General features: G+C 63.4%; 55 protein-coding genes (1 of these 55 cut by a window edge). 35 read left to right on the top strand and 20 right to left on the bottom strand.

What is annotated here, in order from left to right; translation table 11 throughout:
- Positions 1–17 precede the first annotated feature (17 nt).
- On the bottom strand, positions 18–446 hold the full coding sequence (locus GH664_RS00870; protein WP_194270287.1) for a MarR family winged helix-turn-helix transcriptional regulator: 429 nt from the start codon (positions 444–446) through the stop codon (positions 18–20).
- Between the two features lie 60 nt (positions 447–506).
- Here GH664_RS00870 and GH664_RS00865 point away from each other — a divergent pair, with 60 nt between their 5' ends.
- On the top strand, positions 507–1,949 hold the full coding sequence (locus GH664_RS00865) for a DHA2 family efflux MFS transporter permease subunit (RefSeq protein ID WP_153166258.1): 1,443 nt from the start codon (positions 507–509) through the stop codon (positions 1,947–1,949).
- Between the two features lie 109 nt (positions 1,950–2,058).
- On the opposite strand, the gene cysN is transcribed toward GH664_RS00865, so the two are convergent.
- The gene (gene cysN / locus GH664_RS00860) at positions 2,059–3,975 is read right to left on the bottom strand and encodes a sulfate adenylyltransferase subunit CysN (RefSeq protein ID WP_153166257.1); all 1,917 of its coding nucleotides are present in this window, start codon (positions 3,973–3,975) and stop codon (positions 2,059–2,061) included.
- Complete coding sequence (cysD, locus tag GH664_RS00855) at positions 3,976–4,893, bottom strand: sulfate adenylyltransferase subunit CysD (RefSeq protein ID WP_153166256.1); 918 nt, start codon at positions 4,891–4,893, stop codon at positions 3,976–3,978.
- A gap of 183 nt (positions 4,894–5,076) precedes the next feature.
- Here cysD and cysQ point away from each other — a divergent pair, with 183 nt between their 5' ends.
- Both cysQ and GH664_RS00845 read left to right on the top strand, forming a co-directional pair.
- Positions 5,077–5,859 (top strand): 3'(2'),5'-bisphosphate nucleotidase CysQ, encoded by a 783-nt coding sequence (gene cysQ / locus GH664_RS00850; protein WP_228111314.1) that lies wholly within the window; start codon positions 5,077–5,079, stop codon positions 5,857–5,859.
- 34 nt (positions 5,860–5,893) lie between these two features.
- On the top strand, positions 5,894–7,630 hold the full coding sequence (locus GH664_RS00845) for an SLC13 family permease (RefSeq protein WP_153166255.1): 1,737 nt from the start codon (positions 5,894–5,896) through the stop codon (positions 7,628–7,630).
- Between the two features lie 89 nt (positions 7,631–7,719).
- Here GH664_RS00845 and GH664_RS00840 read toward each other — a convergent pair whose 3' ends face one another.
- The gene (locus tag GH664_RS00840; RefSeq protein ID WP_153166254.1) at positions 7,720–7,971 is read right to left on the bottom strand and encodes a phosphopantetheine-binding protein; all 252 of its coding nucleotides are present in this window, start codon (positions 7,969–7,971) and stop codon (positions 7,720–7,722) included.
- Positions 7,972–8,135: 164 nt separating this feature from the next.
- On the opposite strand from GH664_RS00840, the gene GH664_RS00835 reads away from it, so the two are divergent.
- The 4 genes from GH664_RS00835 to GH664_RS00820 all read left to right on the top strand — a co-directional run bounded on the left by GH664_RS00835 (position 8,136) and on the right by GH664_RS00820 (position 11,926).
- Positions 8,136–9,719: an acyl-CoA ligase (AMP-forming), exosortase A system-associated gene (locus GH664_RS00835; protein ID WP_153166253.1), complete on the top strand. Its 1,584-nt coding sequence runs from the start codon at positions 8,136–8,138 to the stop codon at positions 9,717–9,719.
- Between the two features lie 90 nt (positions 9,720–9,809).
- Positions 9,810–10,124, top strand: coding sequence for a nucleotidyltransferase domain-containing protein (locus GH664_RS00830; protein ID WP_153166252.1), 315 nt, complete (start codon positions 9,810–9,812; stop codon positions 10,122–10,124).
- Entirely contained in the window at positions 10,117–10,512 is a 396-nt protein-coding gene (locus GH664_RS00825) for a HEPN domain-containing protein (protein WP_153166251.1), read from the top strand. The genes GH664_RS00830 and GH664_RS00825 overlap by 8 nt, the downstream gene beginning before the upstream one ends.
- 205 nt (positions 10,513–10,717) lie before the next feature.
- Complete coding sequence (locus tag GH664_RS00820) at positions 10,718–11,926, top strand: pyridoxal-dependent decarboxylase, exosortase A system-associated (protein ID WP_153166469.1); 1,209 nt, start codon at positions 10,718–10,720, stop codon at positions 11,924–11,926.
- An 18-nt stretch (positions 11,927–11,944) separates the two neighbouring features.
- On the opposite strand, the gene GH664_RS00815 is transcribed toward GH664_RS00820, so the two are convergent.
- Positions 11,945–12,349, bottom strand: coding sequence for a hypothetical protein (locus GH664_RS00815; RefSeq protein WP_153166250.1), 405 nt, complete (start codon positions 12,347–12,349; stop codon positions 11,945–11,947).
- Between the two features lie 139 nt (positions 12,350–12,488).
- Between GH664_RS00815 and GH664_RS00810 the strand changes: the two genes are divergently transcribed.
- The 4 genes from GH664_RS00810 (at position 12,489) to rfbB (ending at position 18,052) form a co-directional block, all read left to right on the top strand.
- Positions 12,489–16,124, top strand: a complete 3,636-nt coding sequence (locus GH664_RS00810; RefSeq protein WP_228111313.1) for a VanZ family protein — start codon at positions 12,489–12,491, stop codon at positions 16,122–16,124.
- A 59-nt stretch (positions 16,125–16,183) separates the two neighbouring features.
- Positions 16,184–16,468, top strand: coding sequence for a nucleotidyltransferase domain-containing protein (locus GH664_RS00805; protein ID WP_194270286.1), 285 nt, complete (start codon positions 16,184–16,186; stop codon positions 16,466–16,468).
- On the top strand, positions 16,465–16,929 hold the full coding sequence (locus GH664_RS00800) for a hypothetical protein (protein WP_153166249.1): 465 nt from the start codon (positions 16,465–16,467) through the stop codon (positions 16,927–16,929). The genes GH664_RS00805 and GH664_RS00800 overlap by 4 nt, the downstream gene beginning before the upstream one ends.
- Before the next feature lie 61 nt (positions 16,930–16,990).
- Positions 16,991–18,052, top strand: a complete 1,062-nt coding sequence (gene rfbB / locus GH664_RS00795) for a dTDP-glucose 4,6-dehydratase (protein WP_153166248.1) — start codon at positions 16,991–16,993, stop codon at positions 18,050–18,052.
- Between the two features lie 24 nt (positions 18,053–18,076).
- On the opposite strand, the gene GH664_RS00790 is transcribed toward rfbB, so the two are convergent.
- Both GH664_RS00790 and GH664_RS00785 read right to left on the bottom strand, forming a co-directional pair.
- Complete coding sequence (locus GH664_RS00790; protein WP_153166247.1) at positions 18,077–18,313, bottom strand: toxin-antitoxin system HicB family antitoxin; 237 nt, start codon at positions 18,311–18,313, stop codon at positions 18,077–18,079.
- A complete protein-coding gene (locus tag GH664_RS00785) occupies positions 18,310–18,741 on the bottom strand; it encodes a putative toxin-antitoxin system toxin component, PIN family (RefSeq protein ID WP_153166246.1) in 432 nt (143 codons plus the stop codon). Before GH664_RS00785 ends, GH664_RS00790 begins: the two co-directional genes overlap by 4 nt.
- A gap of 183 nt (positions 18,742–18,924) precedes the next feature.
- Here GH664_RS00785 and GH664_RS00780 point away from each other — a divergent pair, with 183 nt between their 5' ends.
- The 23 genes from GH664_RS00780 (at position 18,925) to GH664_RS00670 (ending at position 40,967) form a co-directional block, all read left to right on the top strand.
- Positions 18,925–19,212, top strand: coding sequence for a hypothetical protein (locus tag GH664_RS00780; RefSeq protein ID WP_153166245.1), 288 nt, complete (start codon positions 18,925–18,927; stop codon positions 19,210–19,212).
- 4 nt (positions 19,213–19,216) lie between these two features.
- Entirely contained in the window at positions 19,217–19,819 is a 603-nt protein-coding gene (locus tag GH664_RS00775; RefSeq protein WP_153166244.1) for a DUF6036 family nucleotidyltransferase, read from the top strand.
- The gene (locus tag GH664_RS00770; protein WP_228111338.1) at positions 19,816–20,226 is read left to right on the top strand and encodes a Uma2 family endonuclease; all 411 of its coding nucleotides are present in this window, start codon (positions 19,816–19,818) and stop codon (positions 20,224–20,226) included. Before GH664_RS00775 ends, GH664_RS00770 begins: the two co-directional genes overlap by 4 nt.
- A 308-nt stretch (positions 20,227–20,534) precedes the next feature.
- Complete coding sequence (locus GH664_RS00765) at positions 20,535–20,981, top strand: transposase (protein WP_153166242.1); 447 nt, start codon at positions 20,535–20,537, stop codon at positions 20,979–20,981.
- A gap of 571 nt (positions 20,982–21,552) precedes the next feature.
- Positions 21,553–22,431, top strand: coding sequence for a glucose-1-phosphate thymidylyltransferase RfbA (gene rfbA, locus GH664_RS00760; RefSeq protein WP_153166241.1), 879 nt, complete (start codon positions 21,553–21,555; stop codon positions 22,429–22,431).
- A gap of 182 nt (positions 22,432–22,613) precedes the next feature.
- On the top strand, positions 22,614–22,844 hold the full coding sequence (locus GH664_RS00755; protein WP_153166240.1) for a type II toxin-antitoxin system Phd/YefM family antitoxin: 231 nt from the start codon (positions 22,614–22,616) through the stop codon (positions 22,842–22,844).
- Positions 22,845–22,850: 6 nt separating this feature from the next.
- Positions 22,851–23,261: a PIN domain-containing protein gene (locus GH664_RS00750; protein WP_153166239.1), complete on the top strand. Its 411-nt coding sequence runs from the start codon at positions 22,851–22,853 to the stop codon at positions 23,259–23,261.
- Between the two features lie 6 nt (positions 23,262–23,267).
- Positions 23,268–23,456 (top strand): hypothetical protein, encoded by a 189-nt coding sequence (locus tag GH664_RS00745; protein ID WP_368857347.1) that lies wholly within the window; start codon positions 23,268–23,270, stop codon positions 23,454–23,456.
- A gap of 252 nt (positions 23,457–23,708) precedes the next feature.
- Entirely contained in the window at positions 23,709–24,242 is a 534-nt protein-coding gene (gene rfbC / locus GH664_RS00740; protein WP_153166238.1) for a dTDP-4-dehydrorhamnose 3,5-epimerase, read from the top strand.
- A 90-nt stretch (positions 24,243–24,332) separates the two neighbouring features.
- Positions 24,333–25,811 carry a lipopolysaccharide biosynthesis protein gene (locus tag GH664_RS00735; protein ID WP_153166237.1) on the top strand — a complete coding sequence of 493 codons (1,479 nt, stop codon included), beginning with the start codon at positions 24,333–24,335 and terminating at the stop codon, positions 25,809–25,811.
- A gap of 54 nt (positions 25,812–25,865) precedes the next feature.
- On the top strand, positions 25,866–26,957 hold the full coding sequence (locus tag GH664_RS00730; RefSeq protein WP_153166236.1) for a glycoside hydrolase family 99-like domain-containing protein: 1,092 nt from the start codon (positions 25,866–25,868) through the stop codon (positions 26,955–26,957).
- A gap of 71 nt (positions 26,958–27,028) precedes the next feature.
- Positions 27,029–27,823: a polysaccharide deacetylase family protein gene (locus GH664_RS00725; RefSeq protein WP_228111312.1), complete on the top strand. Its 795-nt coding sequence runs from the start codon at positions 27,029–27,031 to the stop codon at positions 27,821–27,823.
- A complete protein-coding gene (locus GH664_RS00720; protein ID WP_153166235.1) occupies positions 27,820–28,785 on the top strand; it encodes a glycosyltransferase family 2 protein in 966 nt (321 codons plus the stop codon). The genes GH664_RS00725 and GH664_RS00720 overlap by 4 nt, the downstream gene beginning before the upstream one ends.
- Before the next feature lie 267 nt (positions 28,786–29,052).
- The gene (locus GH664_RS00715) at positions 29,053–30,006 is read left to right on the top strand and encodes a glycosyltransferase family 2 protein (protein ID WP_228111337.1); all 954 of its coding nucleotides are present in this window, start codon (positions 29,053–29,055) and stop codon (positions 30,004–30,006) included.
- Positions 30,007–30,039: 33 nt separating this feature from the next.
- Entirely contained in the window at positions 30,040–30,960 is a 921-nt protein-coding gene (locus tag GH664_RS00710) for a glycosyltransferase (protein ID WP_153166233.1), read from the top strand.
- 123 nt (positions 30,961–31,083) lie between these two features.
- Positions 31,084–31,974, top strand: coding sequence for a sulfotransferase (locus GH664_RS00705; RefSeq protein ID WP_228111311.1), 891 nt, complete (start codon positions 31,084–31,086; stop codon positions 31,972–31,974).
- Positions 31,958–32,860, top strand: a complete 903-nt coding sequence (locus tag GH664_RS00700) for a glycosyltransferase (protein WP_153166231.1) — start codon at positions 31,958–31,960, stop codon at positions 32,858–32,860. Before GH664_RS00705 ends, GH664_RS00700 begins: the two co-directional genes overlap by 17 nt.
- A 98-nt stretch (positions 32,861–32,958) precedes the next feature.
- A complete protein-coding gene (locus tag GH664_RS00695; protein WP_153166230.1) occupies positions 32,959–35,181 on the top strand; it encodes a sulfatase in 2,223 nt (740 codons plus the stop codon).
- A gap of 14 nt (positions 35,182–35,195) precedes the next feature.
- Positions 35,196–36,743 carry an MBOAT family protein gene (locus GH664_RS00690; protein ID WP_153166229.1) on the top strand — a complete coding sequence of 516 codons (1,548 nt, stop codon included), beginning with the start codon at positions 35,196–35,198 and terminating at the stop codon, positions 36,741–36,743.
- Positions 36,744–36,778: 35 nt separating this feature from the next.
- Positions 36,779–37,990, top strand: coding sequence for a hypothetical protein (locus GH664_RS00685; RefSeq protein WP_153166228.1), 1,212 nt, complete (start codon positions 36,779–36,781; stop codon positions 37,988–37,990).
- A gap of 97 nt (positions 37,991–38,087) precedes the next feature.
- Positions 38,088–38,990: a sugar nucleotide-binding protein gene (locus tag GH664_RS00680; RefSeq protein ID WP_153166227.1), complete on the top strand. Its 903-nt coding sequence runs from the start codon at positions 38,088–38,090 to the stop codon at positions 38,988–38,990.
- Positions 38,991–39,002: 12 nt separating this feature from the next.
- Positions 39,003–39,947, top strand: a complete 945-nt coding sequence (locus GH664_RS00675) for a glycosyltransferase (RefSeq protein ID WP_153166226.1) — start codon at positions 39,003–39,005, stop codon at positions 39,945–39,947.
- Positions 39,948–39,962: 15 nt separating this feature from the next.
- On the top strand, positions 39,963–40,967 hold the full coding sequence (locus GH664_RS00670; protein ID WP_153166225.1) for a glycosyltransferase: 1,005 nt from the start codon (positions 39,963–39,965) through the stop codon (positions 40,965–40,967).
- A gap of 69 nt (positions 40,968–41,036) precedes the next feature.
- Here GH664_RS00670 and GH664_RS00665 read toward each other — a convergent pair whose 3' ends face one another.
- The 12 genes from GH664_RS00665 to GH664_RS00610 form a co-directional block, all read right to left on the bottom strand.
- On the bottom strand, positions 41,037–42,638 hold the full coding sequence (locus tag GH664_RS00665; protein ID WP_153166224.1) for a glycosyltransferase family 39 protein: 1,602 nt from the start codon (positions 42,636–42,638) through the stop codon (positions 41,037–41,039).
- Positions 42,639–44,288: a glycosyltransferase family 39 protein gene (locus tag GH664_RS00660; RefSeq protein WP_153166223.1), complete on the bottom strand. Its 1,650-nt coding sequence runs from the start codon at positions 44,286–44,288 to the stop codon at positions 42,639–42,641.
- 19 nt (positions 44,289–44,307) lie between these two features.
- Positions 44,308–45,432, bottom strand: a complete 1,125-nt coding sequence (gene rffA / locus GH664_RS00655; protein WP_153166222.1) for a dTDP-4-amino-4,6-dideoxygalactose transaminase — start codon at positions 45,430–45,432, stop codon at positions 44,308–44,310.
- Complete coding sequence (locus tag GH664_RS00650; RefSeq protein WP_153166221.1) at positions 45,429–45,842, bottom strand: GtrA family protein; 414 nt, start codon at positions 45,840–45,842, stop codon at positions 45,429–45,431. Before GH664_RS00650 ends, rffA begins: the two co-directional genes overlap by 4 nt.
- Positions 45,839–46,546 (bottom strand): WbqC family protein, encoded by a 708-nt coding sequence (locus tag GH664_RS00645; RefSeq protein WP_153166220.1) that lies wholly within the window; start codon positions 46,544–46,546, stop codon positions 45,839–45,841. Before GH664_RS00645 ends, GH664_RS00650 begins: the two co-directional genes overlap by 4 nt.
- Entirely contained in the window at positions 46,543–47,109 is a 567-nt protein-coding gene (locus tag GH664_RS00640) for a hypothetical protein (RefSeq protein WP_194270285.1), read from the bottom strand. The genes GH664_RS00645 and GH664_RS00640 overlap by 4 nt, the downstream gene beginning before the upstream one ends.
- A 20-nt stretch (positions 47,110–47,129) precedes the next feature.
- On the bottom strand, positions 47,130–48,050 hold the full coding sequence (locus GH664_RS00635; RefSeq protein ID WP_153166218.1) for a glycosyltransferase family 2 protein: 921 nt from the start codon (positions 48,048–48,050) through the stop codon (positions 47,130–47,132).
- Between the two features lie 17 nt (positions 48,051–48,067).
- On the bottom strand, positions 48,068–48,862 hold the full coding sequence (locus GH664_RS00630; protein ID WP_228111310.1) for a tetratricopeptide repeat protein: 795 nt from the start codon (positions 48,860–48,862) through the stop codon (positions 48,068–48,070).
- 16 nt (positions 48,863–48,878) lie between these two features.
- Complete coding sequence (locus GH664_RS00625) at positions 48,879–49,988, bottom strand: hypothetical protein (protein WP_194270284.1); 1,110 nt, start codon at positions 49,986–49,988, stop codon at positions 48,879–48,881.
- The gene (locus tag GH664_RS00620; protein ID WP_153166217.1) at positions 49,988–51,547 is read right to left on the bottom strand and encodes an MBOAT family protein; all 1,560 of its coding nucleotides are present in this window, start codon (positions 51,545–51,547) and stop codon (positions 49,988–49,990) included. Before GH664_RS00620 ends, GH664_RS00625 begins: the two co-directional genes overlap by 1 nt.
- Before the next feature lie 3 nt (positions 51,548–51,550).
- Entirely contained in the window at positions 51,551–52,696 is a 1,146-nt protein-coding gene (locus tag GH664_RS00615; RefSeq protein ID WP_153166216.1) for a glycosyltransferase family 4 protein, read from the bottom strand.
- Between the two features lie 64 nt (positions 52,697–52,760).
- Positions 52,761–53,984: a hypothetical protein gene (locus GH664_RS00610; protein WP_228111309.1), complete on the bottom strand. Its 1,224-nt coding sequence runs from the start codon at positions 53,982–53,984 to the stop codon at positions 52,761–52,763.
- Between the two features lie 188 nt (positions 53,985–54,172).
- On the opposite strand from GH664_RS00610, the gene GH664_RS00605 reads away from it, so the two are divergent.
- Positions 54,173–55,981, top strand: a complete 1,809-nt coding sequence (locus GH664_RS00605; RefSeq protein WP_256219452.1) for an asparagine synthetase B — start codon at positions 54,173–54,175, stop codon at positions 55,979–55,981.
- Between the two features lie 22 nt (positions 55,982–56,003).
- On the opposite strand, the gene GH664_RS00600 is transcribed toward GH664_RS00605, so the two are convergent.
- Positions 56,004–56,437, bottom strand: the 3' portion of a protein-coding gene (locus tag GH664_RS00600) for a putative O-glycosylation ligase, exosortase A system-associated (RefSeq protein WP_153166215.1). It continues 934 nt past the right edge of the window; the window shows 434 of its 1,368 coding nt (coding positions 935–1,368); the start codon falls outside the window, past its right edge; the stop codon is at positions 56,004–56,006.

Here is a 56,437-nt window from a genome sequence, read left to right as displayed (position 1 = left end):
GGGCATCGTCGGCATGTTCAGGTGTCGGCATTGTGCAGAATCCGGTCGAGCACCTCGATGCCCGCCTGCAACTCGGCATCGGAGAGACCGGACAGCATGTGCCGCCGCACGTCCATCACCTCGGCGTCGATCTGTTCCATCAGCGCGCGGCCGTCCGCGGTGATCTCGACGTGCTTCTGGCGTCGGTCGCTCACATCCGGCAGGCGGCGCACGAGTCCGAGCTTCTCCAGCCGGTCCAGCAGCCGCACCAGGGTGGGCGTCTCGACCCCGATCCCCGCGGCGAGGCAGCTCTGGTTGTAGCGCTGCTCGTCGGCCAGCAGCAGCTTGAGGATGCGCCAGGTCGAATAGGTCATGCCGTGTGGGCGCAGTTGCTCGTCCACACGGCCACGCCACACGACGGCACAGCGATACAGCAGCGCGGCGAACGCATCCCTCTTGGCGGTCATTGTTAGCATGCTAATAATTTTGTTGCTAATATATTGCCGTCAACCTAAGGCTTCGTCCACATGCATCTGCTTCCTCGCGCCGCCTCGTTCGACAGCTTGTCCCAACGCCACGGGGAGCGCTACAAGTGGCTGGTGCTGCTCGTAGTCGGTCTCGGCACGATCGCGGGCGTGCTGTCCACCACCAGCTTCAGTGTTGCCATCCCCGCACTGATGCGCGACTTCGGCCTGGGGCAGGAACAGGTGCAATGGACGATGACGGGTTTCATGGCAGCGATGACCGTCGGCATGCTGCCCACACCCTGGATCCTCGACCGCCTCGGCTTCCGCAAGCTCTTCCTCGGCGCCATCGTGCTGCTCATGGCCACCAGCATCGCGGGCAGCCTCGCCACCAGCTACCCCTTCGTCGTCGCGATGCGCATCCTGCAAGGTCTGGCAGCGGGCGTGCTGCAGCCGCTGGGCACGCTGGCCGTGGTGCGCCTGTTTCCGGACAAGGGCCAGGGGCGCGCCTCGGGCACCCTCGGCTTCGGCATCGTGCTGGCGCCGGCCGTCGCGCCCAGCCTGGGTGGTCTGCTGCTCGACCACTTCGGCTGGCCGGCCATCTTCCTGATCAATCTCCCGGCGTGCCTGCTGGCCGGCGCGCTCGGCCTCTACCTGCTGCCGCTGCCGCGCGAGATCGTGCGCCGTGATTTCGACTGGCTGGGCGTGGCCTTGCTGACGGTATCCACCCTGGCGATCGTCGAGGGCATCGCCAGCCTGCAGCACAGCGGCCCCGCCGCGGGCTGGACGCTACTGCAGTTCGGCTTCGCGGCGCTGGCGGTGGGCGCCTTCGTGCTGCATGCACGCAAGGCGCGCCATCCCATCATCAGCCTGGGGCTGTTCCGCCGCCGCTCGTTTTCGATGGGCACGGTGGTGTCCTTCGCCTACGGCTTCGGCCTGTTCGGTTCGTCCTACCTGATTCCGGTGTTCCTGCAGCACGCGCAGCATTTCTCCGCCACCGCCGCGGGCACGGCGTTGCTGCCGTCGGGCATCGTGCTGGCGCTCACCATCCCGCTGGCCGGGCGCATGGCCGACCGCCATTCACCGCAAGGCGTGACCATCGCCGGCCTGGCGCTGTTCTGCTTGTCGTTCGTGTTCTTCAGCTTGGTGGCAGCGCACATCACCTATCCGGAGATCATCACCGCCACCGTCCTCGGCCGCATCGGCCTGGGCCTGGTGCTGCCGGCACTGAGCCTGGCCACGCTGAAGCACCTGGAGCCGCACCATCTCGGCCAGTCGTCGGTGGTGATCAGCTACATGCGCCAACTGGGCGGCGTGCTGGGCATCGCCATGTCGGCGGTATTCGTGTCGTGGCGCGAGACGGTGTACGCCGGCGCGGCGGACGGCGTCGCCGCCGCCTATGCGGACGGCTTCATGCTGGTCGCGGGGGTGTTCCTGATCGCGCTGATGGCGGCCTGCCTGATGAAGGCGCAGCCCCCGCACCGCCAGGACGCGCAGCCCCTGTAGGAGCGGGCTTGACCGCGACCGGCGGGCGAAGTCGCGGTCAAGCCCGCTCCTACAAAAAACGTCGGCCGATATTGCGGTCAAGCCCGCTCCTACAGGCGACGCGGCAGGATCAGGGTTCGCGGTCGGCGATGAGGCCGTGCTGCCCCAGGTAAGCCAGCACCTGGTCGGCGGCTTCCTCGACGCTGCACGTTGACGTGTCGACGCGCACCTCGGGTGTCTCCGGCGCCTCGTAGGGCGAGTCGATGCCGGTGAAGTTCTTCAGCTCGCCGCGGCGCGCCTTCTTGTACAGCCCCTTGGGGTCGCGCTCCTCGGCCACTGCCAGCGGCGTGGCGACGTGGATCTCGACGAACTCGTCCGCCTCCAGCAGGCCGCGCGCCATGCGGCGCTCGGAGCGGAAGGGCGAGATGAAGGCGGTCATGACGATGAGGCCGGCATCCACCATCAGCTTGGCCACCTCGGCGACGCGGCGGATGTTCTCCACGCGGTCGGCGTCGGTGAAGCCCAGGTCCTTGTTCAGCCCGTGGCGCACGTTGTCGCCGTCGAGCAGATAGGTGTGGCGGCCCATCGCATGCAGCTTCTTCTCGACCATGTTGGCGATGGTCGACTTGCCCGCGCCGGACAGGCCGGTAAGCCACAGCACGCAGCCCTTCTGCCCCTTCATCGCGGCACGCGCAGCCTTGTCCACATCCACATGCTGGAAGTGGATGTTGTGCGCGCGGCGCAGCGCGAAGTTGATCATGCCCGCGCCCACGGTGTTGTTGGACAGGCGATCGACCAGGATGAAGCCGCCGGTGTCGCGGTTGTGTGCGTAGGCGTCGAAGGCGATCGGCCGGTCCAGGCTGAGGTTGCACTCGGCGATGCCGTTCAGCTCCAGCTTCTTGGCGGCAATGTGCTCCAGCGTGTTGACGTTCACCTGGTGCTTGATCTCGGTGATCGTCGCCGTCACCGTCTTGGCGCCGATCTTCATCAGGTAGGGGCGGCCGGGCAGCATGGGCTCGTCGTGCATCCACACCAGCGTGGTCTCGAACTGGTCGGCCACTTCCGCAGGCGCGTCCACCGTGGAGATGACGTCGCCGCGCGAGATGTCGATCTCGTCGGCCAGCGTCAACGTGATCGACTGCCCCGCCACCGCCTGCGCCAGGTCGCCGTCACGGGTGACGATGCGTGCCACCGTGCTCTGGCGGCCCGACGGCTGCACGCGGATGCGGTCGCCGGGGCGGATCACGCCGCTCGCCACCTGGCCGGCAAAGCCGCGGAAATCCAGGTTCGGGCGGTTCACCCACTGCACCGGCAGGCGGAACGGCTCGCGCTGCATGCGCGCGTCGTCGATCTCCACCGTCTCCAGGTAACCCATCAGCGTGGTGCCGTGGTACCACGGCATCGCGTTGCTCGGCTCGATGATGTTGTCGCCCTTGAAAGCCGACATCGGGATGAAGGTCACTTCCTGCAGACCGAGTTGGCGGGCGAAGGCGGAATAGTCCTCGACGATCTGGCGGAAGGTCTTCTCCGAGTAATCGACCAGGTCCATCTTGTTGATCGCCACCACGATGTGGCGGATCCCCAGCAGCGACACCAGGTAGCTGTGGCGCCGCGTCTGGGTCAGGATGCCCTTGCGCGCATCGACCATCAGGATCGCGACGTCGGCCGTCGACGCACCGGTGACCATGTTGCGGGTGTACTGCTCATGGCCCGGGGTGTCGGCGACGATGAACTTGCGCTTGTCGGTGGAGAAGAAGCGGTAGGCCACGTCGATGGTGATGCCCTGCTCGCGCTCGGCGGCCAGGCCATCGACCAGCAGCGCGAAGTCGATCGCATCGCCCTGCGTGCCCCACTTCTTCGAGTCCGCTTCCACCGCGGCCAACTGGTCCTCGAACAGCATCTTCGACTCAAACAGCAGGCGGCCGATCAGCGTGCTCTTGCCGTCGTCCACGCTGCCGCAGGTGATGAAGCGCAGCAGGCTCTTGTTCTCGTGCGCCTTCAGGTACTGCTCGATGTCGGTGGCGATCAGATCCGATACGTGTGCCATTTAGAAGTAGCCCTCCTGTTTCTTCTTCTCCATCGAGCCGGCCGAATCGTGGTCGATCACCCGGCCCTGGCGCTCGGACGTTTTCGTCAGCAGCATTTCCTGGATGATCGCCGGCAGCGTGTCGGCTTCGGACTCCACCGCGCCGGTCAGCGGGTAGCAGCCCAGGGTGCGGAAACGCACCTTCTTCATCATCGGCACTTCGCCCGGTTTCAAGGGCATGCGCTCGTCGTCGACCATGATCAGCGTGCCGTCACGCTCGACCACCGGGCGCTCGGCCGCGTAGTACAGCGGCACGATGGGCACGTTCTCGAGGTAGATGTATTGCCAGATGTCGAGCTCGGTCCAGTTCGACAGCGGGAACACCCGCATCGACTCGCCCTTGTGCTTGCGCGCGTTGTACAGCTTCCACAATTCGGGACGCTGGCTCTTCGGGTCCCAGCGGTGGCCGGCGGTGCGGAACGAGAACACGCGCTCCTTGGCGCGGGACTTTTCCTCGTCGCGGCGCGCGCCGCCGAAGGCCGCGTCGAAGCCGTATTTGTCGAGCGCCTGCTTGAGGCCCTCGGTCTTCATGATGTCGGTGTGGATGGCCGAGCCGTGGGTGAAGGGGTTGATGTCCTTCGCCACGCCGTCGGGGTTGATGTGCACCAGCAGGTCCATGCCGGTCTCGCGCACCATGCGGTCGCGGAAGGCGTACATGTCGCGGAACTTCCAGCGCGTATCCACATGCAGCAGCGGGAACGGCGGCCTGGCCGGGTAGAAGGCCTTCATCGCCAGGTGCAGCATCACCGCGCTGTCCTTGCCGATGGAATACAGCATGACCGGATTGTCGGCTTCGGCGACGACTTCGCGCAGGATGTGGATGCTCTCGGCTTCCAGGCGCTGCAGATGGGTGAGCGTGATGGGGCTGATAGTGGACATGGCGTGCAAGGCGGTACGGTCGTGCGAACATGCTCGCCCGGTTTGGGCTGGCACGCGCCGCGGACTTCGACTCGAAGAGGAAATATTTCCCGGAAGGCCGCTATTAAACCGCGTTCGAGCCGCGCTGAATATAAAAGCGATCGCTAAAATGGCGACTGCCATGATTCAACCCGGATTTCTGTCGTGACGAATGCGTCCTGCGCCGAGCGCCTCGACCTCATCGAGCACCTGATTCCCGTCATCCGCGCCGCGGGTGACGTGGTGATGTCCATTTACGAAACCGATTTCGCCGTGCGCGGCAAGGACGACGCCTCGCCCGTCACCGAAGCCGACGAGCGCGCCGAAGCGCTGATCGTGCCCGCGCTCGACGCGCTGCTGCCCGGCGTGCCGGTGGTTGCCGAGGAAGCGGTCGCCGCCGGCCAGGTGCCCGAGGTCGGCGATCGCTTCTGGCTGGTCGATCCGCTCGACGGCACCAAGGAATTCATCAGCCGCAATGGCGAGTTCACCGTCAACATCGCGCTCATCGAGCACGGCGAGCCGGTGCTGGGCCTGGTGCATGCACCGGCGCTGAAGAAGACCTTCGCCGGCGCGGCGGGCTGCGGCGCCTTCATCGAAAACTGCATCGGCCGCCGGCCGATCAAGTGCCGCCGGCCACCGCTCGAAGGCCTCAGCGTGGTCGCCAGCCGTTCGCATGGCGACGCCGCAGCGCTCGACGCCTTCCTCGGCGGACGCAAGGTCGCCGAAGTGAAGAACGCCGGATCCTCGCTCAAGCTGTGCCTGATCGCCGCGGGCGAGGCCGATCTTTATCCGCGCCTGGGCCGCACCATGGAATGGGACATCGCCGCCGGACATGCGGTGCTGGCCGCCGCCGGCGGCAGCGTCACGCAACTGGCGGGCGGAAGGTTCAGCTACGGCAAGCCCGGATTCGACAACCCTCATTTCGTCGCCCAGGGCCTGACCGGCTGACCGGCGACCAAGCCGGGTTCCGCGCCATGCCCGCATGACGGCCTATCTCGTCCTCGGCTCCATCGCACTGCTGCTGGCGCTGCTCATCCACGGCCGCATCAGCCCTGCGGTGCTGTTCGCCGGCTGCGCCGCGTCGTATTACCTCCTCGGCTGGGTCGACCAGGGGTCCCTGCTCTCCAGCTTCACCAACCCGGCGCTGGCCACCCTGATCCTGCTGCTGCTGGTGTCGCTGACGCTGGAGCGCTCGCCGCTGCTCGACCGCCTGTCCGACGCCTTGCTCAAGGGCAGCACCGCAGTCGCCATGCTGCGGCTGTCAGGCTTCGCGGTCGTGCTGTCGGCCTTCATGAACAACACCGCCGTCGTCGGCGCCCTGCTCGGCATGGTCAGCCGCCAGCGCCTGCAGCCGGCCTCGCGGCTGCTGATCCCCCTGTCGTACGCCGCAATCCTGGGCGGCATCACCACGCTGGTGGGCACCTCCACCAACCTGGTGGTGAACTCCTTCGCCGTCGGCGCCGGCCTGCCGCCGCTGGAGATGTTCCAGTTCTCCATCGTCGGCGTGCCGGTGGCCATCGCCTGCATCGCCGTCATGGCGCTCACCAACCGGCTTCTGCCGGCCCATCCGCCGGGCGACAGCGAGGCCGGCAGCCCTTACTTCCTCGAGGCGCGGGTGATGCCGGGCTCGGTGCTCGCCGGCCGCAGCATCGAGCAGAACCAGATGCGCAACCTCGAAGGCCTGTTCCTGCTCGAGATCGAGCGCGGCGACCGCCTGGTGTCGCCGGTCGGCCCCGAGGAAGTGCTGCAGGAAGGCGACCTGCTGGTGTTCACCGGTGAAGTGCGGCGGGTGCAGGCACTGCAGCGCTTTCCCGGCCTGCACGTGTTCGGCGCACGGGCGGACAAGCTGCTGAAGTCCAACCTGGTGGAAGTGGTCGTCTCCAGCCAGTCGGAACTGGCCAACCGTACGCTGCGCGAGGTGGATTTCCGCACCATGTTCGACGCCGGCGTGGTCGGCATCCGCCGCGGCGACAAGCGCATCGCCGGCCAGCTCGGCCGCATTCCGCTGCGCGTGGGCGACTGCCTGCTGCTCGCCGCAGGCCCGGATTTCTTCCAGCACCGCAACCTCGACCGCAATTTCCACGTGCTCAACGGCCAGGGCGTGCGGCCCAAGCTGACCTCAGGACAGAGCACGGCGGCTCTGTCCGGTTTTGCCGCGGTGATCGCGCTGTCGGCGCTGGAGTGGCTGTCGTTGTTCGACGGCCTGCTGCTGCTGATGGCCGCCCTGCTCGCCAGCCGATTGCTGACCCTGGGCGAGATGCGGCGGCGTTTCCCGTTCGAGCTGCTGGTGACGATAGGCTCGTCGCTGGCGATGGCCAAGGTGCTGGAGAATTCCGGCGCCGCCGAACTGATGGCGGGCTGGATGCGCGCCGCCTTCGCCGACTACGGCGTGATGGGCGCCTTCGTCGGCGTGTACCTGATGACCGTGGCGCTGACCGAACTCATCACCAACAACGCCGCCGCCGCGCTCGCCTTTCCGATCGCGCTGACCACCGCACGCGCCTTCGGCGTGGACCCGACGCCCTTCGTGATGATCGTCGCCTACGGCGCGAGCGCCGGCTTCCTCATCCCCTTCGGCTACCAGACCCACCTGATGGTGTATTCGGCCGGGCGCTACCGCATGGCCGACTTCATCCGCGCCGGCCTGCCGGTGAGCCTGACCTTCGGCATCGGCGTGCTGACATTGGTGCCGGTCGCCTTTCCGTTCGTGAAAGGCTGATCGCGGTCGAGCCCGCTCCTACGACGCCGGAGCGCCCGCTTCGTGCAGGAGCGGGCTCGACCGCGACCCGCCCGTCCACGATCGCCGCATCAGCGCGCCGACAAGCGGCTGACGAATTCCACCACCGTGCCGACGGTGGCGAACGAACTGCCGTCGATCTCGTCGTCCGGCACGGCGATGCCGAAGCGCTCCTCGATGGCGTGGATCACCGCGATCACCGCCATGGAGTCGAGCTCCGGCAGGCTGCCCAGCAGCGCGGTATCGGCGTCGAAGCTCAGGCCGCGGCCGTTCAGGCTCAGCGTGTCGTCGAGCAGCGACAGGATTTCTTCCTGGATCTTCAAGGGAACAGCTCTCCAAACCCCAAATCATGGACGCCCGGCTTCTCTTCTCCCTCCCCCTGCAGCGAAAGGAACCTGGGCCATCGCCCCGCAAGCCACCGGACCGGCGTCAAAACCGCCGCATTATACTCAGGCTCGCGTGACACCAACCCGACTACTTCCAGACGATGCGCCAGACAAACCTCCTTCACGAGCTCATCCAGGCCTCCGCCGACCACGCTGCCGAGCGCGTCGCGCTCACCAGCGGCGCCCTCGCGCTGAGCTACGGCGAGCTCGCCGCACAGTGCGAACGCTTCGCGTCGGGGCTCATCGCACTCGATCTCGCACGCGCGGAGAGGGTCGCGGTGTATCTGGAGAAACGTCCGGAATTCGTCGCGGCCTGCTTCGGCGCGGCGGCTGCGGGCGGGGCCTTCGTGCCGGTCAATCCGCTGCTCAAGCCCGACCAGGTGGGCTACATCCTGCGCGACTGCAACGTGCGCGTGCTCGTCACCAGCGCCGAGCGCCTCGCGCTGCTGCAGCCGGTGCTGGCCACCTGCCACGACCTGCGCCAGGTCGTGGTGGTCGGCGAACCCAAGGAGATCCCCGCGGTGGAAGGCGCCTCGGTGCACCGCTGGCGCGCGCTCGCCGACGCGCCCGCGCGCGCCGGTCACCGCGTCATCGACACCGACATGACCGCCATCCTGTACACCTCGGGCAGCACCGGACGGCCCAAGGGCGTGGTGTTGTCGCATCGCAACATGGTGATGGGTGCGCAGAGCGTGGCGAGCTATCTCGGCAACCACGCCGGCGACACCCTGCTCGCCGCGCTGCCGCTGTCCTTCGACGCAGGCTTCTCGCAGCTCACCACCGCCTTTCACGCCGGCGCCCGCGTGGTGCTGCTCAATTACCTGCTACCGCGCGACGTGCTCAACGCGGTGGTGCGCGAGCAGGTTACCGGCCTCACTGCAGTGCCGCCGCTTTGGATACAGCTCGCGCAGCTCGACTGGCCCGATGGCGTCACGGAGCACCTGCGCTACATCGCCAACACCGGCGGGCGCATGCCGCGCGAGACACTCGCCGCGCTGCGCGCGCGCCTGCCGCGCACCCGGCCTTTCCTGATGTACGGCCTCACCGAAGCCTTCCGCGCCACCTACCTGCCGCCGGAGGAAGTCGATCGCCGGCCGGACTCCATCGGCAAGGCCATCCCGAACGCCGAAGTGCTGGTGCTGCGCGAGGACGGCAGCGAATGCGCGCCCAACGAACCGGGCGAGCTGGTGCAGCGCGGCGCGCTGGTCGGCATGGGCTACTGGAACGACCCGGAGAAGACCGCCGAGCGCTACCGCCCGCTGCCCGCCGCCATCGCGGGCCGCGACAGCGGCCTGGTGCTGCCGGAGATCGCCGTCTATTCGGGCGACACGGTGCGCCGCGACGAGGACGGCTTCCTCTACTTCATCGGCCGCCGCGACGAGATGATCAAGACCTCCGGCTACCGCGTCAGCCCCAACGAGGTGGAGGAAATCCTCTACGCCACCGCGCAGGTCGGCGAATGCGCTGCCTTCGGCGTGGCGCACGACACCCTGGGCCAGGCCATCGTCGCCGTCGTCACGCCACCGCCCGGCGCCACGCTCGACAGCGCCGCGCTGCTGGCCGAATGCCGCAAGCGCATGCCCGCCTACATGGTGCCGGCGCACATCGAGGTGCGAGAGGGCGCGCTGCCGCGCAACCCGAACGGGAAGATAGACCGGAAGGCGCTGGCGGGGGGCTTGCCGTAGGAGCGGACCTGGCAGCAATCCGTGTCACCGTCGCGGCTTTCGGCGCTCATGGTGTTAACATTTGCAGCAGCTTCGATGAGACTTCAACCCATGCTGAGCCCAGAAATCCTTCAGGAAATCTCACGACGTATCACCGCCGATCTTCACCCGGACCAGATCATCCTGTTCGGCTCTCACGCATGGGGCTCTCCGGGCGCGGAAAGTGATGTCGATCTGCTCGTCATCGTTCCCGATTCGGATGAAACACCTCACCGACGCGCGGTGAAGGCACATCGTGCTTTGCGGGGGCTCACTGTTCCGTGCGACATCATCGTCCGTACCCGGGCTGAGATCGCTGCGATCAATCAAGTGCGGTCTTCGTTGCTCTTCAGGGCACTTACCGAGGGAAAGCGCCTCGATGCGTGATCAGCTTGCGCGCGAGACGGCAAGTTGGCTGGAGCGCGCCCGTGACGATCTTGGCGCCGCAAACAAGTTGTTGGCCGAGCCGGATCCTTTCCCGGCCACTTCCGCCTACCACTGTCAGCAGGCCGCAGAGAAAGCGCTTAAGGCACTCATCGCATCCACGGATACGCCAGTTCCGAAAACGCATGACTTGCGTGCGCTCATCGAGCGCTGTGTTGCTGTTGACGAAACACTTCTCGTGCTCCGGGACGCCTGTGATGAATTGACGCCGTTCGCGACGGAGTTCCGTTATCCGACAGACGCACCCGACCCCACTACAGACGAAGTGTCGCAAGCCCTGAAGCTTTCAGAACTGATTGTCGAGACGATCAGCGCAAGGCTCACCGCATAGCCGTCCCGGGCGCAAGAAGGGCGGCGCAGGCGAATTTCTCACGGGAAGTGAGCTTGACCAACAAATCATACGTCCTCGGCCCACCGCCCCTTATGCCGTCAAGGCGCTCGCACCCGACCTCCAGCCGATCTCCATCCGCCCAGTCGAAACAAACGAGAAAATGACCACCAACACGCCTCCGAAGTCCGCTCCCATCCATGCGCCGATGTCGCAGTTTCCTGTCGAGAACGGCGAGCTCGTGATCGGAGGCATCCCGCTCGTCAGGCTGGCCGCGCGCGTCGGGCAGACGCCCTTCTATGCCTATGACCGCGGCCTGCTGAGCCGGCGCGTGGCCGAATTGCGCGCCGCCCTGCCGGCGTCGATCAAGCTGCACTTCGCGATGAAGGCCAACCCGATGCCGGCGGTGGTGGCGCACATGGTGCGGCTGGTGGATGGCATCGACGTCGCCTCCGAGCGCGAGCTGACGGTGGCGCTGGATGCCGGGGCCGATCCGCACGACATCAGCTTCGCCGGCCCCGGCAAACGCGACCCCGAACTGATGCGCGCGGTCGCCGCGGGCATCCTGGTGAATGTCGAATCCTTCCGCGAAGTGCCGGTGCTGGCGCGTGCTTCGCAGGCGCTCGGCCTGCCCGCCCGCGTGGCGGTGCGGGTGAATCCCGACTTCGAGCTGAAGAGCTCGGCGGTGAAGATGGGTGGCGGCCCCAAGCCCTTCGGTGTCGATGCGGAAGAGGTGCCCGCGCTGCTGGCCGAGATCGGCCGCGCGGGGCTGGCCTTCGAGGGCTTCCACCTCTTCGCCGGCTCGCAGAACCTGAAGGCCGAGGCCATCGTCGAAGCGCAGCAGAAGAGCCTCGCGCTGGCGCTGCGCCTGGCCGAGTCGGCGCCGTCGCCCATCAAGGTGCTGAACCTCGGCGGCGGCTTCGGCATCCCCTACTTCCCGGGCGAAAGCCGGCTCGACCTCGCACCGATCGGTGCCAATCTCGCGGAAATCGCGGAAGTCGCTGCGCGGCAACTGCCCGGGGCGGAACTGGTGCTGGAACTCGGCCGCTACCTCGTCGGCGAGGCCGGGGTGTACGTGTGCCGCGTCACCGACCGCAAGGTGTCGCGCGGCCAGGTCTATCTGGTGACCGATGGCGGCCTGCATCATCACCTGTCGGCGAGCGGCAACTTCGGCCAGGTGATCCGCAAGAACCATCCGGTCGCGATCGGCAACCGCATGAACGAGAGCGCGGCCGACGATGCAGTCTCGATCGTCGGGCCGCTATGCACGCCGCTGGACCTGATCGCCGACCGCATGGCGCTGCCGGACGCGCAGCCGGGGGATCTGGTGGTGGTGTTCCAGTCGGGCGCCTATGGCGCGACGGCCAGCCCGCAAGGCTTCCTCAGCCACCCGGAGGTGGCGGAGGCGCTGGTGTGAGTCGAGGGCGCCACACGCTTACTGGCAGGCAACCTGGCCGTTGCGGACCACAGGGGTGATTTCCTCCCCATTGCCACTCAGGCAGAAATTGTTGCTGTTGCCATTTCTGAAAACCGCGTACGTGTAGCTCTGGCTACCGTATGTGTAGGTGATGTTGTTTCCATTGGCTGACCAGGTTCCCACCTTCTTGGTCGGGTCGACCTTGTCGGTTGCGCCTTTCTTCCAATCGATTACGTCGCCGCTGTTGGGACCTCCGGCGTGGTATTCCTGGAAGCGATCGCCGTTTGCCTTGGTGTAACACAGCGTCTTGCCGGACAAACCACTCCCTGCCGACGCCTGCCCCTGGCACGCGGCCAAAGCATTTCCTGAAACGAACGCTGCGCCCAGCAACGCCAGTCCGCCCAAAACCCTGAACGCTCTCATGACAACCCCTTTGCATGGAGAAAGAAAACACCGCTGCCCGCCTCGCATGACCCGTTTCAGCAGGCTCGGATAGAAGCAGCGTTCGCAGTTTGCCGCATCCCGTACGACAATTGCAGCGGTCCTTCACGAATTCATGCGGATGATGAGCACCACTCCACACCAGCCCCCCTCGCGCGCGTGGCAGCACGCGAAACTGGCCATCGCCTGGGCGGTGTTCGTCACCTACGGCAGCCTGGTTCCGCTCGAATTCAAGCCCAATCCCCATGCCTGGCAGCAGTTCCTGCACACGCCCTGGCTGCAACTGGGGGTCGGTTCGCGGGCCGACTGGGTGGCCAACATCCTGCTCTATGTCGTTCTAGCCTATTTCTGTGCCGGCGCGGTGTGGACGATGCGCGCCACGCGCGGCCTGCGCGTCGCGCTGCTGGCCATCGTGCTCGCCGCCTGCGTGGCGCTCGCCGTCGGCATCGAGTTCGCGCAGCTCTACTTCCCGCCGCGCACCGTGTCGCTCAACGACCTGCTGGCCGAAGGCCTCGGCACCGCGATCGGCGCGGGGCTGTGGTTCGTATCGGGCAAACGCGTCGCCGCGATGTGGGAGCGCTTCGTCATTGGCGGCACGAATAGCATCCGCGCACTGCTGGCGCTGTATGCGCTCGGCTACCTGGGGCTGAGCTTCTTTCCCTACGATTTTCTCGTCTCCTCCGCGGAACTCTCCGCCAAGCTCGCCAAACCCGACAGTTTCAGCATCGGCCCCGGGCTGAGCTGCGGCAGCAGCTTCACCTGCGGTGTCAAGCTGCTGGTGGAGGCGCTGCTCGCGGTGCCGTTCGGGCTGCTGCTGGTGCTGGCGCGGCGCGGGCGTGGCAGCCGGCCGCTCGCGCCGGGGTGGGGCTTTGCGGCAGGCGCCGCGCTGGGCATCGTCGTCGAGGGCGTGCAGATCGTGCTGGCATCGGGCACCACCCAGGTCGTCTCGGTGCTGACGCGCGCCGTCGGCACCGGATGGGGCGCGATGCTCGCAGGCAGCCATCCGCGGCGCTGGCTGGACTACCCGCCGGCAACGGCGCGCCGCCTCATTTTTGTGCTGCTGCCGGTGCATCTCGGCCTTGCCCTCGGGCTCAATGGGCTGCTGCCGCTGCGCCTGCAGCCCGAATGGGCCGCGCTGGAAAAGCTCGACGGGTTGCGCTTCCTGCCCTTCTACTACCACTACTACACCAGCGAGACCGCCGCGGTGCGCAGCCTGCTGTTCGTTGCCGGCAGCTATGCGCCGATCGGCGTGGCGGCGGCCATCGGCTGGCCCACCGCGCCCCGTCGCGCAGCCATTGGCGCGGTGCTGGCGGCGCTGGTGCTGTGCTTCGGCGTCGAGGTGCTCAAGCTGTTCTCGCTCGGCACGCGGCCCGACCCCACCAACCTGCTGATCGCCGCGGCCAGCGCGTGGCTGGCGCACTGGATCGTGCAGCGGCTGCTGGCACATGCCGCCGGCGCTGCCGAGCACGGCACCCGGTGGGAGCAGCGGCAGCCGCGATACGACGCCGCCGGCACGGATGATCCGCGCGCAATCGCGGCTGTCGCCGATCCCGCCATCATCTCTCCCACAGCGGACGGTGGCCTGCAATCCCTGCGCCCCGTGCTGCTCACCGCGGTGCTGCCCATCGTCGCGATCTTCATCGTGGTGGCCACGACCGTGCCTTCGGCGCCGCCGGCCAATCCGGTGAACGAGGCCGAAACCACCTACCCGCCGCCCGCCGCCATTGCGCCGGTCGCGCTGCCGGGCTTCCGCCTCGCCCATCCGCGCCTGCCGCATCCCGCGCCCACCGACGTGGCGATGCTGCAGACCTTCAACCCCAACTATCTGGCGCAGATCGCCAGCGCCGCACGCAGCAACCCCAACGCCATCGACACCGCCATCCTCGCGGCGGCGTTGAAGCCCAACAGCGTCGATCTTTCCCGCACCCATGAAAAGCTGATGGCGCTGCAGTTCTGGGAGCGCGGCCACGGCCAGGTCAAGCCGCTGGCGCTGGCCTACGACTGGCTGTACGACCAATGGACGGTCGCCGAGCGCGAGGCGCTGCGCGACAAGCTCGCCCAGGGCTGCGACTACGTCATCGACGTGATCCGCAAGGAGGCGCTGTCGCCCTACAACGTCTTCCTCTACAACGCCCCGCTGCAGGCGCTGATGGCCTGCTCGATCGCACTGTACCGCGACCATCCGCGCGGCGAGGCCTACATGGCCTTCACCCACGAGCTGTGGAAGAACCGCGTGCTGCCGGTGTGGCGGCAGGTCTTTGGTCGCAATGGTGGCTGGCACGAGGGCGGCGAATACGTCGCCATCGGCATCGGCCAGGCGATCTACACCCTGCCGGCAATGTGGCGCGCCGCCACCGGCGAGGATGTGTTCAGGTCCGAACCCGGCATCCGCGGCTTCCTCGATTTCCTCGTCTACCGCACGCGGCCGGACGGCACGCAGTTCCGCTGGGGCGACGGCTCCTACTTCCTGCGCCCGTCGCCGGACGCGACGCCGCTGGCGCTGGAATTCCGCCACGCCGCGGCCTACACGCTCGCCCCGCCCGAGCGCGGGCCGCTGCCCACCGGCTGGCCCTGGGGGCCGTTGTCCGACGCCAGCCTGATCGACCCGCACGCCGCCGCAGGCCTGCCGCTGGCGCGGCTGTTCGACGGCATCGGCATGCTGGTGGCGCGCAGCGACTGGTCGGCCGACGCCACCTACATCAGCTTCAAGGCCGGCGACAACTTCTGGTCGCACAGCCACCTCGACCAGGGCGCGTTCACCATCTACAAGGGCGGCGCGCTGGCGATCGACAGCGGCCTCTACGGTCCGGCCTACGGCTCGGACCACCACATGAACTACACCTACCAGAGCATCGCCCACAACCTCGTCACCGTGACTGACCCCGATGACGTGATGCCCGGCCCCGGCTTCGACGCCGGCAATCCGCGCCATTACGCCAACGACGGCGGCCAGCGGCGCATCGGCTCGGGCTGGGCCGTGGAGGCCGCGCCGCTGGACTTCAATGAGTGGCAGAAGCGGCGCGACACCTACCACACCGGCCGCATCGTCGGCCATCTGGACGAGGACGACCTCGTCGTCGCGGTCGCCGACCTCACCCCCGCCTATACCAACAGCCAGTCCGGCCGCGGCAGCTTCCCCGATCGCACCAAGCGCGTCGAGCGGATGTGGCGGGTGTTCGGCTACGACCGCGCCAACGACACCATCGTCGTGTTCGACGACGTCGTCGCCACCGACGCGAGTTTCCGCAAGCGCTGGCTGCTGCACGCCATCGAACCGCCGCTCGTCGGCGCCGACGGCTTCAGCCTGTTCATCCCCGCCACCACCCAGCCCGGCCACGCCGGCGGCCAGCTCACCGGCCAGGTGCTGCTGCCGCGCAAGCCGCTGCTCAACACCATCGGCGGGCCGGGCTTCGAGTTCTTCGTCGACGGCACGAACTACGACGACGGCGGCAAGGTCCAGCAGGCGATGAAGAAGGCCGAGCTGGGCCGCCCCGAGCCCGGCGCCTGGCGTATCGAGCTGATGCCGCCCAGCGAGGCGAAGGAAGACCAGTTCCTCGTCGTCATGCAACCCAGCCTCGCCGGGCAGAAGCCGCGCGCCACGGTACGCCGCCTCGAAGAAGCCGGCCGCGTCGGCGCCGAAATCACCGGCCCGCAGCGCACCACGCGCTGGTGGTACCGGCCCGGCACGCAGGGGGTGGAGGTGGAGATCGTGACGCCGAGCAGCTCGACACGGCACGCGCTGTCGGCGAAGCCTTGAGGCATCCCTCCCGCTGGCCTGTGGCAATATCGGCCAAATCGTTCAAGCACTGCGCAACCGTGAGACTAAACCCCGACCAAGTCCGCCAGATACGTGACTGCATCCGCGACTCCTTCGGTGCGGGTTCGCGGACCTGGCTTTTCGGATCACGCACGGACGACCTGCGCCGCGGCGGAGACGTCGACCTCTACGTCGAACCCGAGCATTCGAGCCTGAGGGCGGAGCTGAAGTGCAAGAGCCGGCTGAAGGATTTGCTGGACCTCGACGTCGATCTGATCGTTCGTCGTTCCGGACATCCTCAACCGATCCACCAACTTGCGCGCGAGAAGGGGGTTCCGCTGTGACCCACAACCTTGAACTGATCGGCCACAGGCTGGCACATCTTTCACGCATGGCCGGCTATCTCGCCTATTCGCAAGAACAGGTGGCTCGCCTTCTACCGATCTCAGACTGGGACGCCCTCACACCGGATCAACACGAGAGCCTGGCGGCCTTTCGCGTCCGGTTCAGCGAATTCCAGGAACACATCGGCAAAACAATGCGAGCGATCGCCCTCGAGGAAGAAGTCGCCGCCGAACCCTTCGGCTCCGTCCTGGCTTTCATGGAGAAGCTCAACATTCTCGACTCGGTCGCGCACTGGAAGCTGATCCGCGAGTTGAGAAACGCAGTGAATCACGAGTACGAAGAGAACCCCGACCGGGTATCGGAGTTTTTCAGTCTGCTGATCGAGGAAACCCCGAACCTGATGGAATACCACCAACGACTCGTTGAGTTTTGCAGGCAGGCATACGGAATTGCACAGTAGCGCTACCCAAAATCCAAGCGCGCCCCCTCTTCAAAAGAATCCACATTTCGAGACCATCCCCATGCGCATCCTCGTCACCGGCGGTGCCGGCTTCATCGGCTCGGCTGTCGTCCGTCACCTCATCAACGACACGCCGCACGAAGTCTCCAACGTCGACAAGCTCACCTACGCCGGCAACCTCGAATCGCTCGCCTCGGTGGCCGATTCGCCGCGCTACCGCTTCCACCAGGTCGACATCTGCGACGGCCCGGCGCTGGCGAAGGTGTTCGCGGAATTCCGCCCCACGGCGGTGATGCACCTGGCAGCCGAATCGCATGTCGACCGCTCCATCGACGGCCCGGCCGCCTTCATCGAAACCAACGTCGTCGGGACCTACACCCTGCTCGAAGCGGCCCGCGCCTACTGGAACACGCTGCCGGCGGCGGAGAAGGACGCCTTCCGCTTCCACCACATCTCCACCGACGAGGTGTATGGCGACCTCGAAGGCACCGACGACCTGTTCACCGAAACCACGCCCTACGCCCCCAGCTCGCCGTATTCCGCCTCCAAGGCCGGATCGGACCACCTGGCGCGCGCCTGGCAGCGCACCTACGGCCTGCCCACGCTGGTCACCAACTGCTCCAACAACTACGGCCCCTTCCACTTCCCGGAAAAGCTCGTCCCGCACATCATCCTCAACGCGCTGCATGGCAAGCCGCTGCCGGTGTATGGCGACGGCGGGCAGATCCGCGACTGGCTCTTCGTGGAGGACCACGCCCGCGCGCTGGTGCAGGTGGTGAGCCGCGGCGAGGTTGGCGAGACGTACAACATCGGCGGCCACAACGAGAAGCGCAACCTGGAAGTGGTCCACACGCTGTGCGACCTGCTCGAGGAGCTCGCGCCCGGCAAGCCGCAAGGCCTCGCCCGCTACCGCGACCTCATCACCTTCGTGAAGGACCGCCCCGGCCACGACCGCCGCTACGCCATCGACGCATCGAAGATCCAGCGCGAGCTCGGCTGGGTGCCGCAGGAAACCTTCGAAACCGGCCTGCGCAAGACGGTGCAGTGGTACCTGCACAACGAAGCCTGGTGGCAGCGCGTGCTGAGCGGCGCGTATCAGCTCGGGCGGCTGGGGCAAGGGTGAGCTTGCCGTGCTGGAGGCGCTACTTCAGCACGCATCCCCCTCCTCGGGCGAGACATCGGGCACCGCCGCGAGTGCAGCGTCGAATGCAGCGTCATCTGCACGCTGCGCGCGAGCAAGGATGTAATCCTCCGCTGCGAGCGCAGCGAGCTTCTCCGCGAGCGCAGTTGCCACCAACTGGTTCAGCGAAGTCCCTTCTTTTTCAGCATAGAGCCGAGCATTCTTGTGAATCGACTCAGGCAAACGCACGCTAAGTGTCGTCATCGATCATCTCCTTCGAGCACCGCCAAAAACTGGCCGGGAGTGACAACCTCGAGTCCGTGAAAACGGCATGCTTCGAAGTCACGGACGTTGTGCGTCACCAGGTACGCCGCTCTTGCATTGACCGCGGCCTCCAGAACCAGTTCGTCCTTCGGGTCCCTCAATTGCGGGCGCCAGAGGAAGTGCACCGCTTGCTGCAAGGCCTCACGGCAAACCATGTCAAGCACAGCGTCCACAGCAGCCGAACTCAGCGGCACCATTCCAGGCCGCGCCAGGACATCGGCGTACTCCATCACCAGGGGCACGGTGACGCAGAGCCGAAAACGCCGCGCACGAATCATCTCAAGCAACCGAAACGAAGCGCCCCGCCTCGACCGAAGGGCAGCAACGAGAACATTCGTATCGAAAACGGTTCGTGGCGTATCGATCATGGTTGTACTGATAATACCACTTCAAATCTTATCCGCGCGTGCGCCACCAATACAGAACCGCGGTGGCGGGTCGGAGCGGAATCGACCGCGATCACTTGAGCACGGACGGCTTCTCTCCCCACCGCCGCAGCCGCCGCGATCGTGGCAAACTTGGCCGGAATGCATGTCGCACAGGATCACGCCATGAGTGCGAGAGACGTCGAACAATCCCTGATCGAACATTGCGCGCGCGCCGCACGCGCCCGTGATGCTGCTCACGACATTCGCGACGCCAACGTCTTTCGCTTGGCGGCAATGACGCTGCAATCGCGCTTTCCTGCCGAGTCTGACCAACTTATGCGGGCCAGCGAAAGCTATTTCCTGCAGCATCCCGGTGATCGGATGGCAGCCGCGGATGTGGTACGCAAAGGGTGGATTGCAAGCCTACCCCGGCTGCGCGACATGCTGAGCCGCGAACTTTCAGGCAGGTGAGCCGATGTCCGAGCGTCCGACCTTTCACACCCACACGGCACTCGCGTCAGCGCTGCGCAAGCTGCTTGAGCGGCTGGAACAGCGACTCGCTCTGAGCCGGCCACTGGCAGTCTATCTCGCTGGCGGCATGGCGGTTCACCTCTACACCGCAGCCAGAGTCACCACCGATGTCGACGCAGAATTCGGCGCCCGCATCCTCATTCCCAACGACCTTATGGTTGAAGTGACGCTCGAGGACGGCACCCCCCAAGTCGTCTATTTCGACACGAATTACAACCCGACCTTCGCCCTCATGCATGAGGACTATCAGGACGACGCTATCGAACTGGATCTTGGCCTGGAACACATTCGCCTCTTCGTGCTTTCGCCCGTCGACCTGGCCGTCAGCAAGATTGCCCGCCTGGCCGAAAACGATCGCGACGACATCCGCAGCCTGGTGCGCGTTGGCCTGACCACCGCCGACGAGATCGAGCAGCGGGCAACACATGCTCTAGACGGTTACGTCGGAGGCGAGGCAATGTTGCGCCTGAACCTTCGCGATGCCATCGCGATCGCGCGCGAAGCCGAAACCGAAACCGATCGTGCCAGCGGCACCAGAGGGGAATAACCTCGCGGGCCCACCTCAAAGGCAGCCGCTGCCAAACCTTCATCTCCGACATGAAGCTCTTCGTCGGCGCGGCCGATGCCTTCTTCTACCCCGACGTGATGGTCACCTGTGACGAACGCGACCGGCATGCGGACCTCGCCATCGAGCGCCCGAAACTGATTGTCGAAGTGCTGTCCGACTCCACCGCCGCCTATGACCGGGGCGCCAAGTTCGCCGCCTACCGCAAGCTCGCCGACCTCAGCGAATACCTGCTCGTCGACATTGAACACCGCCGTCTCGAGCTCTACCGCCGCGAAGCCGACCACTGGCTGATGTTCGACACCGAGCCCGACGGCCCTGCGCTGCAACTCGAGAGCGTCGACATGCCGATCACCGCGCGCGAGGCGTTCGAGGATCTGGAAGACTGATCCGATCCCATATCAGATCGCCCTACCCTCTCGCGATGGTCGGCTGAAGCCGACCCTACGATTGCCCCACCCACCCCGTAGGGCGGGCTTCAGCCCGCCAAAGGCCCTGTAACCCCGACACCGCGGTCGGCTGAAGCCGACCCTACGATCGCCCCACCCACCCCGTAGGGCGGGCTTCAGCCCGCCAAAGGCCCTGTAACCCCGACACCGCGGTCGGCTGAAGCCGACCCCACAATCGCCCCATCCACCCCGTAGGGCTGGCTTCAGCCCGCCAAGCCCCCGACCCAGTCGAATACCCAGGAATCCGCATGACCTACGATGCTCTTCGCGCAGGCCGGCGTTCGGAGATCGGTCGTGCCTACCATGTCACGGTCGCCACCGCTGATCGCACCCCGCTCTTCACAGATTTCAGCCTTGCCCGTCAGGCGATACATCATCTTCGGCGCGTAGACGGGCTCGGATTGACCGAGACACTCGCCTGGGTGTTGATGCCCGATCATCTCCATTGGCTTCTCGTCCTGCGCAAAGGGACGCTCTCGGAGGCACTCCGCTCGATGAAGGGTGGCTCGGCGCGCGCGATCAACCTGATGCGAAACGCAAATACAGCCGTCTGGCAGCGAGCCTATTACGACCATGCACTGCGCGACGACGAAGACCTGCTTGCTGCCGCCCGCTACATCGTCGCGAATCCACTGCGCGCCGGCCTCGCCCCATGCATCGGCCTGTATGCCCATTGGGATTCGGTATGGCTGTGACCCCTCGGGTTCCGAAACACTACTCCGGTCGGCTGAAGCCGACCCTACGATTACCGCACCCACCCCGTAGGGCGGGCTTCAGCCCGCCAAAGGCCCTATAGCCCAGGCACCGCGGTCGGCTGAAGCCGACCCCACAATCGCCCCACCCAACCCGTAGGGCGGGCTTCAGCCCGCCATCGCCCCATAGCCCCGGCACCGCGGTCGGCTGAAGCCGACCCCACGATTGCCCCACCCACCCCGTAGGGCGGGCTTCAGCCCGCCAACAGCCCTGTAGCCCCGGCACCGCGGTCGGCTGAAGCCGACCCCACGATTGCCCCACCCACCCCGTAGGGCGGGCTTCAGCCCGCCAACGGCCCCATAGCCCCGGCACCGCGGTCGGCTGAAGCCGACCCCACAATTGCCCCACCCACCCCGTAGGGCGGGCTTCAGCCCGCCAACGGCCCCATAGCCCCGGCACCGCGGTCGGCTGAAGCCGACCCTACGGCGCTACCGCGCCCGCTGCCGGTGCCATAATTCACGGCCGCGTCACCACGCGAAGGCGAAAATGGCGCGTCATCATCCGGAGCAAGCAATGAAAGGCATCATCCTCGCCGGCGGGTCCGGCACGCGGCTGCACCCGATCACCCGGGGCGTTTCCAAGCAACTGCTGCCCATCTACGACAAGCCGATGATCTACTACCCGCTGTCGGTGCTCATGCTCGCCGGCATCCGGGACATCCTCGTCATCTCCACCCCCGACGACCTGCCCAACTTCCGCAAGCTGCTCGGCGACGGCAGCGACTTCGGCATCGCGCTCAGCTACGCCGAGCAGCCCTCGCCCGATGGCCTGGCGCAGGCCTTCCTCATCGGCGAAGAGTTCATCGGCAACGACAACGTCTGCCTCATCCTCGGCGACAACATCTTCTACGGCTACGGCTTCACCGCCATGCTGCACGAGGCCGTCGCGCGCAAGGCGGGCGCCACCGTCTTCGGCTATCACGTCAACGACCCCGAGCGCTTCGGCGTGGTCGAGTTCGACGCCGCCGGCAAGGCGCTCTCCATCGAGGAAAAGCCCAGGCAGCCCAAGTCGAACTACGCCGTCACCGGCCTCTACTTCTACGACAACGACGTCGTGCAGATCGCGAAACAGGTCAAGCCCTCGCCGCGCGGCGAACTCGAGATCACCGACGTCAACAACGCCTACCTGCAGCGCGGCGACCTCCACGTCAGCCTGCTCGGCCGCGGCTTCGCCTGGCTCGACACCGGCACCCACGACTCGCTGATGGAAGCCAGCCACTTCGTGCAGACCATCGAAGCGCGCCAGGGCTTGAAAGTCGCCTGCCTGGAAGAGATCGCCTACCGCAACGGCTGGCTGTCGGCCGACGAGCTCGCGCGCGAAGCCGAAGCGCTCAGCAAGACGGGCTACGGCAAATATCTGCAGCGCGTGCTGCAGCACGGATCGGCAAGATAGCCCAACAATCCAAATGATGAAGCTGGGGAGGTTTTCTGCTCCTCCCCCTTCAAGGGGGGCGAAACAGGGGTTTCGGCGAGCACCGCTCGACGCCTGTGCAGCGGCGAGGCGACGCCGAGACTACTGGCCAGGAGGGGGATGGGGCGCTAAACTCTGACCATATGGTCACCTGGAGAGGCATCATGCGTACCGTTGCCGTTGTCGAAGCGAAGAGCCAGTTTTCAGCGCTGCTGGCCGCAGTGGAAAACGGCGAGGAGGTCGCGATTACCCGACGCGGGCGGGTGATCGCCCGTCTGGTGCCCGACACGCCGCGTTCGGCCGCGGACGTTTTTCGTAGCTGCTGGCAGGAGGAAGGACTCGATCTGGAGGCGCCCGCAGATGTGCCGGCCGAACCAGTCCAAGGCTGGGACTGAGCACGTATGACCCGCTACCTGCTCGATACCAATATCTTCATCGCCGCACTCAAGGCCCATCCCGCAGTGCGCGCTCGACTCGAGTCCTTGCCGGCAGCTTCGATCCTGGTCTCGCCGATCGTCCTCGGCGAACTTGAAACCGGGGTGGAGAAATGCGCGCAGGTCGAGCGCAATCGCGCGCGGCTGGGTGCCGTGGTGGCCGGCTTGGCGGTGCCTGCACTCGATGCGGCGACCAGCTCGAGCTATGCACGCATCCGCGCTGCGCTCGAGCGCGAAGGCACGCCGATCGGGGCGAACGACCTCTGGATCGCCGCGCAGGCGCTTGCACTCGATGCTGTGTTGGTGACCGACAACGTGAAGGAGTTCGCCCGCGTGCCGGGCTTGGTGGTCGAGAACTGGCTGTCGCAAGCGCAGTAGTCGCTGATGGAAGCCAGCCACTTCGTGCAGACCATCGAAGCACGTCAGGGCCTGAAAGTCGCCTGCCTGGAAGAAATCGCCTACCGCAACGGCTGGCTGTCGGCCGACGAGCTCGCGCGCGAAGCCGAAGCGGTCAGCAAGACGGGCTACGGCAAGTATCTGCAGCGCGTGCTCACCCAGGCATCGGCGAGATAGCTCGGGTCTCCCGTCCACGCCCCACGATTGATATCGCGGTCAAGCCCGCTCCTACGGCACCCCAACAATCGTGCGGATCCCGCACGCGCTTCTCTGTAGGAGCGGGCTTGACCGCGACCCGCCCCTCCTCTTCGCAACGAGCCCTCCACACCGCGGACCAACCCGCGCCTAGCGCACCGCACCAGTGCCATAATTCACCGCGCCGTCATCACCCAGCCGGCACAATTCTCGCATCACGCTCTGGAACACCGCATGAAAGTCATCGAAACCGCCCTGCCCGGCGTGCTCATCATCGAACCCAAGGTCTTCGGCGACGCCCGCGGCTTCTTCCTCGAAACCTTCCAGCTCGAGCGCTACCGCGAGATCGGCATCACCCTGCCCTTCGTGCAGGACAACCACTCCCGCTCGCAACGCGGCGTGCTGCGAGGGCTGCATTTCCAGAAGACGAAGCCGCAGGGCAAACTGGTTCGTGTGAGCCGTGGCGCGGTGTATGACGTGGCGGTCGACATCGATCCCGCCTCGCCCACTTTCGGCCGCCATGTCGGCGTCGAACTCAGCGACGACAACCACCGCCAGTTGTGGATCCCGCCCGGCTACGCGCACGGCTTCTGCGTGCTCAGCGAGATCGCGGATTTCGAATACAAGTGCACCGAGCTCTACTACCCGGAAGACGAAGGCGGCGTGGTCTGGAACGACCCCGATGTCGGTATCAATTGGCCATGCAAGACCCCCATCCTTTCGAAAAAGGATCAATCCCTCCCCAATCTCCAAAGCGCGACCTCTTGACGCTTTACCCGGACCACAACTCGTGCATCCTTAGCGAGCCTGACGCCGCCAACAATGCTGCACCAACCTACGCGCAAATAGCGTCTACAGATGAAACTCGCGCAAGATATTCGCGAAAGCTCAAAATGGCTTATCGGCAGCAACGTCTTCAGTCAAGTCCTGCAGTTTGCGATTGGCATCGCACTGGCCCGCCTTCTTGTCCCGGCAGATTTCGGAATGCTTGTAACCATTCAGATTTTCACCGGCGTCCTTGGCATGCTCGCGTCAGGCGGAATGGGACAAGCTCTCGTTCGGGCGAAGGACGCGTCTGAGCTTGATTTCCAAGTAATTTTCACACTGCAGTTCCTGCTGTGCCTCACCATTTTCGCAGTCCTCTACCTCATTGCACCGGCATTTTCCATCTGGTTTAGCGAGCCTCTTTATAAAGAGCTCCTACGCGTTTCCGCTTGGGGATTTATTCTTCGACCATTCATGGGGATCCACACCAACTGGCTAACCAGGGAGATGCGATTCAAGGACCTCTCCATCCAGACCTTCCTGGCTGGCGCCATTAGCGGAATAGCCAGCATCGGAATGGCGGCAAACGGTCTTGGCGTATGGAGCCTCGTGGTTGGCGGACTCATTGGCAGCGTTTCAAACTATCTGATGATCGCTCATCTCACACCCATCCGCGTGCGATTCCGACTCGATCGAGAGATCACACGCACGCACAGCAGCTACGGAATCAAGCTGGTAGTAAAGGATTTCGTCGTCTATTTTCGAAAACAAAGCAGCAACCTGATCATTGCAAAATTGGGCGACGCAAGTATGGTTGGTCTTTTTAACAAAGGCAGCAGCCTCGCCGAGTTGCCATTCACTGCAATAAGCGGACCTATCTTTCAGCCCGTCTTCCGCACAATGGCAGCAGAGCAAGACAATCCAGAAAAAATAAAATATCTGTTCTACAAGATGATCACGCTATTGATGCTTTATACGGCACCGCTGTATATTGGGCTATCGTGGCTTGCAGAACCATTTATCGTTGCCGTTTTCGGCGAGCACTGGCGAGAATCCGCCATCGTCCTCCAACTCCTTGCGCCACTGGGACTGCTCTACTGCATTGGCCACCCGGCGGGCGCCGTCCTTGCCGCCACAAATCGACTGGGGCGAGAGGCAGTTGTTCACACCATCACATGGATAATTGTTGCTTCCGGCTGCGTTATCGGGCTCCATTGGGGTCTAGTCGGAATTTCGATCGCCATCATCATCAGCCAAATCTACTCTACGCTTCATATCTATCTGATTGCGCAGAAGGCTTTTTCGAATCGCGTGCGTGATCTACTCTACGCAATAGCCCCCCCATTGACTTTCAATTCGGCACTCGTTCTAACTCTATCCATATTGGAACTCCTGCTGCCTGCGGAGATCAAGAGTAATGCGCCAAAAACATTTCTCGCTCTCATGAGCTCTGCTGGAGCGGCCGCATATCTGCTGTGTTTCTTTTACCTTCCGTTTCCCGCTACCCAAGCGGAAGCGGAGCGTATCCGGCGCTTCTTTGCGAGAAGGCGCGCAACGTCAAGCCAATCATGACTGCATCGTCTTGCCGGTTTTTCGCTCTCTTCCCCACGCTTTACGGCTCACAAAATGGAACCTGACACCTCCGAAAAGAAAAGGGCGCGGATCATCGCCTTCCACTTACCTCAGTTTCACCCAACCCCTGAGAACGATCAGTGGTGGGGGAAGGGCTTCACGGAATGGACGAACGTCGCAAAGGCGACGCCTCTTTTCCCGGGCCATTATCAGCCTCACATTCCCGCCGATTTGGGCTTCTACGACCTTCGGCTTCCCGAAGCAAGACAGGCACAGGCTGATCTTGCTCGGCAGTACGGAATTGAAGGGTTCTGCTATTATCACTATTGGTTTGGCGGACGCCGAATTCTCGAACGCCCATTCAACGAGATTCTCCATTCCGGCGAGCCCGATTTCCCGTTTTGTCTTTGTTGGGCAAACCATAGCTGGAACACCGCGTGGCAGGGCACCAACGAGATGCTCATCGAGCAGACCTACCCCGGATGGGATGATCATGCTGCGCACTTCGATTGGCTACTGCAAGCCTTCACGGACAAGCGCTATCTGAAGCTCGATGGGAAGCCCATTTTCGTCATCTATCGCCCGGACGACATCCCGGACATCCAGCGGGTTGTCGAATTCTGGCGGAAGCGCGCACAGGAAGCCGGCCTTCCCGGCCTGCACCTCATTGGGGTTTCCAATCGTGACGAGTCGTGGGATCCCCGTGCACGTGGTCTCGATGCCAGCACCATGCAAGCTCTTCCGCGTCGTGATGGCCGGATTCCACGCCGTTATCTTTCCACGAAGCTGAAACTGCTACTGGAAGGGAACAAGCACGAACTGACCATTTGGGACTACGAGGAGATCGTTCCCATTCTTCTGCGTAGCAACAAGGTCGACTGGGCTGACTACCCGCTGGTCCTGCCGAATTGGGATAACACGCCCAGATCGGCAATGCGAGGAATCGTCTTTCACAACGCCACGCCTGAGCTTTTCCGGGGCGTACTACACGAGGCAATCCTTCGCGTGGAGAATCGACCCAACGAAGAGCGAATAGTATTTCTCAAGGCGTGGAATGAATGGGCGGAGGGCAATTATGTCGAACCGGATCAGAAGTGGGGACACGCGTGGCTCGAGGTTATTCGGGATGAACTAAGGATCTCTTGATCTATCGGTAATTCGGCGCATCTGGCGGTGGATGAGAGTTCGATCGGACAACAAATTGCCCCTGAATCCCAATGAGAATCGACCCTCTTTCCGCCGCGCTGCACCGGGGTGCCGGAGAACACGGCCCGCTCATCCTGATGTACCACTCCGTCCAACTTGGCGCCGCGGCGCCAACCTGGACTTGGGCTGTATCCCTGCGCCGCTTCCTTTCGCAGCTCGATTTTCTGGCCGCCGAGGGATATGCGACGCCGACCATGGCGGAACTCGTGGCAACGCCCGCGCGGCATGCGCGCACGGTAGTGATTACCTTCGACGACGGCTACGAAGACAACCTTGCCGCATGTGAGGCGCTCGAGAAGCGCGGGATGCGGGCAACGTGGTTCATCGTCGCCGGATCGCTTGGCAGTTCCCCGGCCTGGCCCGCGGACGGCCGCCCGACAGGGAAAATCCTGAATCCACACCAGTTGCGCCAGATGCAGGCCGCCGGCATGGAAATAGGCTCGCACTCGATGCGCCACCAACGCCTTCCGGCGCTCGCCGACGATCAACTCGCCAGGGATTTGAGGGAGTCGAGAGAACTTCTGGAAACGGTCACCGCACGCCCGGTGTCAAGCTTCGCTTACCCCTACGGCGCCTGGGACGCGCGCTGCGCCGAGGCGGTGAAAGTTGCCGGGTACCAGGCAGCGTGCACCACACGCACCGGATGGGCGCTGAAGGATGGCGATCCGTACCAATTGCGGCGCCTCACCATCACCAACACCGATACGACGTCGAGTTTCGCCCGCAAATTGTTCTTCGGCAGCCACGACGTCGCCTGGAGAGACGTCGGGCGTTACGCATTTCGCCGCCTGGGCCTGGCTAAATGAACACGCCCGCGACACAGCCCGCAGTCTCCATCGTGATGCCCTGCTTCAACGCACGGGCTCACCTGCCCATGAGCTTTTCCAGTGTTCTTGCGCAGACTTTCGACGACTGGGAACTGATCGTCGTCGACGACGGTTCGACAGATCGCTCGTATGAATGGCTGAAAGGACAACGCGACCACCGCCTTGTCGTCCTTCAGCAAACTAACCAGGGCGTCAGCGCGGCGCGGAACGCCGGACTCGGGCTTGCCCGGGGAGAGTACGTCACCTTTCTCGATGCCGACGATACCTGGGCTCCACGCTTTCTCGAGACGATGCTGGCGGCGCTCGCCGCCCAGCCGCAGGCTGCGCTCGCCTACTGCGGGTGGCAGAACGTCGGACTCCCCGGCGGACGCGGCCAGCCGTTCGTTCCCCCGGAGTACGAAACACCGGACAAGGAGGAGAAGCTGTTCGCGGGATGCCGCTGGCCCATCCACGCAGCGATGGTCCGCCGGCCGGCAATCATGTCGGCCGGTGGATTCAATCGGACCCTGAAGAACGCCGAGGACTATGCCCTTTGGCTGGAAATCGGGGCAAAGGCGCCCATCGTGAGGGTGCCGGAAGTGCTCGCCTATTATCACTTTCACGGGGCGGGACAAGCTTCATCGAACAAGCTTCGGGCAGTAGAGCAACTGCTCGCCGCACAGCAAGCCTATGTGCGAAGACACGCCGATTTTGCAAGTCGTCTGGGGCGAACTCGGGTGCGCAAGGCGATGTATCAAAATCTGCTGCGCGCCGGTTTTGACAGCTACTGGAAGCGCGATCTAGTCACTGCACGCACCATTTTCAGGCGCGCCATGCTCGCACGGTACGGATCGCCAAGAGATTGGCTGTACATGCTGCCTGCCCTGCTTCCGCTCTCCGTCCACCACTGGCTGATCAGGCTCCTCGACGAGGACAGTCCGCACGACCTGGAGGGCTCGTAGCCCAACGCTGACGTATGGCTCATCGATTCGGTCTCCTGCGGATCAGACGCCTGCGCCCCAGCGGTCCAATCCCGAATGCGTAGCATTGAGCGCATATCTCGCTTATATTCTTGCCAACCTAATTCATGCGAAGGTTGCCGCGCTGCATGCCGCTTCGCCCATGCAAGAATGAAACTTACTGATCTGAGATGCGAACCAGTGGCTCACTCGCCGCCACAGCCGCAGGAAACTCTCCAGGACGCCCCAGCCACCCGAAACCGTGACCGACTGCGCAAGCACGAGCACTCTCCCACGGTCTCCATCATCATGCCTTGCTACAACGAGGCCAGCCGCATCGATCGAAGCATCGCGAGCGTACAGGCACAGACCCTGCATGACTGGGAACTCATCGTGGTTGACGACGGCTCGACCGACGATTCCTGGCAGGTGCTGACGGCCTTGTCTGCAAGCGACACACGCATCAGGATCCTTCGCCAGCAGAATGCGGGCGCTGCGGCGGCGCGCAATCGAGGACTTCCTCTTGCAAACGGCCGATTCATCGCCTTTCTCGACGCGGACGACACCTGGGAGCCGCAATTCCTGGAGGCCATGAGTTCAGCACTGGACAGCAACGCCGAAGCCGGTATCGCCTATTGCGGCTGGCAGAATCTCGGTTTGCCGGGCGGCCAGGGCTTGCCCTTCGTTCCGCCCGATTACGAGACTCCGGCAAAGCTCGAGATCCTGCTGGAGGGATGCCGATGGCCGATCCACGGGGCCCTGACGCGCGCACCGCTGATCCGCGGTTGCGGCGGCTTCGACGAGACACTCAGTTCATGCATGGACTACGACCTGTGGCTGCGACTCGGCACTGAGCAGCGGCTGCATCGCGTCCCTGAGGTGCTCGCCTACTACCACCATCACGGCGGAGTTCAGATCACGTGCGATCGTTCCCGGATTGCCTTGAACCACTTCCGCACTCAGCGCAAATTCCTTGAGGATCATCCCGAAGTCGCACGCCGCCTTGGCATCTTCCGTGTGAGGCAGCTAACGCTTGGCGAGCTCCTGCGCCGGGGCTACGCGGCCTACTGGCAGCGCGACCTCCCTGCCGCGCGGACCATCTTCCGCGTCGTGATGAGAAGCGGATACGGCACCGCGAAGGACTGGCTTCACATGCTTCCGTGTCTTCTGCCACTGTGCGTTCACTCGCGCGTGCTTCAATATATCGACTCACATCGTCGCTAGGGCCCGAAAGCGGGCGCCGTTTCCCCGCCAATAATGAAGCTCACCTTTGCGTTCTGTACCTACAATCGTGCGTCACGTCTGGAACGGCTCATCGCCGAAATGCGTGCGCAGGACTGTCCGATCCCCTTCGAGATTCTCGCCGTAAACAACAACAGCAAGGACGCGACATCGAGCGTCCTGGAAGCGCTTTCCAGCCTTCCGGGCGCACCGCTGCGTTTCGTCACCGAGACGAGCCAGGGGATCGTGCCGGCACGGAATCGCGCGCTGGAAGAGTCATTGGGCAGCGACATCATGGTGTTCATTGACGACGACGAGCTGCCCAGCCCGGGGTGCCTTCGGGCAGCCTGCGATGCCATCCTGAACGAAGGAGCGCAATGCGCGGGCGGCAAGGTGGAGGTGGATTTCACCGGTCTGGAGCGCCCCCGCTGGCTTGGCGACGAGCTGCTCGGCTTCCTGGCCGAGGTCAACCACGGTGACGCTGCGCGCTGGCTCACGGATGAAACCGCGCCGCTGTGGACGGCCAACATCGCCTACGACATGCGTCTGTTCCGCGATGACCCGAAGCTTCGCTTCGACGACCGATACAATCGCGCCGGTGGAGACATCGGCGGCGGCGAAGACGTGATCATGTTCCGCACGCTTGTCGCACGCAAAGCGCGCATCCGCTATCGCCCCGACATGCACGTCCTGCACGCGATCGAACCATGGCGACTGAGCCGTCGATATTTCGTCCGTTTGCACTACAAGGCCGGCGTGCGCCGCGGACGCTATCAGTTCCCCACTTTTCAGCGCACGATCCTCGGCATTCCGCCTTTCATGATGGGCCAATTTCTGCGACAGGGGCTCAAGGCCCTGCTCATGAACCTCGTCGGACGAGGCGGCGCGGTGAGGCAGGCAATGACTGCCGCAAACACCCTGGGCTGCATGGTGGGCTATCGGCAACGCCAGGCCTGAACGGACTCTCACTGGCATGCGCGGCCCATCCGGCCGCGCATCGCATTTTTCAGCATGCTCTCGACCATCCACAAGCTTCAGAAGCTCCGCGACCCGGAGATACTCCAAAAGAATTTGCAGGCGATGCACTTGCGGAGCCGTGAAATCTACTGGTCGATCGCACGCCCGCGGATGCCTGACCCAGTGTTCGTGATCGGCTGCTCGCGATCAGGCACCACCGTCACCTTCGAGACGATTGCCGCCTCGGGGCACTTCCTTCACTTCGACTATGAACTACCTCAGTTCTGGAACAGCCTGATCGGCCCGCTCAACAACGGCTGGCAGTCCGAAGCGGCGACGGAAGCCGACGCACGCCCGGAACACCGCGACCGCGCGCTGGCGTATTTTTATGCGCGGCTTGGAGCCGGCCCGGTGCTGGACAAGACCTGCATCAACACCCTGCGGGTCGGCTACCTGCACAAGCTGTTCCCTCGGGCGAAGTTCGTCTTCATCGTGCGCGACGGGCGCGACAACATCAGTTCGATGATCGACGGCTGGCGCCTCGGCCGCACCGACGGCGGCTTTGGCCTCGAGAAGTTTTTCGGCCCCTCGCCCGAACCGGTCGCAATCAATGGCGGCGAGTTCCGCGAATGGCATTTCTTCCTGCCTCCCGGCTGGCGCGAGTACAACCATGCCTCGCTCGAGGAGGCCTGCGCCTTCCAGTGGATCAGCGCCAATCGCCTGGCGCTGGACGCGGCACGAACCCTGCCGCGGGAACAATGGATCCAGGTGCGTTACGAGGACATCTTCGAGCGACCCGTCGACATGTTCCGAGAAGTATTCGAGCGTCTTGGTGTCGCTTTCGATGAGAACATGCGGGCTCGCTGCGCCGGCCTCGCCGGACGCCCCACCAGTATCGTGAAGGGAACGCCGAAGAAGCAGAAATGGAAGGACAGCAATCCCGACGCCATCGAGCGCATCCTGCCGGCCATTGCCCCCCTCATGCGCGAGATGGGCTATGACCCCGATGACTGAACCTGCGGTCAGCGTCGTCATCCCCGCATACAACGCCGCCTGGTGCATCCGCCGGGCGGTGGACAGCGTGCTGGCGCAATCCTTTCGCGATGTCGAGCTGGTCGTCGTCGACGACGGCAGCACCGACGATACCGCCGCCATTCTGCGTTCATACGGCGGCGCCCTGCGCGTGGTGTCGCAAGCCAACGGCGGAATGAGCAGCGCGCGCAATGCGGGGATCCGCGCAGCACATGGACGCTACGTCGCCTTCCTCGATTCGGACGACCGCTGGCTGCCCCACAAGCTGGAGCGGCAGGTCGCGCTCATGACGGCACAACCTGACCTTGCCTTCTGCGCCGCCACCGCAACGCTTGAAGATCCGGAAGGCAACGTCGTCGGCGCCTGGGCATGCAGCGGCAAGAGCGAAGCGAGCGTGGCCGACGTATTTGCGAGCCACGCAACCATTGCCGGCGGAGCCTCCTCCGTACTGGCCCGACGTGATCTCGTGCAGGCGCTGGGCGGCTTCGACGAAACCCTCTTTGGCGCCGAGGACACCGATCTGTGGATCCGCCTGGCGGCAGCAGGGCGCTTCGCCTGCATCGCAGAGCCGCTAGTGGTGGTCCTGAAACGCCCCGGCAGCGTCAGCCGAAACCGGCTTCGCATGCGAGCGGGCGCCATCGCGATGACGCGCAAGAATCGCGGCCTCCTGCCCACCGAAAAGCAGGGTGCCTTCTGGCGCACGCTGTACGCGGGCACGCTGTGCGATTACGCAAAATGGGCTTCGCGCGACGGCGACAGGTCGGGCGCGCTCACCGATCTGTTCAGGGCCTTCCTGCTGGCGCCCTTGAGTCGGGGGCGCCTGATTGCCGGAATCACGCTTGCCGTTCTGACGGGGCGCCCATTGTGAGACCGATGACGGATCCCCACGCGACGAACCGCCGCACGCCGGCTCCGCGGTTGAAATTGCAGCCGCCCGCCGCCCGCGGCTAACCCGTGCCGACCAACATGCACGCACAGACCAACGGGAAGAAGCTTCCCTTCCTTCGCGAAGACATCCTTTCTTGGGCACTGGCCGCTGGCGGCGTGTGCATGCTGTTGCTTGCCGGCCTGATGGCCCCCGACTGGGCAGTCGCAATCATCTCGCCGGCCTGTGCCATCGCCGCACTTGCGAGCTGCACGCTGCTTGCCAAGTCGATCCGGGACTTCTCGCGCACGGGTCCGGCAGTGCGCAAGGAAATCACCGGGCGCTATCGCTGGTACGGTGCATATGCGCTCGCCCGTCTCACGTCAGCAGCATTCGGGCTGGCGCTGTTCTGGAGCATGCCGGGCGCACTGATGGCCGTCGCCGCATCGGAAACGCTCGAGCTGAATCTTGCCTGGTGGATCAAGCTCGCTGCCGCGGCGCTGAGCCTGCTGGCGGCAACCATCTACGCGGGCTGTCGCGCTTTGTTGCTGAATCCAGGCCTGATCGTCGCATCCTGGCAGTATCGGACGGCCCGCGTTCACCGCCTGTGGAGCGCGCTCACCCCCAAGGGCTTGCGTCTCATCGCTCAATCGCTCGTGCTCACCGGGCTGGCGGCAGTTGCTGCGCTCGCAGTCCTGCGCACGATGCACGGCGACTTTTCCGACGCCTTCGCACTGCTGTTCGCCACCCTGGGCTATGGGGCGATCGTCGGCTTCGCGCTGTGGGAACCCGAGGGTACCCCCCCCCCGCCCAGAGGCAGCGAACGCCCCAATATCGTCATGATCGGTTCTGACACGCTGCGCGCTGACCGCATCGGTGCGCAGCGCGATGGGCGTTCCCTGACGCCGAACATCGATCGGCTCACGGCGCGCGGCACGCAATTCACGGCCTGCTATGTACCGTGTGCGCGCACTGCCCCGAGCCTGATCTCATTGCTGACTGGCCTGTGGCCGCATCGCCACGGCGTCCGCGACAACTTCGTATCCGAGGCGGAAGCGCACCTGGACTTCGCGACGCTGCCCAAGATTCTGCGGGAACGCGGCTATCGAACGGCGGCGGTTTCAGACTGGTGCGGTGCCGACTTGGGCAAGTTTCCCTTCGGATTCGACGTGCTCCAGCTTCCGGAAGATCAGTGGAACCTCAAGTACCTCATCCGGCAAGGCCCCAAGGACATTCGGCTCTTCATTTCGCTCTTCGCGCAGAACCGCATCGGGCGGCTAGTGCTGCCGGAGATCTACTACCTCGGCGGCGTACCGCAGACCTTGCAGCTTGGCAGGCGCAGCCGCCACCTGATCACGCGACTGGCGGCGACGAAAGATCCCTTTCTCGTCAACGCCTTCTACTCGACCACTCACCCTCCATTCGCATCCGAATATCCGTATTACGTTCGCCACGCAAAGGCTGACTACAAGGGTGAATCGAAGTTCGCCATGGCGCGCCTGACGGAGCCCTTCGAAATCATCCGACGCCAGGGCGAGCCTCGCGAGGAGTTCGATCTCGACCAGATCCTCGACCTCTATGACGGCTGCGTCACCCAGTTCGACGACGAGGTCGGGCGCATCATGCGGCATCTGGACAGGCTCGGGCTGTCCGAAAACACCATCGTGGTCCTGTACAGCGACCATGGCATGGAGTTCTTCGAACACGGCACATGGGGCCAGGGCAACTCTGCCCTCGGCGATTTCAGCGCGCGCGTGCCGCTCATCGTCTCATCGCCGGCAATGCCCGCCGGAACCAGGGTCGACAGCGTCACCCGGACGATCGATTTCCTCCCGACGATCCTCGACCTGCTGGGAGCTCCCCCCGTCGCCTGCGACGGCACCTCGCTCGTTTCGCTCATGAAGGATCCCGCCTCCGACCTGCGGCTCAAGGCGTTCAACGAGACCGGCATGTGGATCACGCCTCCGCCAGGTCTGCCTGAGGGCCACCTCCAGTACCCGAGCCTGCTCGAACTCCTCGACGTACCCGACGACGCCAGCGGCACGCTCGCCATCAAGGCCGAGTATCGCGAACTGATCCTTGCAGCGAAGGACCGCATGGTGCGTGACGGCGACTGGAAGCTGGTCTATCAGCCGCTGACCAGTGGCAAGCGTCTGACGCTCTACAACCTGAGCACCGACCCGGGATGCAACTGCGATGTCTCGGCGCTTTACCCGGAAGAAACCGCACGACTGTGGGCCGAGCTCGACGCATGGATGAAGGACGCCCCCCTCCCGTCGAACAATGACCACGCTTCGCGCGAAGAAGCGCGCAACGTGGCCTGAGACGGACGACATCGATGCTATTCAACTCCTACGCATTCCTGCTCGCCTATCTGCCCGTCACCTTTGCGGGCTTCTTCCTGTTCGCACGTTTCGGCAAGGGGACTGGCGCTGCATGGCTGGCGACGTGCTCACTGTTCTTTTACGGTTGGTGGGACTACCACTACCTTGCCCTGCTGCTGGGCTCGATCTGCGCCAACTACTATGCGGGCAGCTACATCGCCCGCAACGCCGGGACGAGCGCAGGCAAGAAGGCACTCGCCGCCGCTGTCAGCCTCAATCTGCTGCTGCTCGCCTATTACAAATACGCCGATTTCTTCCTCTCGAGCGTGAATGCCGTAACCGGCACCGAATGGCCGCTGCTCGGAATCATCCTGCCGATCGGCATCTCGTTCTTCACCTTCACCCAGATCGCCTTCCTCGCCGATGCCTACGCCGGCAAAGTGACCGAATACCGCTTCATCTATTACGTGTTGTTCGTCACCTATTTTCCGCACCTGATTGCCGGCCCAGTGCTGCATCACAAGGAAATGATGCCGCAGTTCGACGACGATCGTAATTACCGTCCCGAGCTATCCAACATCGCAATCGGGCTATCGATCTTTGCGCTCGGGCTCGCGAAGAAGGTGCTGATCGCCGATAACCTCGCAGGCTACGCGGCGCCCGTTTTTCATCCACAGGCGGAGAGTCCATCGCTGCTGATCGCCTGGGGTGGCGCCCTCGCCTATACGTTCCAGCTCTACTTCGACTTTTCCGGATACTCCGACATGGCGATCGGCCTCTCCCGCCTGTTCGGCGTGAAGCTGCCGCTCAATTTCAACTCGCCCTACAAGGCCTGGAACATCACCGAATTCTGGCGCCGATGGCACATGACCTTGTCGCGCTTCCTGCGCGACTACCTCTACATCCCGCTGGGTGGCAACCGGCATGGCCCGATCCGGCGCCACGCCAACCTGTTGACGACGATGGTGCTGGGCGGCCTGTGGCACGGAGCAGGCTGGAACTTCGTGATCTGGGGCGCGCTCCACGGCGCATTTCTCGTCGTCAACCACGCCTGGCGCGATCTTGCGCAGACGATCCCGTTCCGCCTGCCGCCGGCGCTGGCGTCGTTCCTCGGCATCGGCGTCACCTTCATCTGCGTGGTGTTTGCCTGGGTGTATTTTCGCGCGCCCGATCTGGCAACTGCGCACAAGGTGGTGCTCGGCATGCTAGGCGCGAACGGCGCCGCCCTGCCCGACGCCATCGCTTCTCGGATTGGCCCGCTATGGCCGGTGATACAGGGCCTGGGAGTCAGCGCTTACCTCGGTGGCGGCGGAACCTTCGTCGAGACCTGGGGCTGGGTGCTGTTCGCCGCAGCCCTCGCCTTCCTGTGCCCCAACACACAAGAGATCATGTCGCGCTTCGAACCGGCGCTCGCGTCGCATGGCAAGGGCGCGGACGCCGCCCACCAGCCCCTCTTCACCTGGCAGCCGCGGCGTCGCGACGCGGTACTCGTCGGCCTGCTCCTTGCGTTCGGAGTGCTTGCGCTGAGCCGGCCGACCGAGTTTCTCTACTTTCAGTTCTGATGGTCATGTCGCCCTGGCTTCGATACCTGCGCTGGATGTTCGCGACCCTGCTCGCCACGGTCGCGCTCTGCGGCGCGTTCAATGTCGTGATTGACCCGCTCGGCATCTTCGGCACACCGCGTATCAGCGGGCTCAACGCGACAAAGCCCTATCTCGATCACCACCGCGACCTCGCCCGCTGGCAAGCGGCGAGAAGGCTCTGCCCGACGGCAGGCATCTTCGGCAACTCGCGGGCAGAAATCGGCTTCGACCCGGAACATCCCGGCTTCGCCGCGCATGATCTCGTCGCCTACAACCACGCGATTCCCGGCACGCCGATCAGCATTGCGCTGCGCCAGTTGCACTGGCTCGACGATGCGGGTTGCAGGCCGAAACTGTTGATCGTCGGAGTGGATTTTTTCGATTTCCTCGGCGCACCGCCTGCGCGCGTTCCACCGCCCGCGATCCCGCCTGCGCCACGTATCGACGGCAGCGTGCTTGCCGAGACGGTCTTCTCCGTCACCGGGCTGCGGGATTCGCTGAACACGATCGCAATTCAGCACGCCAGCCACCCCGCCAGCCTCAGCCCGCGCGGCTTCAATCCATTGCTCAACTACATTCCCGAGGTCGCGCAAAGCGGACATTACGCCCTGTTCCGCCAACGGGCGCTCGAGAACCTGAAGAACTGGACGAGAAAGGCCCCACGAATCCATCCCGACGACGGAAGTCAATCCGTCGAATACGCGGGGCTGAACGCGTTTCTCCACGACGCAGCCACAATGGGCACCACCGTTCATGTCGTCATCTACCCTTACCACGCGCAGATCCGGCTGATGATGGAACGCGCCGGTCTTGGCCGCCTGTTCGCCGAATGGAAGGCGTCGGTGCTGGCGGCTGCCGAACACACGCGGACGGGAAATGTCGCCATCAAGGTCTGGGATTTCAGCGGGGTCAGCGCAGAAACGACCGAGCCGATTCCTGCGCCAGGGGATCGTCAGACTCACCTCACCTACTACTGGGAAGCAGGCCATTTCAAGAAGGCACTCGGAGACAGGATCCTCGACCGAATCCTGCTGGATCGTCCGGGCTTTGGCCAGCTTGTCACCGACGCCAGCGTGGACGAATGGCTGATCGAGGACCGCAGGTTCGTCACCGACCTGGCATCCAGGCCGTCTGGCCTGATCCAGGAGGTCGACAGTCTGTTCCCAGGCGCCAGCCACCAGCAGTCGACGTCAATAAGCCAACGACGCGACAGGAATCAGTCGTGACCGCTTCCACAGGCCGCACCACCACCCCCCGTGAGCCCGCCGCTCGCCCTGTATGATTCACCGTAAGTCATAGAGACCAACCAGGATGGATTCAAGGATGAAGAAGATCTACATCGCCGGCTGCGGCGGAATGCTGGGCGAAGCCTTCTACAAGCAGTTCGGCAGCGATTATGAACTTCGCTGCACCGACAAGGACGTCAACGAATCCTGGCTGTCCTACCTCGACTTTCGCGACCGGGCTGCCTATCGTGCAGATGTCCGCGACTTCAAGCCCGATTACATCTTCCACCTGGGTGCCTACACCGATCTCGAGTACTGCGAGAAGGAAGCGGACGACGCTTACCAGACGAACACCCTGGCGGTGGAAAACGCCGTCTCGATCGCCAACGAGCTCGACATCCCGCTGCTGTACATCAGCACCGCCGGGATCTTCGACGGCAAGCAGGAAACCTACGACGACTGGGACCAGCCCAACCCGCTCGGCGTCTACGCGCGCTCCAAGTACATGGGCGAGCGCTACGTGGTGGAGACGGCAAACCGCTATCTCGTCTGCAGGGCCGGCTGGATGATGGGCGCAGGGCCGCGCAAGGACAAGAAGTTCATCCAGAAGCTGATGAAGCAGATCAAGGCCGGCAAGACCGAGCTTCACGTCGTCGATGACAAGCTGGGTACGCCGACATACACCCACGACTTCGCACGCAACGTCAAGGCGCTGCTCGAAGCAGAACTCTGGGGCCTGTACAACATGGTCTGCGGCGGAGAAACCGGTCGTCTGGAAGTGGCGCAGGAACTCGTCAGGCTGCTCGGCCTGAACGAGCGCATCACGGTCACTCCGGTGAGCTCGGACTTCTTCTCCGCGGAATACTTCGCCGCACGCCCGGCTTCGGAACGCCTGATCAATCGCAAGCTCAACCTGCGGGGCATGAACCACATGCGCGACTGGCGCGTCGCCCTCGAAGAGTACCTGCGCGACTACTACGCGGGTTACCTCGACCGCTGACGAGGACTGGACATGTTCGCCGCAACCCTCCTCGACTCCGCACCCGCGCAGCACCTCATTCCCTGGCGCTATCGCCAGGCCCTGAAACGCAAACGGGAAGAGGCGCTACGCGAGCGCTGCGACCGCGAAGCGCTCGCCACCCGCCCGGTCGACACCGGGCAGGACGCACCTCATTTCGAAGTCCATATGCTGCTTGGCCACCGCCATGTCGGCATGGCGCTTTGGGCAGTCAAGAGTTTCCTGAAAGCCTGCGATCGTCGTTTCGCTGTCGTGCTGCACGAGGACGGCAGCCTCACCCCGGAGGACGTCTCGGCCCTGGAACACCACCTGCGTGGCGTGCGCATCGTGCGCAAGGCGATGGCGGACGAAGAGATGGACGCGAGGCTGCGGCCGTACCCCAACTGCCACGACTATCGCTACGCGAACAAGCAGCACAGCGATCATCGAAATGCCGGCTACAACATGCACATCTTCGCGGTGCGGCTGTTCGATTTCAATTTCTACACCCAGGCGACCAAGCGAATGTTCCTGGATGCGGACATCCTCTTCTTCCACCGCCCGACCGAGATCCTGAACTGGATCGACGACCCCGCAGACCAGCGCTCGCTCTACAGCGTCGAAACCTTCATCCCGGGGCACGACTGGCTAGGCCGGTTCGTCTTCGAGCGCAGGGACGCAACCTTCAATGCGGGGCTGATCTGCCTGAATGCGCCGGGGACCTATGATCTCGACCTGCTGGATCAGTGGATCGGCGAGAACAAGCACCGGATGGATCTTGCGCCGACTTTCGAGCAATGGGCCTATCGCCACCTGATCACGCGCGAACCTCATCTCGGAGCGCCGCTACCCGACAGCTATCCTTTCAACTACACCGATGACTCCGTCACCGCGACGCATTTCGGCATCAAGGTTCGCTTTTTCGAGAACACGCATCGCGTGCGGGACGCGCTCCGGTAAAGGATTCCAAGTCGCATGAACGAAGTGAGCATCACCATCGTCGCCACGGTCCGAAACGAGGCCGGCACGATCGCGGCATTCGTCGATTCTCTCCTGGCACAAACGCACAAGCCGGACCAGATCATCATCGTCGATGGTGAAAGCACGGACGGCACCTTGCAGATTCTCCGCGAGTACCAATCGCGCGGGCAGATCAGGGTCATTTCCAAACCGTGCAACATCGCGCGGGGGCGCAATCTCGGCATCGCTGCGGCAACCACCAGCCATCTGGCGATCACCGACGCGGGATGCAAGGTGTCGGCCGACTGGCTGGAACACATCGTCCACTGCTTCCAGGCCAGCCCGGCTCCCGACGTCGTCGCCGGCAACTTCCGCTTCGAGGTGCATTCGGCGTTCGAGAACGCCGTGGTGCTGGCGACTTTTCAGCCTGGCCGCGATGAAAGCGAGACCGCTCAGTACTACCCGTCCAGCCGGTCCGTCGCCTTTTCGAAGGCCGCCTGGGAGCGTGCGGGGGGTTATCCGGAATGGCTCTACGCCGCCGAGGACACGCTCTTCAACATCCGCCTGCGACAGGTCGGCTGCCGCTTCATCTTCTGCAAGGAGGCGATCGTGCTGTGGCGCCCAAGGGAAACCTGGCGCGCCCTTGCAAAACAACGGATCAACTTCTCACGCGGCAATGCCCGCGTGGGAATCGGCACGTCCGGCTATCTGAAGAATCTCTACATCCACGCAGCGGTGCTGCTCTTGATGGCCGGCGTCGTCGCGCATTCCCTTCTTCCGCTGGCAGGTCTCGCCGTTTTTGCCTGGCATGTCCGCAACCACCTGTGGCCCCAGGCGTCGGCCGCTTCGCGCGACTGGAGTACGCGCCTGCGAGTCCTTGCCGTGATGGAGTTCGTACGCGTCGTCAATCTCTACGGATTCCTTCAAGGCCGCTGGGACCGGGTCCGCGACAGGGAGACGTACGTCGATTCGCAGATCAGGTACATGGGTTCCGCGAACGTGGACCAACTTGAATTCTGACCTGCACACCCGTTCCCGAACTGGGCGCCACCACACCAAAGGCAACTACCTGTCGCAGTCGTCTAGGGGTCAGCTTCCCTTGCACATCACCCGATAGACATAGCCGTCTTCAAGACGCGCAGCAAGGCGGATATCTGCAGCGCTTTCTCCACGGAAGAGACCGTCGACCAGGCTTCCATACCCCCATCGATCGATCAGGGGGTCACGAATGCCTCCCTTGCCACCATCCAGGATGACGACCCAGGGACGCGCACTCATGTGACACAGACGGGCAAAATCGCCCGCCCCCCAGCGCGCCACGCTCATGGAATAACTGTCGGCGGGGGGGATGAAGACGATGTAATAGTCGGCTGAATCAGCCACCAGCTCAAATCCGCACTGCGTTACTGCCACCAGCGAATCCTTCGGCAGATGCTCGCGCAGCCAGCTCACCGTCTGAGGCGCAGGGCATAGTGCCGACCTGGAAGCCGACAATTCAGGCATGCGATTGTATTGCGCACCGAGGAACAGCGCCGCGAGTGCAGCGCCACCGGCAATCCTTGCTCCTCCACTCATACCCGAGCGCACCATCGCTCGATGCACGAGAAATACAAGGAAAAGTAGAAGGAGGCCGTTGGAAACCACTCCGACGCGGGGTTCATAGACCCCCGTACCCCTTCCACCCAGGAAGCCAACGAGCATCGCCAGATAGACGACCAGGAAGACGACCAGCGGGCGCCACCCGCGATTGACTCGCGCAACATATGCAGCAAGACCACATACGGCCAATGCAAAGAGCGCGAGGAGCAACAGATGGAGCCGGGATTCACCATAAAGCCAGACGAACTGTCGCCCCATGAAGTCGTTCTGGAATGCACTCGCGATACCCGCCAGAATTCTATGGTGAGTTGCTGACTCTGACCCAGTGAATGCGGGCCTGACACCATCGAGCATGAGCCCGATGAACCTCGCCAATGGCCATGCACCGACCAGGGCAACGCCACCGCAGTACGCCACGAATGCGCGCCAGCGCTTCAGGCGGGCGGCCAGCGACGCGACGCAGGCCGTCGCCACGATCAGCAGTGGAAGCCCCTGATAGCTTGTCGCCATCGCCAAGCCAGCAAGGACGCCGGTCAAGCCCATGGGTACGCTGCTGGAACAAGCAACGTAGGTCTCCAGGCGACTCAGGCGCCACAGGACAACGTAGCTGAGGCAAACGAGCAGCGACTGCTCATGGATCGAGATGCCCCAACGGAGAGTCGTCACCTGAAAACCAAAGAGGAGCGGGACGAACAGCGCCACGCGAGAAGGGAGAACCTGTCGCCCGAGCAGATAGAGCATCGTGACTGCCAGTGCCCACGCCACAACCACGATGCCCCAGGCAGCATATCGGGCGTCGAGACCGAGCTTTGCCAGTGCGGCGATGGAAAGGGCGTAGACGGGCGGCTTGGTGATCATCGGCGACGCCGCCGGCGCGGCATCCTCGAGCGGCACCACCCTCATGCTCAGCCCGTCCCCTGCCAGAACGTTCCGTGCCATATGGAGCGCATTGGCACCGTCGGGATTGATGTCCGGCATCCCGCCTGAGAACAGCAGCAGCCAACATGCGGCGAGCAGGAAGACAATTCCCGCAACGTATGCGTCCTCACGCGCCGTCGTTGCAGGCGCCGCCCCCCTGGCCGCGTCTTTCATTCAGCGCCTCTTGTCCCGGTCGAACCTGATCTCGGTTCCCATGTGCGGGAGCGGGATCACAATCGTGGCATCCAGGGACGGCTTGTAATTACGATAGCGATAGATTTCGATCCGATCAGGGGCTTCCGCACGCCCACCGGCCGTCACCGGCAGCACCGTCATGCGTTCGAATTCAGGCCGTTGCAGCAACTCATACAACATGCCGAATTCCTTCACGCGCACGATGTCCGGTTGCTCGACGACGATGAATTCCACCCCGTAGCGATCGATCAGCGACTGGATGTCGTCCAGGCTGGACACATGCGATTCCATGCCGAAGTACTTGTGCACCGCAAGGGACACGAGCACCTTGTCGGCACGCAACACGACGTCGTTGCGCCGATCGTCCAGCCGCCGCAAATGGAATATGAAGTTGCCATCATGCTTGCCGGCAAACAGGACCGGCCCTTGCGTCTTGCTCTGCTGGATGAACTCCGCCGCTTCGCGATAGCCATTCACATAAGGAACGGGTTGGTTCAGCGTGCGCCACACATTGAACCCGAGCACGATCAGCAGTGCCGCCAGCATCGCGTTACGCAGCGTAGGTCGTTCCTGCAGCAGGAACAGTGGCCTCGCCGCGAACATGGCCAGGGCTGGAAATGCGTAAAGAGTGTATCTGGGCGCGTTGCCTTCGGAGCCGAGCAGCAGGGTCATCGCCAGATACCAGCAACCCAGCCAGGCATACAGCAGCGGCAATCGCGGCTCGCTGCTCCGGGGTCGCCACGCTACACCGACTGCGGACAGCACGAGCAGCGGCCAGCCCCAAGTCTTCACCAAGGCATGGGGATACATCATCCAGCGCGCCAGCGACAGGCGCCCGGCACTCTGTCCCACATCGACCCGATTGTCGCCCACGGTTGCCGCCAGGCCGAGGCTGCCGAACTTGATCGCATGCAAGGCAACGACTGCAAGCGCAACGATCACGAAGAGATACGCGGGAAGCGCCTGCACTCTCAACAGAGCCGACCGCCGTGGGGTCCAGAGGCCATAGACGAAAAGTGCCGGCAACAACAACGCCACGGTCTGTTTGATCGACAGCGCCAGCGCGATCACCAGTCCTGCCACTACGGCACGGGTGAATGTCGGACGATCAAGGTAGCGCTCGAAGCACCACACCGACAGCACGAACATGGCGATGGCAGGCGCTTCTAGCATCACACTGCGTGCCCAGAAGTTCCATTCCGGCACGGCCAGGAAGCTCGCCGTCGCAACGAGAGCAGGCAACGGCCCCCACCCTCCCCGCGCCCATGCGAACCACACGCTGGCACCCAGCGCGCAGAACGCGATGACAGTCCAATGGGCCGCAGCCTCACTCGCGCCAAAGAGGCCAAAAAGAGCCGCCTCCGCCGCATAGAAGCCTGGCAGATACCAATTCAAGGCCAGCGCCGGATATTGCGCGAAATAGCGCATGGCATAGCCCAGAGGGTCCGACAGCGGCACGTCGCGGATGAAATCGAGAATGAAGACTCCGCCCATGGCGTGGCGTGCTTCATCGGTCCACCAGAACCCTCCTGCGCCAATCGCCGGAATCACCAGAACGGCAATCAAGCCCCATAAGGCGAGATGCGGCCAAGTCGCAAACCCCGCGTGTCCACGTGCAATTTTCTGCATCGAATGCGACGCCTTTGCGCTAGAGGGATGCCAGGATCTGCTGGATGACTTCGGCCTGCGTGTCTTCCAGACCGAGCCACAGCGGCAGACGCACCAGCCGATCCGACATTTCGTCGGTGACCTTCAGGTCTCCATGCGTCCGCCCCAGGCGCTGCCCGGCCGGCGCGCTGTGCAGCGGAATGTAGTGGAACACGCAGTTGATGCCGACTTTCCGTAGCCTGTCGATGAAAGCGGTGCGCCTGTCCAGATCCGGCAGCAGCAGGTAGTACATGTGCGCATTGTGCGCGCAGTGCGCCGGCACGATCGGCCGGCGCAGCTTTCCGGCGTTCTCCGCTTCCGCGAACCACTGGTGATACATGTTCCAGATACCGAGCCGGCGGCGGGTGATGTTGTCCGCCTCTTCCATCTGTGCCCACAGGAAGGCGGCAATCAGTTCGCCCGGCAGATAGGACGAGCCGATGTCCACCCAGGTGTATTTGTCCACCTGGCCGCGGAAGAACTGTGACCGGTTGGTGCCCTTCTCGCGAATGATCTCGGCACGCTCGGCCAGCGCCGGTCCATTCACCAGCAGCGCGCCGCCCTCGCCGGAAATGATGTTCTTCGTCTCGTGGAAGGACAGCGCCCCCATATGGCCGATGCCACCGAGGGGCCGCCCCTTGTAGCTCGCCATCACCGCCTGTGCCGCATCCTCGATCACCAGCAGGTCGTGCCGGCGCGCGATGTCCATGATTGTGTCCATCTCGCAACCGACCCCGGCGTAATGCACCGGCACGATCGCGCGCGTGCGCTCGGTGATGGCCGCTTCGATCAGCCTCTCATCGATGTTCAGCGTGTCGGACCGGATGTCCACGAACACCGGCACCGCGCCGCGCAGCACGAAGGCGTTGGCCGTCGACACGAACGTGTACGACGGCATGATGACCTCATCGCCCGGCTTGAGGTCGGCGAGCATCGCCGCCATCTCCAGCCCCGCCGTACATGAGTGTGTCAGTAGCGCCTTGCCCGCCCCGGTGCGGGCCTCGAGCCAGCGCGAGCACTGCTTGGTGAAGCTGCCGTCCCCGGCCAGATGCCCATTGGCGTGCGCCTGGGCGATGTACCACAGTTCCTTGCCCGTCATGTAGGGCTTGTTGAATGGAATATTCATAGACTTGGCCCGCTCTGTGCCGGCAATGGAGAAATCGACCGAAAAACCCAAAACTTCTGAAGCAGAAAAAGCATTACAGCCAGAATCAGGATCATTGCCCCCTGCACGATCTGGTGCGGATAACCGAGTCGGTCCACCAGCACAAAAAGCGCGGCAAGATTGACAAAATATCCGATCGCGTACGCAAGGCAGTAGCGTACGAACGCAGGGCCATGTGCTCCGCCGTGGCCGAAAGACCAACGCTTGTTGAACACGAAAGTCTGCGCGACACCGACCCCATAGAGCAAGGTCATCGCCAGTTTGTGTTCCATGCCTGCCGCGGTGATCCCGAGGTAGAGCAGGTAGCCCACAGCGTTCGACGCAACACCGACGATCCCATAGCGGATCAACTGCCCGATCGTCGTCTTCATGCGGCCAATGGCCCTTCCCGCCACCCCCAGATGTACCACGGAGCGTCCGGACCCACATTGAACAGAAGGTCCAGGATGGAAACACCGTGCTCAAACGGCGGAAAGCGCTGCGGATATTCCGGGTAGCCGCTGTAATCCTTCCAGACGAGATCGATTCCGGCCTCCGAAAATCTTTCCGGCTGAATATAGCTCTTCGCCGCCGGACCCGAAATGTAACGCTCTGCACCTGCCTTGATCACGGCTTCAAGCAGCCGTTCCTGCTTCTGTCCGGACAAACTGAATTCGCGCGAATCCCGGAACTCGGTCCGGATGCCAAGAAACTCCTCGGAAATACTCCGAATCAAATATTGATTCATCTCCGAAAGGTTCGACCAGGGCCTAGCAAGATAGAAGTCCTCGAAGAAATGCCGATACCGCTCAAAATGCGGACAACTCCGGTAGTTCTGCGCCACCGTCTTCCAATGCTTCTGCTGCCACGTAGCATCCTTGAGCTCAACTTCGCAAATCAGCCGGTTAGTGTCGGATCCAGCCGGAATCGTGATCCACTCGGAGCCTCCCGCCGCCTTGATCTTGTTTCGACTGCGCCAATCTCTCTTTGTGTACTGCAGGTCGTCGTAAAAGACGAACTGGTCGGCATCGTGGATAAGATCAAAGTACCCCTTCCAGGGGACATAATTCGACTGGAGCACCACGACTGACTTCATTGCCGGTTATCCTTGAAAACGGAGTTCATTTTTATGAAACTGGAAGGCGGCACATGTGAATGGTCTGCAATCGAGGACGCCGCACCGATGAAAGTATCGGGCCCGATAACCACAGAACCGCACAGCGTTGCATTCGGCGAAACGAAGGTGTTCTTCCCCACTGTGGCGTCATGATTGATGCACGCCCCGGGCCAGACGACGACAAGTTCTCCAAGCTGCGCGCGCACGTCGACAACGGCGCCGGCCATGACCATGCAGCCCTCTCCAACCACCGCGTTGTCCGCCACATAAGCGCGCGGATGAACCAGCGTCGGGGCCCTGTAGCCAGCGGCGCGGATCCGTTCCCACGCCTTCCAGCGCGCGGGAATATTCGAATAGCCGATAGCAACGGCAAATCCGTATTCGGCAGGAGGAAAGTTCTTCGCAGCGGAATCAAGATTGCCTACGATCCCCTCCCCTGAACTGAAATCGTCGACCATGCCCGCGACTTCATGGCCACAATGCCTGACGAGGTCGGCGACGGTTAACGCGAACTCTCTCGACCCATAAATCAACAAACGCATCTGACTGGCATCCAGGTAAATCAACCGGTGGTGCGTCCAATAAGGAAAAGTGGCTTCCGGGAACTCTTGAAATTCATCCGCCCAAGGTATTCCCCGAAGACGCCCAGCACGAGCAATTGCACGCCGCCAAAAAGCAGGATGCCCGCCATGATTGAAGCAAAACCCGATACGGAGATGCCGCCAAGGATGTACCTCAACAGGATGACAGCGAGCCATCCCATGCCCAGCATGAAAGTCAGCAACCCAAGCCAGGACGCCATGCGCAACGGCAGGTCGGAAAACGTAACGAAGATGTTGACCGTGTGCGTGACCAACTTTTTCAGCGTGTAGTTACTGCTGCCGTTTGCACGCACGCCGTGCGGAACCTCAACCGACGCACAGCGATTCGTGAGCCACGAAAGGTAGCCATCCACAAAGGGAAAAGGCGAATCAAAGCGCTGCAGCTCGCGCGCTAGATCCCCCCGAATTACCCGGAAGCTGGTGTACTCATAGTTCAGTGAAGGAATAGCCTTGCGGAAAAGCCAGCGCGCCGTCGCCGAGGTGATGTTGCGCCAAGCCTTGTGGCTGCGCTGCGGATAGACGCCATACACCAGGTCGTGCCCTTCAAGTACCTTGCGATAGAGATGGGGCAATGACTCAGGCGCCTGCTCAAGATCATCGTCCAGGGTGGCGATCCAGTCGCCCCGCGCCTGCGAAAACCCGCAAATCGTCGCAGCATGTTGGCCAAAATTGCGGCTGAGCTGTATCCCGCGAACCCGTGGGTCACGTGCCGCAATTTCATTGATGATGCGCCATGAATCGTCGCCGCCACAGTCCTCGACAAGGATGATCTCGAATGACGGCTCGACGGGCTCAAGCGCGGCAACGAGCCGTCTGTGCAGCTCTGGTAAGGTGGCTTGTGAGCGGTATACAGGAACGACGATAGACAATCGAACGGACAAGGTGACACCTTTTCAAATCACTGCTTGTTTTTTTCGCGGAAGGATTCCCGCCACTTGCTCTGAATCTCTTCCGGCGGACAAAAGCGGCAACCGGTAACGGCTGTCTCGACACCTGCTTCCGCCGGTCCCACCGGTTCAGGAGAATCGGATGGCGGCACCACGATGCTGGGCGCCTTGTTGTCTGCGGCCTCACTGGGCGGAGCTATCGGCGCTTTTTCCACTGCTTGCGGCGGCCGTTCGGGCGGCAGCTCGATTTTCAGCTCCTTAGCCAGTGGCCTCAGGCGATAGTCGCCAGGCATTAGCTCGAGGGTAGCCCGCACCACGTTGGCAGCATCGGAGCGACGATTCGTATTCATGTACAACGTGGCCAGTTGAGCTGCTGCCCGTGTATGCCTCGGATCCAGTTGAAGGGCGCGCAAGAGGTCCGATTCCGCCTCTACATTTCGCTTGCCCACATAAAGCGCGCGGCCGCGCAAGGCGTAGGCCTCGGGCAGTAGAAAATGGTCCGGCTGCACATGACTAACAACATACGAAATCTGACCGACGATTTCATCGACGACTCGCTTGCGCTCTGCCGCATCACGCGGGGCGATCAATTTGTTCTCCACCTTCATCGCAAAGCAGTAGTGATGGAAGTGGAAATACTTCAAAGGGCTATTTGCGGCCTGCCAGGCAGTATCGTTCTCATGGGCACTGCGCTGCACACACCACGAGCGCAACGCTTGGTAATCCGCCTCGGTACCACCGTAAGCCTGTGCGGACAAGCCGGCGGCTGCGAGCACGGCCAGATTCCTGAAGATGCCAATTCTCATGATCGCTCCTGTCGATTCATTTGCGCGCAGCGGCTCCGACGGGTATGCCCTGGACGCCAGAGAGGCGTTCACCGTCGGCGACGATTGTACGTAGCCTGACCAATAATTCCATGATGGCTTCGGCTGCCAGCGCCTGGCCAGCACCGCCCCAATGCGTGTCATCGGGCATGTATACGTCCCTGATCCCAACTGAGACGGATTTCCGCACTGCCGCATCGAGGCGAGCATCGGGCACGGGGAAGCGCTCCAGCAGGTCAGGCAGCCGGCTCTCGGCGATTTTCTCCGGCTCCCGCAGCCACGGACGATAAGCGCTCGACTTGTCAGGCGCGAGTGCGGTCACGAATGCCGTGAGGCCGTTTGCCTGAAACTTCAGGGCGAGCGCGGCCAAGGCACAGCGCACTCTCTCCAGGTCCGCCGGCTTCCAAGCACCCTTGCGTTGATCGTTCTCATAGACCAGGAGCTGGTCACTGATACGTGATGAAAGAAGATCCTTGCTCGCAAGTTGCAGCCTCAGGGTTCCCCCGCTATCCGCCCCCGAGGCAAAGCGCCAGACCTGGTGATAAATCCACGTCCGCACGAAGCCGGGATTGACGCTCGACCAGGATCGAGGCCGCATTATCGCGACAGACCGGGATGACAACGGCGCAGGCGTCACAAGCCCGACAGGCGGGGTAATGACAGCCTTAGGGCATTCAGTCGGCTCTCGCTTGAATTCGTCCACGAGATCGCGTTCGACGACGTTCCAGATGACGACCTTGGGCGGATTGGCCACATAGATGGGCGAACGGACGAGCTGATCGACGTCCACGTGATGCACGTCCAGCGTATGTATCCGCCACCCCGTCCTCACTGCCAGCAGGTTCTGCCACTGCTGCTGCGGCCGCAGATTTGCAAACGAATCGCCAATGACAAGGATATCAACTGGACGAGTCCATTCGCCAAACGAGGTAATCGGGGGATCGAACTCATCAATCACTTGATTCCATCCGAAATCCCTTTCCGGGTAGCCGCCTAAACGTGTCAGATCCCCATAAAGCGGCTCGAGCCACCACGCGAGCAGCCATGCTCCAGCCACAAGCAACAGCGTGGAAGCGACGGCGAAAATCGAGAAGGAGCGCGCCTGCATCAGAACTGGAAGTAAAGGAATTCGGAGATTGCCTCGCCGCGAGTGAGCGCCGCGGACAGAAGGAATACTGTAACGACAAGCCAGGAAGCGTTCAGTCTGAAGGTAAGGCACACTGGCGCCACAGCCCCCCGTGCGTGGTCCAGCGCCGGCCGGAACTTGCCCATGATCTGCTGGGTGTTAGGCGCGGCAAGTGCGACAAGGAGCAAGATCGCCATTGAAGCCCAGGCGGCACTATCAGCAAGCTGCCCTGCCAAATGGCCGCTACGTGCCCCAATATTGGCAAGCACTGCGGCCGCCCGCCAGTGCAGGGCATTGAGCCAGTCCGGGGGTACGACCAAGCCATTGGCACCGCTCATTGCACCCAGGAAATTCACCGCCGTGTCGATCGAGTTCGCACGGAAGAATACCCACGCGATGACAACGGCCAAGAAGGTGATCAGCCAGGAAACTGCATGTACCAGCCGTCCCTCCAGTCGCAGTCCGGCCGTTTCAATCAGTTTGCGCCACGCGTGATTGACGATCAGATAGGCGCCATGCAAAGCCCCCCAGACGACGAAGGTCCACCCGGCGCCGTGCCAGAGGCCGCCCAGCACCATGGTCAGCAACAGATTGACGTAGCGCCGCACCGGGCCATGGCGGTTGCCGCCGAGAGTGATATAGAGGTAGTCGCGCAGGAAACGCGACAAGGTCATGTGCCAGCGCCGCCAGAAATCCGAAATGCTGAGCGCCTTGTAAGGCGAGTTGAAATTCAGCGGAAGACTCACCCCGAACATTCTTGACAGGCCGATCGCCATGTCCGAATAGCCGGAAAAGTCGAAGTAGAGCTGAAAAGTATAGGCGAGTGCTCCGCCCCAGGCATCGAGAAGCGTCAAACGCTGACCGGCTTCAGCCGCATGGAAGACGGCATTGGCGTGTGGCGCGATGCCGTCGGCCATGACCACCTTCTTAAAGATGCCAAAGGCGAAGATGGCGAGGCCGACGCCGATGTTCTGCCAATCGAGCCGGTAGGTTTCGGCGCGCCCGAACTGCGGCATCATTTCCCGATGATGCAGCACTGGGCCAGCAATCAGGTGCGGAAAATACGTCACGAACAATGCGTAATGAACGAAGTTGAACTCTCGTGCCTCGCCCCGCCAGGCATCGACCAGAAATGCGATCTGGGTGAAAGTGAAGAACGAAATCCCGAGCGGTAGAACGATCGCTTCCAAATGCCATTGCCCGTCCAGCACAACACGGGCGCTCTCCATGAAGAAGTTGAAGTACTTGAAGTAACCGAGCAGGACGAGATTGATCGCTACGCCGGCCACGAGAAGCATGCGTCGTCGACGACCTTCCGTCCGCGCCGATTCACGCGCCAGAACCAGGCCCATGCAGTAGTTGAAGACGATGGACGCGCCGAGGAGCGCAAGGTAGGCGGGGTTCCACCACCCATAGAAAAAGCACGATGCCGCAGTCAGCCAGACTGCAGCAATGCGATTGCTAGTGCGCGCAAGCAGAAAGAACCCCACCAGCACCACAGGGAGGTACAGATAGATGAACTCTGGGGAGTTGAAAAGCATGGATCAGCCCTGCAGACAGGTGCGAGTCTTAACGGCGACTGCCTGCCAGTTGAGCGATTCGCGCACGCGCGTGAGCCCGGCCTGCCCCATTGCGGCACATTGCTGCGCGTCGCCCAGGATTCCCCAGAGCGCTGTCGCGAGCGCGGCGACCGATTCACCGTCGATCCGAAGCCCGGTCTGACCGTCGAGCACGGCAGAGCCGGTCCCACCTGCCTGCCCAGCAATTGCCGCCTTGCCGCATGCAGCCGCCTCCAGGAAGACGATGCCGAACCCTTCGGTGTCTCCTCCGATCTCACGGTTGGCCAGTACGAACACATCGCAAGCGTTGTACCAGCGCGGCAGATCCTGCATCGGAACATGCCCTAGGCGGTGAACCCGCTCGGCAACGCCGACCTCGCTGGCCAGGGTGTCGAGATACGCCTCGTCCTCACCGATACCGATGATCGCATAGTGTGCGTCCAGCCCGGAATTCACGAGGCTGGGCAGGGAACGGATAACGGTGTCAAAACCCTTGCGACGACTCAGCCGCCCGACCGAGAGGATCAGCTTTGCGCTGGAGCCGAGGCCAAGACTGTCGCGCAAATCCTGGAACGGCAGGCCGGGGCGGAAACGCTCGATGTCCACCCCCGGATGAATGAGATCGATGCGCTCCGGTTTCACGCCCATTCCCACAAGGGTGTCGCGGGTGAAGTCGCTGTTGGCGATGACCCTGTCCGCATGCCGCAGCGCAAAGCACATCGCCTTGTATTTGTTGCCCTTGCCCCAGCCGGTGAGTTCCTCGCCATGCGCATAGATGACCACCGGGCGGCCGGTGAGGCGCGCGACGAGCCAGGCAACCAGGCCCTCGGGAAGCGCGCGGCCGGCATGAATCGCATCGAAGCGATTGGTGAGCGCGAGCCATAGGGATTTGCCAAAAAACTTCAGGTACATGGCCAGCGACTCCGGCCGCAGCCAGGGCACACGCTTCAGGTTCAGCCGATGCACATTGTTGGGATGGCCCACATCGTATTCATGCGCACCCGGCACGTCCGCGGTGACGATGTGAATCTCCTTGCCGCCGAGGCGACGATAAACCTCATCGAACCAGACAGCCGTGCCGCCCTTGGTGGGCAGGAACAGCTCGGTGAGGACCAGATAACGATTGTGCATTGCGCGATTCCCTTTTTCCGCCGGCGATCCTAACACCCGGCCCCTGTGTGGATGCGGGCTTGTGTCACACGCGAATACCGGAGTGCGGAGCCCACAGGAGGAGGCGCAAGGCCAGTCCCAGGCCGCTGTACTTCAGAAGGCGGGCACAGCTCGCCTCAAGTGCGATGCGACGGAGGAAAACCTGCAGCCTGGCTCCTACGACCCGCTCCCGCATCGGCGAAGCCGGATCGCTGAGGTGATCGGCGAGTTCCGCGGTCGACATGAAGCGTAGATCAGGGTGTCGCTCGATCAGTCCGCGAAGCGCGCGCTCCAGCTCGGCCAACGCAGCGCTGGCCGCCTCGGGCGCAGCAATGAAGTTTTCGCGATGCGTTTCAAACAAGGCCGGGCGGCCAAGGAGGCGCTTCTTCGCAACGGCCTGCCAGACCTGTTCCGCCCGATGGCCGCGGTTCGGCTCGAAGTAGTCGTCACGGACGACGTAGACGGCGCCGCCGGCGCTGCTGTCCCCGTTGCGGAGGGTGCGCGTGAATTGCGCGAGCGCACCGCTCGCATCACGACCTTCGAAGCGCCGACCGGGCGTGACGATGCAGGTGACGCCCGCCTTGCACCAGGCACGTTCGACATCGTCGTTCCAGACAAAGGTGTTGGGCACCGCCACTGAGGGGACTCGGCCGAACAAGCGCGCCAGCACGGCGGCCTCCTCGGCGACAGCGCCGTCGATCTCGCTGCGCTCCAAGGGCCGACTCGGAAGTTCGGATGTATCCAGCCAGCGACTTTGGAGCGCTGACGGCAGGGCTTCGCTGCGCGCCTCCGGATCCGCAAGCCAACGCTTGAGTTCGTCACTGCGACGTGCGCGCGCAACAAGCGAATCGGGCCAGCAGTGCTCGAGCCCATGCCACTGCAACGCGAACACGCCGGCATCGCACCCAGCCCGCATCGTTGCGACGATCGGCGCAAATGAAGGTTCATCAAGCAAGCGCCGACTATACCGGGCAAGGCCGGAAGCCAGAATGGCAGGTCCATCAGGATGTCCGACGACGAGGCCAAGCGTCATTACCGGTGCCCGGCCAACGGCGTCTCGAATTCCCGCCAGGGTAGCTGCAATCCTGGCGAGCATTTCGGCATCGCTTCGCGGTCCAACGCCCCAGTCGTCGCTTTCGACGATGACCACCGGGAGGCCGAGGGTCGGCTCCAGCCACAGGGCGCGCATCGTGCGTCCATGGAAACCAAGAAGCAACATCAACGAGGCGCACACCCAGACGAGGAGCAGGATCAGGAACGCGGAGATCATCGGGGGTGGTGGGCGAATCCCGGTCGGGAGGTTTCGATGGAGCAAGGTGCGCGCAAACGGAAGCCCAATGCACGCAGACCGTGACAAGCCATGCACGTGCATTCATGAACGTGGGCTACCATTGCCGCCGTTCCGATGGACTTTGCCATTCTAGAGTGATGAACACACGACGAATACTTGGCGGTTGGGTGAATTTCGACGGTGAGACCGTATCCGCGGATGCGCTGGAGGCGATGCTGGCTGCCGAAGGCATGTCACTCCAGGATGCGCAGTTCGAGTCGTCCGCCGTGGGGCTGGTCGGGACCGGGAAGGTCGGCGCCTCGATCGTTCAGGATGCGGACTCGGGCTGCATCGCCGCCGTGCTTGGGCGCCCTCGCTGGCTGGACGCGGATGCATCCGAACTGGCCGTACTGCGTGGCCAGGCTGCGGCCGCGGTTGCGCTGTATCGGAAGTACGGCGCCAACTGTCTGCAGCGCATCCATGGCAATTTCGCATTGGCGCTGATCGACGGACGCAACCGGCGCTTGTTGCTGGCAGTGGACCGCACCGGCACTGAGAGGCTGTGCCTTTCGCGCGTCGGGCCGTTGCTGGTGTTCTCGACCAGCGCGCGCGCCGTGGCCAGGCACCCCAGGATTCAGGCGCCCCTCAATCGCCAGGCGTTGTTCGAGTACCTCTATTGCCACATGGTACCGAGCCCCGACACCGCCTTTGCCGGCGTGGAAAAACTCCTGCCCGCAGAGCGTCTGCAGCTTGACGGCGCAAATGTCAGGCGAGACTTCTATTGGCAGCTCGCCTATGACGAATCCGCCGCCGCGGACGAAGCCGGACGCAAGCGCAGGTTCATCGAACTGGTCGAGCAGGCCGTCGCGCGGCAGAACGACCCACGCCCAACCGGTGCGTTCCTGTCCGGCGGCACCGACAGCTCGACGGTCAGCGGCATGCTCGGCCGTGTGACCGGCAAGCCGGCGGAAACCTTCTCGATCGGTTTCGATGCGCAGGGCTTCGACGAACTCGACTACGCGCGCATCACGTCGACGCACTTCGGCACCCGCCCTCACGAGTACTATGTGACGCCCGATGACGTCGCCGAGGCGATCCCGCTCATCGCTGCCGCCTACGACGAGCCCTTCGGCAATGCGTCGGCCGCGCCCACCTACTTCTGCGCAAAGCTCGCGAAGAAGTGCGGCATGGAGGTGGTACTGGCCGGCGACGGCGGGGATGAGTTCTTCGGTGGCAATGCGCGCTATGCCAAGCAGGGCGTGTTCGAGCACTACCATGCCCTGCCCCCGGCCCTGCGCCGCATGGTCGAGCCCCTGATCCTGAACTTTCCGTTGGGCTCGTCATTGTGGCCGGTACGCAAGGCGCAAAGCTACGTGCGCCAGGCCCGCATCCCCTTGCCGGACCGTCTGGAAACCTACAACTTCCTTCACCGCGATCCGCTCGCGGATATCTTCGAGCCTGCCTTCCTCGGCGAGATCGATGCGGACCGCCCGCTTGCGCTGATGCGCGAGGCCTATTTCCGCTGCGCCTCGCCCGAACCGGTCGAGCGCATGATGCATCTGGACCACAAATTCACGCTCGCGGACAACGATCTGCGCAAGGTCAGCCGCATGTGCGAAGCGGCAGGCATCGAAGTCCGCTACCCCTTCCTCGACGACGATCTGGTGGCGTTTTCGGGAACACTCAGCACCGAGCAGAAAGTAAACGGTGGCAGGCTGCGCGTGCTGTTCAAGGATGCGCTACGCGGCTTCCTGCCGGACGAAACCATCTCCAAATCGAAACACGGGTTCGGCCTGCCCTTTGGCGTGTGGCTGAACACCCATGGCGCACTGCAGACACTGACCCGCGACGCGCTTTCGAGTCTCGCTCAGCGCGGCATCGTGCGAGCGTCGTATCTGGAAAAGCTACGCCGGGAGCACGCAACGGAGCACGCCAGCTACTACGGCGTGATGATCTGGGTGCTGGTGCAATTGGAACTCTGGTTGCAGCGGAACTGAAGCGGCGGGATCGCACAGGACTTCAGGGAGCACCAGAGCCCGAGATTTCGGCCCCTTTAGCGAATTGTCCCCTCGCGGAGCTTGGTGGCAACGATGCAGACGTGCCAAGCGCTTTGCTCGACGGAGGGGCAACCGTGACGCCCCCCCGGTTTCGAAGCAGGCCTTCCCGACGCAGTATGACTTTCATGACAACGACGATCAGCACGAGATTGTAGTAGTAGTCGAAATACGCCATGCCCAGAAAGGCGCCCGCAACCAGATAGGCCACGAGGCTCACCTGAACCATCGTCGCCAGTTCGGCCCACCAAAGCCGTTCCGGAATGCCCTTCACGGCCTTGCGGACACTTGATGCCGAGCGCCAGGTCAGCAGCGCAAGCAGAAGGAAAAGGAACAGCCCGGGAAAACCATGCTCGCCCAGTGCCTCGAAATAGATGCTGTGCACGTCGTGCACGTCAT

It is taken from the genome of Thauera sp. 2A1 (genome assembly GCF_009469595.2).
In the GTDB taxonomy this organism is placed as follows: Bacteria; Pseudomonadota; Gammaproteobacteria; order Burkholderiales; family Rhodocyclaceae; genus Thauera.
This window is presented reverse-complemented; position numbering and strand designations above follow the sequence as displayed.

What these genes read in the sequence shown, in the direction of transcription:
- GH664_RS00685 (WP_153166228.1), top strand. Translation starts at nt 36,779, where the DNA reads ATGTTCGCGACCCTGCTCGCCACGGTCGCGCTCTGCGGCGCGTTCAAT.
- GH664_RS00625 (WP_194270284.1), bottom strand. Translation starts at nt 49,988, where the DNA reads ATGCAGGCGCGCTCCTTCTCGATTTTCGCCGTCGCTTCCACGCTGTTG.
- GH664_RS00720 (WP_153166235.1), top strand. Translation starts at nt 27,820, where the DNA reads ATGAACACGCCCGCGACACAGCCCGCAGTCTCCATCGTGATGCCCTGC.
- GH664_RS00785 (WP_153166246.1), bottom strand. Translation starts at nt 18,741, where the DNA reads ATGATCGATACGCCACGAACCGTTTTCGATACGAATGTTCTCGTTGCT.
- GH664_RS00610 (WP_228111309.1), bottom strand. Translation starts at nt 53,984, where the DNA reads ATGATCTCCGCGTTCCTGATCCTGCTCCTCGTCTGGGTGTGCGCCTCG.
- GH664_RS00820 (WP_153166469.1), top strand. Translation starts at nt 10,718, where the DNA reads ATGTCGCAGTTTCCTGTCGAGAACGGCGAGCTCGTGATCGGAGGCATC.
- GH664_RS00750 (WP_153166239.1), top strand. Translation starts at nt 22,851, where the DNA reads ATGACCCGCTACCTGCTCGATACCAATATCTTCATCGCCGCACTCAAG.
- GH664_RS00730 (WP_153166236.1), top strand. Translation starts at nt 25,866, where the DNA reads ATGGAACCTGACACCTCCGAAAAGAAAAGGGCGCGGATCATCGCCTTC.
- GH664_RS00700 (WP_153166231.1), top strand. Translation starts at nt 31,958, where the DNA reads ATGACCCCGATGACTGAACCTGCGGTCAGCGTCGTCATCCCCGCATAC.
- GH664_RS00705 (WP_228111311.1), top strand. Translation starts at nt 31,084, where the DNA reads ATGCACTTGCGGAGCCGTGAAATCTACTGGTCGATCGCACGCCCGCGG.
- GH664_RS00745 (WP_368857347.1), top strand. Translation starts at nt 23,268, where the DNA reads ATGGAAGCCAGCCACTTCGTGCAGACCATCGAAGCACGTCAGGGCCTG.
- GH664_RS00660 (WP_153166223.1), bottom strand. Translation starts at nt 44,288, where the DNA reads ATGCAGAAAATTGCACGTGGACACGCGGGGTTTGCGACTTGGCCGCAT.
- GH664_RS00630 (WP_228111310.1), bottom strand. Translation starts at nt 48,862, where the DNA reads ATGAGAATTGGCATCTTCAGGAATCTGGCCGTGCTCGCAGCCGCCGGC.
- cysN (WP_153166257.1), bottom strand. Translation starts at nt 3,975, where the DNA reads ATGGCACACGTATCGGATCTGATCGCCACCGACATCGAGCAGTACCTG.
- GH664_RS00675 (WP_153166226.1), top strand. Translation starts at nt 39,003, where the DNA reads ATGTTCGCCGCAACCCTCCTCGACTCCGCACCCGCGCAGCACCTCATT.
- GH664_RS00780 (WP_153166245.1), top strand. Translation starts at nt 18,925, where the DNA reads ATGAGTGCGAGAGACGTCGAACAATCCCTGATCGAACATTGCGCGCGC.
- GH664_RS00665 (WP_153166224.1), bottom strand. Translation starts at nt 42,638, where the DNA reads ATGAAAGACGCGGCCAGGGGGGCGGCGCCTGCAACGACGGCGCGTGAG.
- GH664_RS00690 (WP_153166229.1), top strand. Translation starts at nt 35,196, where the DNA reads ATGCTATTCAACTCCTACGCATTCCTGCTCGCCTATCTGCCCGTCACC.
- GH664_RS00725 (WP_228111312.1), top strand. Translation starts at nt 27,029, where the DNA reads ATGAGAATCGACCCTCTTTCCGCCGCGCTGCACCGGGGTGCCGGAGAA.
- GH664_RS00735 (WP_153166237.1), top strand. Translation starts at nt 24,333, where the DNA reads ATGAAACTCGCGCAAGATATTCGCGAAAGCTCAAAATGGCTTATCGGC.
- GH664_RS00645 (WP_153166220.1), bottom strand. Translation starts at nt 46,546, where the DNA reads ATGAAGTCAGTCGTGGTGCTCCAGTCGAATTATGTCCCCTGGAAGGGG.
- GH664_RS00615 (WP_153166216.1), bottom strand. Translation starts at nt 52,696, where the DNA reads ATGCACAATCGTTATCTGGTCCTCACCGAGCTGTTCCTGCCCACCAAG.
- GH664_RS00870 (WP_194270287.1), bottom strand. Translation starts at nt 446, where the DNA reads ATGACCGCCAAGAGGGATGCGTTCGCCGCGCTGCTGTATCGCTGTGCC.
- GH664_RS00710 (WP_153166233.1), top strand. Translation starts at nt 30,040, where the DNA reads ATGAAGCTCACCTTTGCGTTCTGTACCTACAATCGTGCGTCACGTCTG.
- GH664_RS00815 (WP_153166250.1), bottom strand. Translation starts at nt 12,349, where the DNA reads ATGAGAGCGTTCAGGGTTTTGGGCGGACTGGCGTTGCTGGGCGCAGCG.
- GH664_RS00865 (WP_153166258.1), top strand. Translation starts at nt 507, where the DNA reads ATGCATCTGCTTCCTCGCGCCGCCTCGTTCGACAGCTTGTCCCAACGC.
- GH664_RS00695 (WP_153166230.1), top strand. Translation starts at nt 32,959, where the DNA reads ATGCACGCACAGACCAACGGGAAGAAGCTTCCCTTCCTTCGCGAAGAC.
- GH664_RS00765 (WP_153166242.1), top strand. Translation starts at nt 20,535, where the DNA reads ATGACCTACGATGCTCTTCGCGCAGGCCGGCGTTCGGAGATCGGTCGT.
- GH664_RS00775 (WP_153166244.1), top strand. Translation starts at nt 19,217, where the DNA reads ATGTCCGAGCGTCCGACCTTTCACACCCACACGGCACTCGCGTCAGCG.
- GH664_RS00620 (WP_153166217.1), bottom strand. Translation starts at nt 51,547, where the DNA reads ATGCTTTTCAACTCCCCAGAGTTCATCTATCTGTACCTCCCTGTGGTG.
- GH664_RS00755 (WP_153166240.1), top strand. Translation starts at nt 22,614, where the DNA reads ATGCGTACCGTTGCCGTTGTCGAAGCGAAGAGCCAGTTTTCAGCGCTG.
- rfbC (WP_153166238.1), top strand. Translation starts at nt 23,709, where the DNA reads ATGAAAGTCATCGAAACCGCCCTGCCCGGCGTGCTCATCATCGAACCC.
- GH664_RS00830 (WP_153166252.1), top strand. Translation starts at nt 9,810, where the DNA reads ATGCTGAGCCCAGAAATCCTTCAGGAAATCTCACGACGTATCACCGCC.
- GH664_RS00825 (WP_153166251.1), top strand. Translation starts at nt 10,117, where the DNA reads ATGCGTGATCAGCTTGCGCGCGAGACGGCAAGTTGGCTGGAGCGCGCC.
- GH664_RS00835 (WP_153166253.1), top strand. Translation starts at nt 8,136, where the DNA reads ATGCGCCAGACAAACCTCCTTCACGAGCTCATCCAGGCCTCCGCCGAC.
- GH664_RS00650 (WP_153166221.1), bottom strand. Translation starts at nt 45,842, where the DNA reads ATGAAGACGACGATCGGGCAGTTGATCCGCTATGGGATCGTCGGTGTT.
- GH664_RS00670 (WP_153166225.1), top strand. Translation starts at nt 39,963, where the DNA reads ATGAACGAAGTGAGCATCACCATCGTCGCCACGGTCCGAAACGAGGCC.
- GH664_RS00845 (WP_153166255.1), top strand. Translation starts at nt 5,894, where the DNA reads ATGACGGCCTATCTCGTCCTCGGCTCCATCGCACTGCTGCTGGCGCTG.
- rfbB (WP_153166248.1), top strand. Translation starts at nt 16,991, where the DNA reads ATGCGCATCCTCGTCACCGGCGGTGCCGGCTTCATCGGCTCGGCTGTC.
- rfbA (WP_153166241.1), top strand. Translation starts at nt 21,553, where the DNA reads ATGAAAGGCATCATCCTCGCCGGCGGGTCCGGCACGCGGCTGCACCCG.
- rffA (WP_153166222.1), bottom strand. Translation starts at nt 45,432, where the DNA reads ATGAATATTCCATTCAACAAGCCCTACATGACGGGCAAGGAACTGTGG.
- GH664_RS00810 (WP_228111313.1), top strand. Translation starts at nt 12,489, where the DNA reads ATGATGAGCACCACTCCACACCAGCCCCCCTCGCGCGCGTGGCAGCAC.
- GH664_RS00680 (WP_153166227.1), top strand. Translation starts at nt 38,088, where the DNA reads ATGAAGAAGATCTACATCGCCGGCTGCGGCGGAATGCTGGGCGAAGCC.
- cysD (WP_153166256.1), bottom strand. Translation starts at nt 4,893, where the DNA reads ATGTCCACTATCAGCCCCATCACGCTCACCCATCTGCAGCGCCTGGAA.
- GH664_RS00790 (WP_153166247.1), bottom strand. Translation starts at nt 18,313, where the DNA reads ATGACGACACTTAGCGTGCGTTTGCCTGAGTCGATTCACAAGAATGCT.
- GH664_RS00640 (WP_194270285.1), bottom strand. Translation starts at nt 47,109, where the DNA reads ATGCGTTTGTTGATTTATGGGTCGAGAGAGTTCGCGTTAACCGTCGCC.